The sequence below is a fragment of the Caballeronia sp. SL2Y3 genome, assembly GCF_022879575.1.
In the GTDB taxonomy this organism is placed as follows: Bacteria; Pseudomonadota; Gammaproteobacteria; order Burkholderiales; family Burkholderiaceae; genus Caballeronia.
This window is the reverse complement of sequence record NZ_CP084260.1, coordinates 170,586-224,278: the sequence shown is the minus strand read 5'-3', so window position 1 is coordinate 224,278 and position 53,693 is coordinate 170,586. Positions and strand designations below refer to the sequence as shown.

58 protein-coding genes and 2 pseudogenes (2 of these 60 cut by a window edge) are annotated in these 53,693 nt (G+C 64.4%); 18 read left to right on the top strand and 42 right to left on the bottom strand.

The features are described 5' to 3' along the window. Nucleotides 1–507, top strand: the 3' portion of a protein-coding gene (hisC, locus tag LDZ26_RS01115; protein ID WP_244847795.1) for a histidinol-phosphate transaminase. Its footprint begins 564 nt before the window's first position; the window shows 507 of its 1,071 coding nt (coding positions 565–1,071); its start codon lies beyond the left edge, outside the window; it ends in the stop codon at nucleotides 505–507. 3 nt (nucleotides 508–510) lie between these two features. On the opposite strand, the gene LDZ26_RS01110 is transcribed toward hisC, so the two are convergent. After that, nucleotides 511–768, bottom strand: coding sequence for a YfhL family 4Fe-4S dicluster ferredoxin (locus LDZ26_RS01110; RefSeq protein ID WP_159835144.1), 258 nt, complete (start codon nucleotides 766–768; stop codon nucleotides 511–513). A gap of 273 nt (nucleotides 769–1,041) precedes the next feature. On the opposite strand from LDZ26_RS01110, the gene LDZ26_RS01105 reads away from it, so the two are divergent. Then, nucleotides 1,042–1,194: a hypothetical protein gene (locus LDZ26_RS01105; protein WP_244847794.1), complete on the top strand. Its 153-nt coding sequence runs from the start codon at nucleotides 1,042–1,044 to the stop codon at nucleotides 1,192–1,194. A gap of 13 nt (nucleotides 1,195–1,207) precedes the next feature. Here LDZ26_RS01105 and LDZ26_RS01100 read toward each other — a convergent pair whose 3' ends face one another. Further along, nucleotides 1,208–1,777 (bottom strand): hypothetical protein, encoded by a 570-nt coding sequence (locus LDZ26_RS01100; RefSeq protein WP_244847792.1) that lies wholly within the window; start codon nucleotides 1,775–1,777, stop codon nucleotides 1,208–1,210. A 92-nt stretch (nucleotides 1,778–1,869) separates the two neighbouring features. On the opposite strand from LDZ26_RS01100, the gene LDZ26_RS01095 reads away from it, so the two are divergent. Then, nucleotides 1,870–2,220, top strand: coding sequence for a winged helix-turn-helix domain-containing protein (locus LDZ26_RS01095; RefSeq protein ID WP_244847791.1), 351 nt, complete (start codon nucleotides 1,870–1,872; stop codon nucleotides 2,218–2,220). A gap of 24 nt (nucleotides 2,221–2,244) precedes the next feature. Here LDZ26_RS01095 and coaD read toward each other — a convergent pair whose 3' ends face one another. Together coaD and rsmD are read right to left on the bottom strand one after the other, a co-directional pair. Further along, complete coding sequence (gene coaD, locus LDZ26_RS01090) at nucleotides 2,245–2,751, bottom strand: pantetheine-phosphate adenylyltransferase (RefSeq protein ID WP_244847789.1); 507 nt, start codon at nucleotides 2,749–2,751, stop codon at nucleotides 2,245–2,247. Nucleotides 2,752–2,849: 98 nt separating this feature from the next. Then, nucleotides 2,850–3,494: a 16S rRNA (guanine(966)-N(2))-methyltransferase RsmD gene (gene rsmD / locus LDZ26_RS01085; protein WP_244847788.1), complete on the bottom strand. Its 645-nt coding sequence runs from the start codon at nucleotides 3,492–3,494 to the stop codon at nucleotides 2,850–2,852. A gap of 207 nt (nucleotides 3,495–3,701) precedes the next feature. Here rsmD and ftsY point away from each other — a divergent pair, with 207 nt between their 5' ends. Then, on the top strand, nucleotides 3,702–4,934 hold the full coding sequence (ftsY, locus tag LDZ26_RS01080) for a signal recognition particle-docking protein FtsY (RefSeq protein WP_244847787.1): 1,233 nt from the start codon (nucleotides 3,702–3,704) through the stop codon (nucleotides 4,932–4,934). Between the two features lie 45 nt (nucleotides 4,935–4,979). Here the strand turns inward: ftsY and LDZ26_RS01075 are convergent, their stop codons facing one another. Genes LDZ26_RS01075 through LDZ26_RS01065 form a run of 3 tightly spaced genes read right to left on the bottom strand, consistent with a single transcriptional unit; the run spans nucleotide 4,980 to nucleotide 6,967 of the window. Next, nucleotides 4,980–5,612: a LysE/ArgO family amino acid transporter gene (locus LDZ26_RS01075; RefSeq protein WP_244847786.1), complete on the bottom strand. Its 633-nt coding sequence runs from the start codon at nucleotides 5,610–5,612 to the stop codon at nucleotides 4,980–4,982. Further along, the gene (gene maiA, locus LDZ26_RS01070; RefSeq protein ID WP_244847784.1) at nucleotides 5,609–6,253 is read right to left on the bottom strand and encodes a maleylacetoacetate isomerase; all 645 of its coding nucleotides are present in this window, start codon (nucleotides 6,251–6,253) and stop codon (nucleotides 5,609–5,611) included. The genes LDZ26_RS01075 and maiA overlap by 4 nt, the downstream gene beginning before the upstream one ends. Before the next feature lie 15 nt (nucleotides 6,254–6,268). Then, nucleotides 6,269–6,967 carry a fumarylacetoacetate hydrolase family protein gene (locus LDZ26_RS01065; protein ID WP_175939290.1) on the bottom strand — a complete coding sequence of 233 codons (699 nt, stop codon included), beginning with the start codon at nucleotides 6,965–6,967 and terminating at the stop codon, nucleotides 6,269–6,271. Between the two features lie 297 nt (nucleotides 6,968–7,264). On the opposite strand from LDZ26_RS01065, the gene ybiB reads away from it, so the two are divergent. Continuing rightward, nucleotides 7,265–8,236, top strand: a complete 972-nt coding sequence (gene ybiB, locus LDZ26_RS01060) for a DNA-binding protein YbiB (protein ID WP_175939288.1) — start codon at nucleotides 7,265–7,267, stop codon at nucleotides 8,234–8,236. Between the two features lie 445 nt (nucleotides 8,237–8,681). Continuing rightward, nucleotides 8,682–10,334 (top strand): 2-isopropylmalate synthase, encoded by a 1,653-nt coding sequence (gene leuA, locus LDZ26_RS01055; RefSeq protein WP_244847783.1) that lies wholly within the window; start codon nucleotides 8,682–8,684, stop codon nucleotides 10,332–10,334. Between the two features lie 19 nt (nucleotides 10,335–10,353). Here the strand turns inward: leuA and LDZ26_RS01050 are convergent, their stop codons facing one another. Beyond that, the gene (locus tag LDZ26_RS01050; protein WP_244847782.1) at nucleotides 10,354–10,737 is read right to left on the bottom strand and encodes a nuclear transport factor 2 family protein; all 384 of its coding nucleotides are present in this window, start codon (nucleotides 10,735–10,737) and stop codon (nucleotides 10,354–10,356) included. Nucleotides 10,738–10,782: 45 nt separating this feature from the next. Then, nucleotides 10,783–11,349 (bottom strand): acyloxyacyl hydrolase, encoded by a 567-nt coding sequence (locus LDZ26_RS01045; protein WP_244847781.1) that lies wholly within the window; start codon nucleotides 11,347–11,349, stop codon nucleotides 10,783–10,785. A 354-nt stretch (nucleotides 11,350–11,703) separates the two neighbouring features. Here LDZ26_RS01045 and rpoH point away from each other — a divergent pair, with 354 nt between their 5' ends. Next, the gene (gene rpoH / locus LDZ26_RS01040) at nucleotides 11,704–12,639 is read left to right on the top strand and encodes an RNA polymerase sigma factor RpoH (RefSeq protein WP_244848814.1); all 936 of its coding nucleotides are present in this window, start codon (nucleotides 11,704–11,706) and stop codon (nucleotides 12,637–12,639) included. A 137-nt stretch (nucleotides 12,640–12,776) separates the two neighbouring features. Here the strand turns inward: rpoH and nagE are convergent. The 5 genes and pseudogenes from nagE to LDZ26_RS01010 all read right to left on the bottom strand — a co-directional run bounded on the left by nagE (nucleotide 12,777) and on the right by LDZ26_RS01010 (nucleotide 20,249). Further along, a pseudogene (gene nagE, locus LDZ26_RS25620) lies at nucleotides 12,777–14,554 on the bottom strand (N-acetylglucosamine-specific PTS transporter subunit IIBC). A gap of 72 nt (nucleotides 14,555–14,626) precedes the next feature. Next, entirely contained in the window at nucleotides 14,627–17,215 is a 2,589-nt protein-coding gene (gene ptsP / locus LDZ26_RS01025) for a phosphoenolpyruvate--protein phosphotransferase (protein ID WP_244847780.1), read from the bottom strand. 12 nt (nucleotides 17,216–17,227) lie between these two features. Continuing rightward, nucleotides 17,228–18,235 carry an SIS domain-containing protein gene (locus LDZ26_RS01020; RefSeq protein WP_244848812.1) on the bottom strand — a complete coding sequence of 336 codons (1,008 nt, stop codon included), beginning with the start codon at nucleotides 18,233–18,235 and terminating at the stop codon, nucleotides 17,228–17,230. Then, nucleotides 18,225–19,331: an N-acetylglucosamine-6-phosphate deacetylase gene (nagA, locus tag LDZ26_RS01015; RefSeq protein ID WP_244847779.1), complete on the bottom strand. Its 1,107-nt coding sequence runs from the start codon at nucleotides 19,329–19,331 to the stop codon at nucleotides 18,225–18,227. The genes LDZ26_RS01020 and nagA overlap by 11 nt, the downstream gene beginning before the upstream one ends. A 183-nt stretch (nucleotides 19,332–19,514) precedes the next feature. Then, nucleotides 19,515–20,249 carry a GntR family transcriptional regulator gene (locus tag LDZ26_RS01010; protein ID WP_244847777.1) on the bottom strand — a complete coding sequence of 245 codons (735 nt, stop codon included), beginning with the start codon at nucleotides 20,247–20,249 and terminating at the stop codon, nucleotides 19,515–19,517. A 454-nt stretch (nucleotides 20,250–20,703) separates the two neighbouring features. Here LDZ26_RS01010 and LDZ26_RS01005 point away from each other — a divergent pair, with 454 nt between their 5' ends. Next, on the top strand, nucleotides 20,704–21,510 hold the full coding sequence (locus LDZ26_RS01005; RefSeq protein ID WP_244848807.1) for a bifunctional helix-turn-helix transcriptional regulator/GNAT family N-acetyltransferase: 807 nt from the start codon (nucleotides 20,704–20,706) through the stop codon (nucleotides 21,508–21,510). Nucleotides 21,511–21,571: 61 nt separating this feature from the next. Here the strand turns inward: LDZ26_RS01005 and LDZ26_RS01000 are convergent, their stop codons facing one another. Beyond that, complete coding sequence (locus LDZ26_RS01000) at nucleotides 21,572–22,384, bottom strand: MetQ/NlpA family ABC transporter substrate-binding protein (RefSeq protein WP_244847776.1); 813 nt, start codon at nucleotides 22,382–22,384, stop codon at nucleotides 21,572–21,574. 187 nt (nucleotides 22,385–22,571) lie between these two features. Here LDZ26_RS01000 and LDZ26_RS00995 point away from each other — a divergent pair, with 187 nt between their 5' ends. Next, a complete protein-coding gene (locus LDZ26_RS00995; RefSeq protein WP_244847775.1) occupies nucleotides 22,572–22,868 on the top strand; it encodes a YciI family protein in 297 nt (98 codons plus the stop codon). Nucleotides 22,869–22,914: 46 nt separating this feature from the next. On the opposite strand, the gene LDZ26_RS00990 is transcribed toward LDZ26_RS00995, so the two are convergent. Genes LDZ26_RS00990 through LDZ26_RS00970 form a run of 5 tightly spaced genes read right to left on the bottom strand, consistent with a single transcriptional unit; the run spans nucleotide 22,915 to nucleotide 26,964 of the window. Further along, on the bottom strand, nucleotides 22,915–23,505 hold the full coding sequence (locus tag LDZ26_RS00990; protein ID WP_244847774.1) for an SCO family protein: 591 nt from the start codon (nucleotides 23,503–23,505) through the stop codon (nucleotides 22,915–22,917). Further along, entirely contained in the window at nucleotides 23,502–24,407 is a 906-nt protein-coding gene (gene cyoE / locus LDZ26_RS00985; RefSeq protein WP_244847773.1) for a heme o synthase, read from the bottom strand. Before cyoE ends, LDZ26_RS00990 begins: the two co-directional genes overlap by 4 nt. Before the next feature lie 12 nt (nucleotides 24,408–24,419). Continuing rightward, nucleotides 24,420–25,532 carry a heme A synthase gene (locus LDZ26_RS00980; RefSeq protein WP_244847772.1) on the bottom strand — a complete coding sequence of 371 codons (1,113 nt, stop codon included), beginning with the start codon at nucleotides 25,530–25,532 and terminating at the stop codon, nucleotides 24,420–24,422. 21 nt (nucleotides 25,533–25,553) lie between these two features. Continuing rightward, nucleotides 25,554–26,192 carry a cytochrome C oxidase subunit I gene (locus LDZ26_RS00975; protein WP_244847771.1) on the bottom strand — a complete coding sequence of 213 codons (639 nt, stop codon included), beginning with the start codon at nucleotides 26,190–26,192 and terminating at the stop codon, nucleotides 25,554–25,556. Between the two features lie 22 nt (nucleotides 26,193–26,214). Next, nucleotides 26,215–26,964 carry an SURF1 family protein gene (locus LDZ26_RS00970; RefSeq protein ID WP_244847770.1) on the bottom strand — a complete coding sequence of 250 codons (750 nt, stop codon included), beginning with the start codon at nucleotides 26,962–26,964 and terminating at the stop codon, nucleotides 26,215–26,217. Between the two features lie 130 nt (nucleotides 26,965–27,094). On the opposite strand from LDZ26_RS00970, the gene LDZ26_RS00965 reads away from it, so the two are divergent. Continuing rightward, nucleotides 27,095–27,304 (top strand): twin transmembrane helix small protein, encoded by a 210-nt coding sequence (locus LDZ26_RS00965; RefSeq protein WP_035961831.1) that lies wholly within the window; start codon nucleotides 27,095–27,097, stop codon nucleotides 27,302–27,304. 138 nt (nucleotides 27,305–27,442) lie between these two features. Here the strand turns inward: LDZ26_RS00965 and LDZ26_RS00960 are convergent, their stop codons facing one another. The 8 genes from LDZ26_RS00960 to LDZ26_RS00925 all read right to left on the bottom strand — a co-directional run bounded on the left by LDZ26_RS00960 (nucleotide 27,443) and on the right by LDZ26_RS00925 (nucleotide 34,480). Then, entirely contained in the window at nucleotides 27,443–28,300 is an 858-nt protein-coding gene (locus LDZ26_RS00960) for a cytochrome c oxidase subunit 3 (protein ID WP_244847769.1), read from the bottom strand. A gap of 79 nt (nucleotides 28,301–28,379) precedes the next feature. Next, complete coding sequence (locus tag LDZ26_RS00955; protein WP_244848805.1) at nucleotides 28,380–28,580, bottom strand: DUF2970 domain-containing protein; 201 nt, start codon at nucleotides 28,578–28,580, stop codon at nucleotides 28,380–28,382. A gap of 5 nt (nucleotides 28,581–28,585) precedes the next feature. Continuing rightward, nucleotides 28,586–29,107, bottom strand: coding sequence for a cytochrome c oxidase assembly protein (locus LDZ26_RS00950; RefSeq protein ID WP_370650656.1), 522 nt, complete (start codon nucleotides 29,105–29,107; stop codon nucleotides 28,586–28,588). A gap of 52 nt (nucleotides 29,108–29,159) precedes the next feature. Further along, nucleotides 29,160–29,300, bottom strand: a complete 141-nt coding sequence (locus LDZ26_RS00945) for a cytochrome oxidase small assembly protein (protein WP_244847767.1) — start codon at nucleotides 29,298–29,300, stop codon at nucleotides 29,160–29,162. 62 nt (nucleotides 29,301–29,362) lie between these two features. Then, on the bottom strand, nucleotides 29,363–30,976 hold the full coding sequence (ctaD, locus tag LDZ26_RS00940) for a cytochrome c oxidase subunit I (protein WP_244847766.1): 1,614 nt from the start codon (nucleotides 30,974–30,976) through the stop codon (nucleotides 29,363–29,365). A 95-nt stretch (nucleotides 30,977–31,071) separates the two neighbouring features. Next, nucleotides 31,072–32,688 carry a cytochrome c oxidase subunit II gene (gene coxB / locus LDZ26_RS00935; RefSeq protein ID WP_244847765.1) on the bottom strand — a complete coding sequence of 539 codons (1,617 nt, stop codon included), beginning with the start codon at nucleotides 32,686–32,688 and terminating at the stop codon, nucleotides 31,072–31,074. Nucleotides 32,689–32,738: 50 nt separating this feature from the next. Next, complete coding sequence (locus LDZ26_RS00930; protein ID WP_244847764.1) at nucleotides 32,739–33,215, bottom strand: DUF2244 domain-containing protein; 477 nt, start codon at nucleotides 33,213–33,215, stop codon at nucleotides 32,739–32,741. Between the two features lie 269 nt (nucleotides 33,216–33,484). Then, entirely contained in the window at nucleotides 33,485–34,480 is a 996-nt protein-coding gene (locus LDZ26_RS00925) for a methyltransferase domain-containing protein (RefSeq protein WP_244848803.1), read from the bottom strand. Nucleotides 34,481–34,597: 117 nt separating this feature from the next. Between LDZ26_RS00925 and LDZ26_RS00920 the strand changes: the two genes are divergently transcribed. Further along, the gene (locus LDZ26_RS00920; RefSeq protein WP_244847763.1) at nucleotides 34,598–35,371 is read left to right on the top strand and encodes a ComF family protein; all 774 of its coding nucleotides are present in this window, start codon (nucleotides 34,598–34,600) and stop codon (nucleotides 35,369–35,371) included. Between the two features lie 24 nt (nucleotides 35,372–35,395). Continuing rightward, nucleotides 35,396–35,866 (top strand): tRNA (uridine(34)/cytosine(34)/5-carboxymethylaminomethyluridine(34)-2'-O)-methyltransferase TrmL, encoded by a 471-nt coding sequence (gene trmL / locus LDZ26_RS00915; protein WP_244847762.1) that lies wholly within the window; start codon nucleotides 35,396–35,398, stop codon nucleotides 35,864–35,866. Here the strand turns inward: trmL and LDZ26_RS00910 are convergent. The 5 genes from LDZ26_RS00910 to LDZ26_RS00890 are packed head-to-tail and all read right to left on the bottom strand — an operon-like array spanning nucleotide 35,839 to nucleotide 38,642. After that, nucleotides 35,839–36,369, bottom strand: a complete 531-nt coding sequence (locus LDZ26_RS00910; RefSeq protein ID WP_244847761.1) for an O-acetyl-ADP-ribose deacetylase — start codon at nucleotides 36,367–36,369, stop codon at nucleotides 35,839–35,841. The two genes, trmL and LDZ26_RS00910, sit on opposite strands and share 28 nt — an antisense overlap. 25 nt (nucleotides 36,370–36,394) lie before the next feature. Beyond that, the gene (locus tag LDZ26_RS00905) at nucleotides 36,395–37,393 is read right to left on the bottom strand and encodes an NAD(P)H-dependent glycerol-3-phosphate dehydrogenase (protein ID WP_244847760.1); all 999 of its coding nucleotides are present in this window, start codon (nucleotides 37,391–37,393) and stop codon (nucleotides 36,395–36,397) included. A gap of 38 nt (nucleotides 37,394–37,431) precedes the next feature. Next, on the bottom strand, nucleotides 37,432–37,902 hold the full coding sequence (gene secB / locus LDZ26_RS00900) for a protein-export chaperone SecB (protein ID WP_175939231.1): 471 nt from the start codon (nucleotides 37,900–37,902) through the stop codon (nucleotides 37,432–37,434). Nucleotides 37,903–37,959: 57 nt separating this feature from the next. Beyond that, the gene (grxC, locus tag LDZ26_RS00895; protein ID WP_175939229.1) at nucleotides 37,960–38,220 is read right to left on the bottom strand and encodes a glutaredoxin 3; all 261 of its coding nucleotides are present in this window, start codon (nucleotides 38,218–38,220) and stop codon (nucleotides 37,960–37,962) included. Then, a complete protein-coding gene (locus LDZ26_RS00890) occupies nucleotides 38,217–38,642 on the bottom strand; it encodes a rhodanese-like domain-containing protein (RefSeq protein WP_244847759.1) in 426 nt (141 codons plus the stop codon). The genes grxC and LDZ26_RS00890 overlap by 4 nt, the downstream gene beginning before the upstream one ends. Before the next feature lie 184 nt (nucleotides 38,643–38,826). On the opposite strand from LDZ26_RS00890, the gene gpmA reads away from it, so the two are divergent. The 3 genes from gpmA (at nucleotide 38,827) to LDZ26_RS00875 (ending at nucleotide 42,232) form a co-directional block, all read left to right on the top strand. Beyond that, on the top strand, nucleotides 38,827–39,573 hold the full coding sequence (gene gpmA / locus LDZ26_RS00885; protein ID WP_244847758.1) for a 2,3-diphosphoglycerate-dependent phosphoglycerate mutase: 747 nt from the start codon (nucleotides 38,827–38,829) through the stop codon (nucleotides 39,571–39,573). Between the two features lie 260 nt (nucleotides 39,574–39,833). Beyond that, nucleotides 39,834–41,417 carry a S41 family peptidase gene (locus LDZ26_RS00880; RefSeq protein ID WP_244847757.1) on the top strand — a complete coding sequence of 528 codons (1,584 nt, stop codon included), beginning with the start codon at nucleotides 39,834–39,836 and terminating at the stop codon, nucleotides 41,415–41,417. Between the two features lie 59 nt (nucleotides 41,418–41,476). After that, entirely contained in the window at nucleotides 41,477–42,232 is a 756-nt protein-coding gene (locus LDZ26_RS00875) for a molybdopterin-synthase adenylyltransferase MoeB (RefSeq protein ID WP_244847756.1), read from the top strand. A gap of 3 nt (nucleotides 42,233–42,235) precedes the next feature. On the opposite strand, the gene ptsP (LDZ26_RS00870) is transcribed toward LDZ26_RS00875, so the two are convergent. From ptsP (LDZ26_RS00870) to LDZ26_RS00840, 7 genes are all read right to left on the bottom strand, one after another. Continuing rightward, nucleotides 42,236–43,996: a phosphoenolpyruvate--protein phosphotransferase gene (gene ptsP, locus LDZ26_RS00870; protein WP_244847755.1), complete on the bottom strand. Its 1,761-nt coding sequence runs from the start codon at nucleotides 43,994–43,996 to the stop codon at nucleotides 42,236–42,238. Nucleotides 43,997–44,223: 227 nt separating this feature from the next. Further along, a complete protein-coding gene (locus LDZ26_RS00865; RefSeq protein WP_244847754.1) occupies nucleotides 44,224–44,493 on the bottom strand; it encodes an HPr family phosphocarrier protein in 270 nt (89 codons plus the stop codon). A gap of 36 nt (nucleotides 44,494–44,529) precedes the next feature. Further along, complete coding sequence (locus LDZ26_RS00860; protein ID WP_244847753.1) at nucleotides 44,530–45,018, bottom strand: PTS sugar transporter subunit IIA; 489 nt, start codon at nucleotides 45,016–45,018, stop codon at nucleotides 44,530–44,532. A gap of 237 nt (nucleotides 45,019–45,255) precedes the next feature. Next, nucleotides 45,256–46,212 (bottom strand): glutathione synthase, encoded by a 957-nt coding sequence (gene gshB / locus LDZ26_RS00855; RefSeq protein ID WP_244847752.1) that lies wholly within the window; start codon nucleotides 46,210–46,212, stop codon nucleotides 45,256–45,258. Nucleotides 46,213–46,262: 50 nt separating this feature from the next. Beyond that, on the bottom strand, nucleotides 46,263–47,552 hold the full coding sequence (gshA, locus tag LDZ26_RS00850) for a glutamate--cysteine ligase (RefSeq protein ID WP_175939214.1): 1,290 nt from the start codon (nucleotides 47,550–47,552) through the stop codon (nucleotides 46,263–46,265). Between the two features lie 291 nt (nucleotides 47,553–47,843). Continuing rightward, complete coding sequence (locus LDZ26_RS00845) at nucleotides 47,844–49,313, bottom strand: ammonium transporter (RefSeq protein WP_244847751.1); 1,470 nt, start codon at nucleotides 49,311–49,313, stop codon at nucleotides 47,844–47,846. A 30-nt stretch (nucleotides 49,314–49,343) separates the two neighbouring features. Continuing rightward, nucleotides 49,344–49,682 (bottom strand): P-II family nitrogen regulator, encoded by a 339-nt coding sequence (locus LDZ26_RS00840; protein WP_014190273.1) that lies wholly within the window; start codon nucleotides 49,680–49,682, stop codon nucleotides 49,344–49,346. 396 nt (nucleotides 49,683–50,078) lie between these two features. Between LDZ26_RS00840 and LDZ26_RS00835 the strand changes: the two genes are divergently transcribed. Beyond that, nucleotides 50,079–50,339 carry an accessory factor UbiK family protein gene (locus LDZ26_RS00835; RefSeq protein ID WP_159835097.1) on the top strand — a complete coding sequence of 87 codons (261 nt, stop codon included), beginning with the start codon at nucleotides 50,079–50,081 and terminating at the stop codon, nucleotides 50,337–50,339. A gap of 98 nt (nucleotides 50,340–50,437) precedes the next feature. Further along, nucleotides 50,438–51,973, top strand: a pseudogene (locus LDZ26_RS00830) (YifB family Mg chelatase-like AAA ATPase). Nucleotides 51,974–52,337: 364 nt separating this feature from the next. Here LDZ26_RS00830 and LDZ26_RS00825 read toward each other — a convergent pair. After that, nucleotides 52,338–52,922, bottom strand: coding sequence for a hypothetical protein (locus LDZ26_RS00825; protein WP_244847750.1), 585 nt, complete (start codon nucleotides 52,920–52,922; stop codon nucleotides 52,338–52,340). 157 nt (nucleotides 52,923–53,079) lie between these two features. Between LDZ26_RS00825 and LDZ26_RS00820 the strand changes: the two genes are divergently transcribed. After that, the gene (locus LDZ26_RS00820) at nucleotides 53,080–53,619 is read left to right on the top strand and encodes a TlpA disulfide reductase family protein (RefSeq protein ID WP_244847749.1); all 540 of its coding nucleotides are present in this window, start codon (nucleotides 53,080–53,082) and stop codon (nucleotides 53,617–53,619) included. A gap of 48 nt (nucleotides 53,620–53,667) precedes the next feature. Here LDZ26_RS00820 and LDZ26_RS00815 read toward each other — a convergent pair whose 3' ends face one another. Further along, a protein-coding gene (locus tag LDZ26_RS00815; RefSeq protein ID WP_244847748.1) for a sigma-54 dependent transcriptional regulator crosses the window boundary here: on the bottom strand, nucleotides 53,668–53,693 show its 3' end. 1,315 nt of this gene lie beyond the right edge of the window; only the last 26 of its 1,341 coding nucleotides appear in the window; the start codon falls outside the window, past its right edge — the gene reads right to left on this strand; its stop codon occupies nucleotides 53,668–53,670.

The window sequence follows — 53,693 nt, the reverse complement described above, 5'->3', positions numbered from 1 at the left end:
GATTTCGGCGCGCAATCCGCCGTGAGCTTGATCGACACGTATCCGAACCTGCTCGTCGTGCAGACGACATCGAAGGCGCGCTCGCTCGCGGGCATGCGCGTGGGCTTCGCGTTCGGCGATGCGGCGCTGATCGAAGGGCTGACGCGCGTGAAGGACAGCTTCAATTCGTATCCGCTCGATCGGCTCGCCCAAGCGGCGGCGCTCGCGTCGTACGAAGATCGCGCGTGGTTCGAGGAAAGCTGCAGCAAGGTCGTGGCGAGCCGCGAAAGGCTGAACGCGCGCTTGCAAAGCCTGGGATTCGACGTGGTGCCTTCGGCGGCCAACTTCGTGTTCGCGAAGCATCCCGCTCACGATGCCGCCGCCCTCGCCGCCGCGCTCCGGCAGCGGGAGATTTTCGTGCGGCACTTCAAGCTGCCGCGCATCGACCAGCATTTGCGTATTTCCATCGGCACGGACGCCGAATGCGATGCGCTGACGGCTGCGCTCGAAGAACTGATCGGCGGTTAAGCGTTATCGGCCCTTCGCCGCCATCAACGCGTGGTACTTCGTGAGCAGTTGCTCCGGCGTTTCGACGTGCGCCGGATCGCGCGGAATGCACTCGACGGGGCAGACTTGCTGGCACTGCGGTTCGTCGAAGTGGCCGACGCATTCCGTGCACTTGTTCGGATCGATCACGTAGATGTCCGTACCCATCGAAATGGCGTCGTTGGGGCACTCGGGCTCGCAGACGTCGCAGTTGATGCACTCGTCGGTGATGATCAGAGACATGTCGCAGCCAGCTTTGCGTTAAAAAACAAGCGATTATAGCGCGCTGGCGCGTGGCTCGCCGGTGTGCTCGATTGCGAACAGCGCGCCGACCCTCAGCTTTGGCGGGCTCTCGCCGTAAAGCAGCAGTGAATTAAGAGCGCCCGTCGCGCGGCCGGATCGTTATAGATTTCATATCGATTTCCGGCTTCGTTCTGCCGCTATTCATCACTGTAAGAGCGACTTATGCTTGCGCTTCCCCGTCTCGTCGGATGCGCCACGTGCCGTCGACCCGGAGTGGCATGGTTCACCGTGATCACGTTGTCGAACCGCAAGTGCACGCTCACCGCCCTCGGCAGCACGCTGTATGTCGTGTTCTGGACGTTTTGGGTCGTGGTCATCATGCTGTCCCTGCTCTCTCCGAACGCTTTCTTGCATCACCGCCCATAGCGGCGCGTCGGCGCTAGTCTTCGAGCCGTTCTCCGCGAGGCAGCCCGTGTCTGAACACGATGGCCAGCAAGGCTTTCGCGGCGTACAGCACAATCAACGCGCCGGCCAGATCGCCAGCGACCATCACGAAAAACCGCTCGACGATATTCTGCGTGTCCCCGCGCAGCGCAAACCAGATGTGATGCAAAAGCGGATTCGCAATCGAATAAGCGAGCGCGAGAATCAACAGGCGGTTCGCGGTGAGATTCGCCAATGACGCCTTGAGCCCGTACCGCTCGCGCGCCAGCCGATACACCGCATACGGCGCGACCGTCGCGATGATGCCCCCGGCGAACGCTCGCACCGGGTCGTGCGGAAAGAAGTAGAAGAAATCGACGAGCCAGCTCGCGATCAGCAAGCCGAGCGCGCCGTCGCCGCCCAAAAGAAGCGTACTGAACAGCCTCACGCCCGACGGCAGATAGATCCAGTTGACGCCCCGCACGAACTCGGTGTGCGTGAAGACGCGCTCATTGAGCCACAAAGACAGCACGAACACGGCCGCTGTGCCAACCACGGAGACGACGTGCAAGCGCAGATTGGACATGGGAGTAGAATGGCCGCCACCCGTTGTTATCGGCTCATCTTAGCTCACGCGGTTGACGCGGATCGAGCCATCACACTGGATGAAGCACAGGCGTGACCCGCCCCGCCGATATCTATCTCCGATTTCTTCAGTTCGCCGAAGCGTTGCGCGGCTTGCCCGCGCTCGATCCGCTGGAGGAGCGCATCCTTGAATTCGTCGCGCGCATGAGTCAGCAGAAAGCGCGTCTTTCCGTGCGGGACATGATGGCGCAGAGCCAGTTCGGATCGCCCGCGACGCTGCACGCGCGCATCGCGTCGATGCGCGAGAAGGGCTGGATCGTCCTCACCGATACCGAAGACGCGCGCCGCAAGCAGATCGAGTTGACGCCCGGCGCGCTACGTCACTTCGACAGGCTCGCCGAGGCATTCGCCAAAGCGGCAAACAAGCACGGCTCGCCGGAGTGAGCAACGCGGCGCTCATGCTCATGCTTACGGCGCGGCGGGATCCTTTTGAGGAACAGCCGCGACCTTGTCGGTCAGCCGCTTCTCGACGGAAGGGAACACGAACTTGCTGACGTCGCCGCCGAGTTGCGCGATCTCGCGCACGATGGTGCCCGAGATGAATTGATACTGATCCGACGGCGTCATGAACATCGTCTCGACGTCGGGCAGCAGATAGCGGTTCATGCCGGCCATCTGGAACTCGTATTCGAAGTCCGACACGGCGCGCAGGCCGCGCACGATCACGCGCGCGTTGTTCTTGCGCACGAAGTCCTTCAGTAGCCCGGTGAAGCTGCTCACTTGCACGTTCGGATAATGCCCGAGCACGTCATGCGCGATATCGAGCCGCTCCTGCAGCGTGAAGAACGGCTTCTTCGCGCGGCTGTCGGCCACGCCCACGACCAGCGTATCGAAAATGCTCGATGCGCGCCGCACGATGTCTTCATGCCCGCGCGTCAGCGGGTCGAATGTTCCCGGGTACACGGCGACAACCATGAGCTTCTCCTCTTTTATTGACCTTGGGCCGCGCTCCGGCGACCGTCATTCCCGCGATGCGCGTTCCGGTACGGCTCCGCCCGGACGCGGCAGGCGCATTATTCCTCATTTCGGCGGCGCAGCAAATGATACCGAACCGCGCCCGCCTTGCCCTCGCGGGCCACGGCCCAGCCGGACAAAGCGTCGATGGCGTCGGGGTCCAGCGGCTCGCCGCATTCGACGTAGATCGCGCCATCGGACGCTGCGAGCGGCGCGGCGACTTCGAGCGCGCGCGTGAGCAACGCTTGATCACCGAAAGGGGGATCGAGAAAAATCACGTCGAACGATCCGGGCGTGAGCCCGGCGGCGAGGCGCAGCGCATCGGCTTCGGCCACTTCGATGTTGCGGGCGGCGAGCCGGTCCAGGTTCGCGCGAAGCTGCGCGGCGGCGCGCGAGCTGCGTTCCACCATCAGCACGCGCGATGCGCCGCGCGACGCCGCCTCGAATCCGAGCGCCCCGCTGCCGGCGAAGAGATCGAGACATCGCTGCCCGTCGAGATCCTGACCGAGCCAGTTGAAGAGCGTCTCGCGCACGCGGTCGGGCGTCGGACGCAGGCCTTCGAGATCGAGCACGGGCAGCGGCGTGCGCTTCCAGTTCCCGCCGATGATACGGATGGTGTGCGGCTTGCCGCTGCGCGAAGGCGCGCGGCGAGAGGCGGCGGAAGCGGCGGAGGCGGTCGGGCGTGATGCGGAAGAACGGGACATAGAGGAAAGCGTTGGAATCGGGCGCGAGCGCCGAATGCACGGCGCGCATGGTGAAAGCCAACGTTACCACAGGCGGCTGGCGCACAAGCGCGATAGACGGCGCCTGATAAAATACGCGGCTTACCTCTTCTTGCGCGGGCCATTGCGCGGCGTTGTTCCACGAGCGCGCCGGGCCGTCGATTGACGCGCGCATCATCGTCCGAGATCATGTTCAGCTTTTTCAAACGATTCAAAAAGCCGGCTGACGCGCCGCTCGACCCTTCCGCCGAGAACACGCCCGACGCCATCGAGGACGAAGAAGCGTCCGCTCCCGTGATCGAGGCGGAACTGGAACGCGAGCCCGCCGTCGACGCCGCCATTCCTGCCGAAGCGCCGCCTGCCGAAGTCGAGCCTGAACCGCCCGCTCAGCCCGCTCAAGCTGCCGCGAACGATCAACCCGCACCGTATTGGCAGGGCCGCACGCAGTCCCAATGGCTGCGCGCGCCGGAGACCGACGAGGCGAGCGAAGAAGTGCTTCCGCCGCCCGAGCCCGACGCCGCCGCGAAGAAGTCGTGGCTGTCGCGCCTGAGGAACGGACTCTCGAAGACGAGTTCGAGCCTGACCGGAATCTTCGTCGGCGCAAAGATCGACGAAGACCTGTACGAGGAACTCGAAACCGCGCTCTTGATGTCGGACGCGGGCGTCGATGCGACCGAATTCCTGCTCGAATCGCTGCGCGAGAAAGTGCGCGCCGAGCGGCTGACCGAAGCCTCGCAGGTGAAGGCGGCGTTGCGCGAACTGATCGTCGATTTGCTGCGTCCGCTCGAAAAGTCGCTGATGCTCGGCCGCGCGCAGCCGCTGGTAATGATGATCGCGGGCGTGAACGGCGTCGGCAAGACGACGAGTATCGGCAAGCTGGCGAAGCACTTGCAGAGCTTCAATCAGTCGGTGCTGCTCGCCGCCGGCGACACCTTCCGCGCCGCCGCCCGCGAACAGCTCACCGTCTGGGGCGAACGCAACAACGTGACGGTGATCGCGCAGGAAAGCGGCGACGCGGCCGCCGTCATCTTCGACGCCGTGGGCGCGGCGCGCGCCCGCAAGATCGACGTGATGATGGCCGACACCGCCGGCCGCCTGCCGACGCAACTGCATCTGATGGAAGAGTTGCGCAAGGTGCGCCGCGTGATTGCGAAGGCCATGCCGGATGCGCCTCACGAAGTGCTGCTCGTCATCGACGCGAACACGGGGCAAAACGCGCTGGCGCAAGTGAAGGCGTTCGACGATGCGCTCGGCTTGACCGGCCTCATCGTGACCAAGCTGGACGGCACGGCGAAGGGCGGCATCCTCGCCGCCATCGCGCGGCAGCGGCCGATTCCGGTGTACTTCATCGGCGTCGGCGAGAAGGTCGAGGACTTGCAGCCGTTCAAGGCGGAAGAATTCGCCGACGCGTTGCTCGGTTGATCTGCGAAAAAAGGGCGTCCGCGAGACGCCCTTTTTCTCGTCGCTTCAGCGCGAAAACACCAGCGCCGCCGCAATCCACCACATGACGCAGCCGACGATCACGTCGAGCACGCGCCACGACACGTCCTTTTGGAACCACGGCTCCAAAAGACGCGCCCCATAGCCGAGCGCCGTGAACCAGATGACGGACGAACACATCGCCCCGGCCGCGAACCACGCATTGCCCGGCCACGCATGCCGCGCGCCGATACCGCCGAGCAGCACGACCGTATCGAGATAAACGTGCGGGTTCAAGAGCGAGAGCGCGACCACGGTGGACGCAGCCGCGACCGCCGTCTGCGAATCGCCGTCCGATGCGTTCAGATGCCCCGGACCGCGCCACGCCGCGACGAACGCGCGCAAGCCGTAGAGGAACAGGAACACCGCGCCCGCCCAGCGAATCACGTCGAGCAGAAACGGCGCACGCGCGATCAGCGCGCCCATGCCGCCGACGCCGAGCGCGATCAACATGACGTCGATGAACGCGCAGATCGCCACGACGATGCCCACGTGCCGCCGCTTGAGCCCCTGCCGCAGCACGAACGCATTCTGCGCGCCGATCGCCACGATCAGGCTCGCTCCCAATCCCGCACCCGACAAGTAACTCGACAGGGCTCCCGCAGAGACCGCCGCCGTCATTCGGCGTCCGGCTGCTGCGCGGGGGCGGCGCGCATGAAGCCGTCGATCTGGTTCGCGAAATCGGCAATGCGCTCGATGGTCGGATAAGGCGCGAGGTCGATGCCGAAGCGCCGCGCGTTGAACACCTGCGGCACGATGCACAGATCGGCGATGGTCGGCGTGTCGCCGAACGTCAGCTTGCCGATGCGCGGATCGGCCGCGAGGCGCTTTTCGAGCGATTCGAAACCCGTTTCCACCCAATGCCGGTACCACGCGTCCTTCGCCTCGTCCGGCACCTTCACGTGATGCTTGAGGTACTTCAGCACGCGCAGGTTATCGAGCGGATGAATCTCGCAGGCCACCTGCAACGCCACCGACCGGACGAACGCGCGGTCCGACGCGCCACGCGGCAAAAGCGGCGGCTCGGGATGCGTCTCGTCGAGATATTCGATGATGGCGAGCGACTGCGTGAGCACGTCGCCGTCCACGACGAGCGTCGGCACGATGCCGTCCGGATTCAGCGCGCGATATTCGGGCTTGAGTTGCAGGCCGCCGTCGCGCAGCAGATGAACGCCCTCGTACTCGTAGTCGAGACCCTTCAGATTAAGCGCGATGCGCACGCGATACGCCGCCGAGCTTCGGAAATAGCTGTAGAGCTTCATTGTCCGCGCGCCGCCTCAGACCACGCGCACGGAGAAGTCGCCGATGCCGTCCACGCCGCCCTTCAGCAGGTCTCCCTTCACGACCGCGCCGACGCCTTCGGGCGTGCCGGTGAAGATGAGATCGCCAGGGAACAGCTCGAAGAGCGTCGACAGATAGGCCACCGTCTCGCCGACCGACCAGATCAGCTGCGAGATGTCCGAACGCTGCTTTTCCTCACCGTTGACCGTGAGCCAGATCGCGCTCTTTTCCAGATGCCCGACCTTCGACACCGGATGAATCGGGCCGAGCGGCGCGGAGTGGTCGAAGCCTTTCGCCGTATCCCACGGACGGCCGAGCTTCTTCGCTTCGGCTTGCAGGTCCCGACGCGTCATGTCGAGGCCGAGCGCGTAGCCGTACACGTAGTCGAGGCCCTTGTCGGCGGGAATGTCCTTGCCCTGCTTGCCGATTGCCGCGACGAGTTCCATCTCGAAGTGCAGGTTCTTGGTCTGCGACGGATACGGCAACTCGCCGGTCGAACCCGGCGCGACGTACAGCACGGCGTCGGCGGGCTTGCTGAAGAAGAACGGCGGCTCGCGGTCGGGATCGTGGCCCATTTCCCGCGCGTGCGCTTCGTAGTTGCGCCCGACGCAGTAGATGCGGCGCACGGGAAACTGCTCGTTCGAACCCGCGACCGGAACGGCGGTCGCCGGCGCCGGGGGAAACACATAAGTCATCCCGCTCTCCTGTTTGATGTTAGTCGATCGCCGGCGCATCCACGCTCGCCGCCGGAGTCGCAAAAAGCGAGTGTAACGTGCCGGCGCGAATCGTGGCGAGCCTTGTCCGGCGCGGGCGCGCGAGCTTTCGGACGGCCTGCTGTCATCCTTCGAGTCGCCGCGCAATCACACCCGATGCCTGTCCCGGAACTTGCAAGCAGCGCTTAAATGCGATACTGAGTGTCATACCGCATCTTCCACTCGCGACGGCGCCGCTCAGGACCATGTAAATGAGCGCCCGTTCTGCGCACGCTTCCGATGACCGACACTCCACCTCCTTCTTTCCCCTGCGCGCGCTATATCAAGGAAATCGGGCGCGGCCCGAACGGCGCGCGCGCACTTTCGCGTGACGACACCTATTCGCTCTACGAAGCCATGCTCGATGGCCGCGTCTCCGACGTCGAACTCGGCGCCGTGCTGCTCGCGTATCGCGTGAAGGGCGAGACCGCCGCCGAACTCGCCGCGATGCTGGCGGCGGCGCATCGTTCGTTCGAGCCGCTGCATGTGCAGGAAGGCCGCGAGCACGCGCGGCCCGTGTCGATCCCGAGCTACAACGGCGCGCGCAAGCAGCCGAACCTGACGCCGCTGCTCGCGCTCCTGCTCGCGCGCGAAGGCGTGCCGGTGCTGGTGCATGGCGTGGTGGACGATCCGGGCCGCGTGACGAGCGCCGCGATCTTCGCCGAAGTGGGCATTCCGCACGCCGCGTCGCCCGACGAGATCGAGGACAGCCTCGCCTCGCGCCGCCTCGCGTTCGCGCCGGTGACGGCGCTCGCGCCCAAGCTCGCGCGGCTGCTGGACCTTCGGCGCGTGATGGGCGTGCGCAATTCGACGCACACGCTCGTCAAGATTCTGCAGCCGTTCGCGGAGCCGGGCCTGCGGCTCGTCAACTACACGCACCCCGAATATCGCGACAGCCTCACCGCGCTGTTCACCGAACACCCGGACGCCGCGCAAGGCGGCGCGCTGCTCGCGCGCGGCACCGAAGGCGAGGCGGTCGCGGACACGCGCCGCCAGGTGCAGATCGACTGGTTCCACGACGGCCACGCCGAGACGCTCGTCGCGCCCGAGCGTTCGCAAGCGGACGCGCCCGCCGTCGAACTGCCCGAATCGCTCGATGCCGCCACTACCGCCCGCTGGATCGAAGACGTGATGCGGGGCGACGTGCCGGTGCCGCCCGCCATCGCGCGTCAGGTGGAGCTGATCGCGGATGTCGTGCGCCGGCCGGTATAGGCACCGCAATCGGAAAATCCGCATTTGACACCTTCTTCAACGCTGGTTTAAAGTAGGCCAATGCGTTTCACCCAATTCTTCTCCCTCCGAATTATTTCGGGCCGCCTAGCGCGGCCCCTATCGCTACGTCTAGCGTAAGTCGCCAGACGTAGCGGCGCGCGTCGCCAGGCGCACGTTCCCGCCAGCCGTTCCCGCAGTTCCTTCCTTACCACCTAGTAGTCGTCAGTTTTTCGTTCGCGCATCCCGCGAATCGAAAACGCGAGGGTCACATGCACGCTGCTTCGCGCACGTTCACGTTGGTCGCAGGCGTCACCGTCGCCGGTGCGCAATGGGATCGTGCGCGCGGTTCTGCTTCACGTGCTTCATGTGCATCGCGCCGCACCCGGCCAGCCGCCGGCGTCGGCCGCTCTCGCAGGCGCTACGCTGCTGAAAGAGATCGACGATCATGATGCCGAACCCCGCCGAGAAATACCGCCCGTTCCCGCAAGTCCGTCTGCATGGCCGCCGCTGGCCGAATCGCACGATCGAGAAGGCGCCCATCTGGATGAGCACCGATCTGCGCGACGGCAATCAGTCGCTGATCGAGCCGATGAGCATTGCAGCGAAGCTCGAATTCTTCGAGATGCTGGTGGCAACGGGTTTCAAGGAAATCGAGGTGGGATTCCCGTCGGCGTCGCAGACCGATTTCGACTTCGTGCGCAAGCTGATCGACGAAAAGCGCATTCCCGACGACGTCACCATCGAAGTGCTCGTGCAATCGCGCCGCGAACTGATCGAGCGCACGTTCGAAGCGGTCGAGGGCGCGAGCAAGGTCATCGTGCATCTCTACAACGCGATTGCGCCGTCGTTTCGGCGCATTGTGTTCAATCAGTCGAAGGACGAAGTGAAGGCGCTGGCCGTCGAGGGCACGCGCATCATCAAGGAATGCGCGGCGGCGCGGCCGGGCACGCACTGGATCTACCAGTATTCGCCCGAGACTTTCAGCATGACGGAGCTGTCGTTCGCGCGCGAAGTGTGCGATGCCGTGGCGCAAATCTGGCGTCCGACGCCGGACCACAAGATGATCGTCAATCTGCCGGCGACGGTCGAATCCGCCACGCCCAACGTGTTCGCCGATCAGGTCGAATGGATGGACCGCAACATGGGCTTTCGCGACAGCATCGTGCTCTCGGTGCATCCGCACAATGATCGCGGCACGGCGGTCGCGGCGGCGGAACTTGCGCTGCTCGCGGGCGCGGATCGCGTCGAAGGCTGCCTCTTCGGCAACGGCGAGCGCACCGGCAACGTCGATCTCGTCACGCTCGCGCTCAATCTGTACACGCAGGGCATCGATCCCGGCCTGGACTTCTCGGACATCGACGCGGTGCGGCGCGTGGTCGAACGCTGCAATCAGCTTCCGGTGCATCCGCGCCATCCGTACGCGGGCGACCTCGTGTTCACCGCGTTTTCCGGCTCACATCAGGACGCGATCCGCAAAGGATTCGCGCAGCGCGTGCCCGGCACGCCGTGGGAAGTGCCCTATTTGCCGATCGATCCCGCCGATCTCGGCCGCAGCTACGACGCCGTGATTCGCGTGAACAGCCAGTCGGGCAAAGGCGGCGCGACCTATCTGCTCGAACGCGGCCTCGGCTTCACGCCGCCGCGCCGCGTGCAGATCGAGTTCAGTCATGCGGTGCAGGCGGTGGCGGACGAATCGGGCGAGGAGATCAGCGGCGACGCCATCTGCGCGCTCTTCAGGCGCGAGTATTTCGACGCCGGCGGGCCGGTATTGCGCGTGGATGCGGCGGCGGTTTCCGTCTTCGGGCGAAACATTGCGGTGCCGTCGGCTTCGAGCGCTGCAAGCGAGGAAGATTACGCACAGGCGGTCGCCGCGAGTCTGGACGTCGGCGCGAGCGTGAGCTGGTTCGAATCGACGGTCACGGCGAACGGCGAAACCGCCGTCTTCGTGGGCTGCCGCGTCGCCGACGAATCCATGCGCTTCGGCGTCGCGGTGCACGCGAATCCGGCGCTCGCGGTCGTCGATGCGGTCGTGAGCGCGGTGAATCGCTCGAAGGGAATCGCGCGGAAGGTGCGCGAGGACGAGGCGGTGGAAGCCTGACAGCCTGGCCGGCGGCGCGCTATTCCAGCGCCACGCGCGTCGCCTGAAGCGCGAGCAGTTGCCACTGGCCGCCGGTTTGCACGTGAATCGCCGTATAGGCGATGGGAAAAAGCAGCGCGCCGTTCTTCGCTTCCATTTCGACCAGCGCGCGGCCCGACACCAGGCAAGTCTCGGGACCGGCTAAGACGACGTCCTGCGTCTGGATCTCGATCTGACGATAGCGGCGGCGCCCGGCCGTGATCGCGTCGATGAACTGACGCTTCGTCTCGCGCTTGCCGTTGGTGTGGACATAGCTGACGTTCTCGGCCAGCAGCGCTTCGAGCGCGGCGCCGTCGCCCTCGACCATCGCCCGAAAGCGGTCGCGCTCCAGGCCGCGGATGGCCTCAAAGGTTTTTGCCGGCATCTGTCGGTTCCCCTTGCGCCGGGGAACCGATGCGCCGGCGCCCCTTCAGAAGTTGTATTGCAGATATAGCTGGCTGAAATTTATACCAGGATTCGGCTCTTTGATACTCGCGTTCGAGAGATGCTGGAAGCGAAAGCCGGCCTGATAGTTCTGCTTCTCGCCGAAGATGGCGCCCACGCCGACCATATCGGCGAACTGGAAGCCGCTGGAGAGCGTGTAGTCTTCCGTGATCCGGGCGTGCGAGAGCAGCCGGACGCCGATGCCCGCCTCCACGAACGGCCGGATGTAGCCCGAGCTTTTCACGAAACGCAGAACCGGTGTCACGCCGAACTCCCAGACGTTCGGATTCACCGAGTTGCTTTCCTTCGTGTGCCAGTACGCGACGTGTCCCTCGCCGAGCAGCGTGAAGTGGAAACCGCCGATTTCCCACCACGTCAGGTTCGGGTCCCAGACAATGCCGACATCGGCTTTCTTGAAGTCATGGTTGGCGACGCCGCCCGCTATCTGAAGTCCGAACCGGTCGGCATGCGCTGCCGCCGATGCAAGGGCGAGTGAAACCGCGATGGCGCCGTGAGACAACAAGCTGCGCCAGAGAACCTTGTTTTTCTGCATGAGCGCCCCATGTATGGGTAGTGTTACGTCCCGCCGAGCGGTGGTCGGCGCATTGTATTTCGGCTGACACATATTTGCACAATCCAGCGTATCTCGCCGCTTTGATTGAATAATCCGTTGCGCTAATGCTCCTACACGGTAATAAGTTCGATCTAACGCTTCGCCTTCGGTAAGTTCAGCGCAATCGCTGGAGCCGGAAACCTATCAAACCCACAAAATCAATAGTTTCGTGGGAACTCCCACACGTCGTTTCCCTCTAACACTTAGCACTCAGTTGGACGGAGTGCTAATATCGTGACTGGCCTGCTGCCGCCGTTGCGGCTACAGGCAATTGTTGACAAGGAGCTTATGAGCGTGACCAATGCGATGACCCTTCCGAATGTTGTAGGCTCGGCACCTGCCAAGGCATCTTCGGCAGGCGCGCTGACGTACGCACAGTCGTCGATGCTGACCGGTCAGATCGGCAACATCGATTCCTACATACAAGCAGTGAACCGTATTCCGATGCTGTCGCCGGCAGAGGAACGTCAGTACGCCACCGAATTTCGCGAGCACGGCAACCTGAACGCCGCGCGGCAGCTCGTGCTGTCGCACCTGCGTCTCGTCGTGTCGATTGCCCGCAACTATCTGGGCTACGGCCTGCCGCACGCAGACCTGATTCAGGAAGGCAACATCGGTCTGATGAAGGCGGTGAAGCGCTTCGATCCGGAGCAAAACGTGCGCCTCGTGTCGTACGCCATGCACTGGATCAAGGCGGAGATCCACGAGTACATCCTGCGTAACTGGCGCATGGTGAAAGTCGCGACGACCAAGGCGCAGCGCAAGCTGTTCTTCAACCTGCGCAGCCATAAGACCGGCCACGCAGCGTTCACGCCGGACGAGATCAACGGCCTCGCAAGCGAGTTGAACGTCAAGCGCGAAGAGGTCGCGGAGATGGAAACGCGCCTTTCGGGCGGCGACGTCGCGCTGGAAGGACAAGTGGAAGACGGCGAAGAAGCGTTTGCGCCGATCGCCTATCTCGCGGACTCGCACAACGAGCCGACAAACGTGATCGCCGCGCGCCAGTTCGACAAGCTGCAAAGCGACGGCCTTTCGACGGCGCTGGAATCGCTCGACGAGCGCAGCCGCCGCATCATCAAGGCGCGCTGGCTGGACGTGCAGGACGACGGATCGGGCGGCAAGACGCTGCACGAACTGGCCGACGAGTTCGGCGTGTCGGCGGAGCGCATTCGCCAAATCGAGGCGAGCGCCATGAAGAAGATGCGCACCGCGCTGCACGACTACGCGTAACGCCGCGGCAGAACGGAAGCCAAGCGTGTTCGAACCCCGCTGTCGAAAGACAGCGGGGTTTTTGTTTGCGTGCGCAGCGCGTTGAAAACAAAAACGGCGCCCGAAGGCGCCGCTTCTACGACTAACCGCTTACCGCATCAGGCCGGCATGGGCGCTGCGCCGCCACCGTTGCCCGCGAGACGCGCGGCCATCTGCGCCGCGTACCGCTGCGCTGCCGAGCCGACGACAATGTGGAACGTGTCCGCCGACACCCACGCGACATCCAGTTGCGACAGACGCTGACGATCCACCGACGACGGATCGCGCACGACCACGCGCAGGCGCGTTTGCGCCACCGCATCGAGCGAAACGACGTTGGTCGCGCCGCCGAACACCGCGAGCCAGCGCAGCGGGTCCGGATCAAGCGGGCCAGCGGTCTGATCGGTTACGCCTGCCGTCGCAACTGCATGCGCCGGAGCCGACGAAGCCGGCGTCGCGCCGCGCGTCGACGAGTGTTCGAGTTCGCCGCGAATTTCATCGGCGATCAGGTCCGCTTCCGGTCCGATGATGACCTGCACGTTCGTCTTGCCGCGCTTCAGCACGCCACGCGCGCCGATGGTCTTCAATTGCGGTTCCGACACAGCGTCCGTGTCCACCACCGACAGACGCAGGCGCGTCGTGCAGGCATCGACGAGCGTCAGGTTCGACGCGCCGCCCAGCGCCGCGATGTACTTCGTGGCGCGCGTGCTCGCCGCTGCCGGCGCGACGTCGCCCGGCACATAGCCGCCGACCGGCGTGGCATCGGTTTGCGCGTCGGTGGTGGCCGGCTCGCGGCCCGGCGTCGCCATGTTGAACTTGCGGATGAAGAAGCGGAACAGGCCGTAATACACGATGCCGTACACGAGGCCGATCGGAATCGCCAGCCAGCCGCGCTGCGACAGGCCGTAGTTCAGCACGTAGTCGATCGCGCCCGCCGAGAACGTGAAGCCGAGGTGAATGCCGAGCGCCGAGCAAATGGCGAGCGACAGGCCCGTCAGCACCGCGTGGATGCCGTAGAGCACCGGCGCGAGGAACATGAAGCTGTATTCGATCGGCTCGGTCACGCCCGTGAGGAACGCGGTCAGCGCCATCGAGAACAGCAGGCCGCCGACCACCGCGCGGCGCTCCTTCGGTGCTTCGTGGAACATCGCGAGACACGCCGCCGGCAAGCCGAACATCATGATCGGGAAAAGCCGGTCATGAAGCCGCCCGCCGTTTGGTCTCCCGCGAAGAAGCGATGCAGGTCGCCGTGCACCACCGCGCCGCCGCCGGGCGGCGTGAACGACCCGAACACGAACCACGCGAGCGAGTTGATGATGTGATGCAGACCCGTCGCGAGCAGGATACGGTTCAGCACGCCGAACACGAACGTGCCGAGCGCGCCGGCCGTCGTCAGCCAGTTGCCGGCCGTGTCGATGCCGGACTGCACCGGCTGCCAGACGAAGCCCAGCACGATGCCGATGAACAGACACGTGACGCCTGTCACGATCGGCACGAACCGCTTGCCGCCGAAGAACGCCAGATATTCGGGCAGCTTGATGTCCTTGAAGCGGTTGTACATGTACCCCGCGAGCATACCGGCGATGATCCCCGACAGCACGCCCATGTTGAGCTTGTCGTTGATGTCCTTCATCACGGCCGTTTCGATCAGATAGCCGATCGCGCCGGCGAGACCCGCCGTGCCGTTGTTGTCCTTCGCGAAGCCCACCGCCACGCCGATTGCGAACAGAAGCGGCAGGTTCGAGAAGATGGCGTCGCCCGCGTCGGCGATCATCTTGATGTTGAAGACATCGGGCTGGCCTAGACGCAACAGCAGGCCGGCCACCGGTAAAACGGCAATCGGCAGCATCAGGGCGCGGCCTAGGCGCTGCATCTTTGCAAACGGGTTAGCGTCCATCGGGGGTTCTCCAAAAGATATAGGTCTTGTCGTTGCTGCTCGGGTTGTGGCTAGGAAAGAAGCATCAAGCGTTTAGTCCTGCGGCCAGATTTCGCGGCTGGCCGCTCTTACTGCCTGCGCCGATTCGAGCGCGAGCACGTCTTCCGCGCGCTGACGGCAAAGCTGGTAATCGAGATTGCGCACGCGCGCCTTGATGCCCGGCACCGCGGACGGATCGACCGACAATTCCGTCACGCCAAGGCCCACGAGCAGCGGCACCGCGAGCGGATCGCCGCCGAGCGCGCCGCATACGCCGACCCATTTGCCGTGCTTTTCCGCGCCCTGCACTGTCGTCTTGATGAGCCGCAGCACGGCCGGATGCAGGCCGTCGGACTGCGCGGCGAGATCGGGCTGGCAGCGGTCCATCGCGAGCGTGTATTGCGTGAGATCGTTCGTGCCGATCGAGAAGAAATCCGCGTATTTCGCGAGTTGATCGGCCAGCATCGCCGCCGACGGCACCTCGATCATCACGCCCACTGCCACCGGCTCCGTGCGCCCGGCTTCGCGCGCCAGTTCGTTGATGCGCGCACGCAGGCGCTGCAGTTCGCCGGCATCGGTGACCATCGGCAGGAGAATGCGCACCGCGCCCGCCGGCTTGACGGCGAGCAGGCCGCGCAACTGGTCGTCGAGCAGATCGGGGCGCACTTGCGCGAGCCGGATGCCGCGCAAGCCGAGCGCCGGATTCTCTTCGGGCGGCAGCGTCAGATAGTCCACTTCCTTGTCGGCGCCGACATCCAACGTGCGGATGATCGCGGTGCGGCCGGCCAATGCATCGACGATTTCCTGATAGCTCGACGCGTGTTCCGCGACCGTCGGCGCAGCCTGGCGATGGATAAAAAGCAGTTCGGTGCGCAAGAGGCCCACGGCGTCCGCGCCGTTTTCGACCGCGGCCTTGGCGTCGTCGAGCGTGGCGATGTTCGCCGCGATTTCGACATGACGGCCGTCGCGCGTCGCTGCCGCCTGCTGCGACATCTTGCGGTTCGCCTCGCGCACGCCCGCAAGACGCTCGCGCTCGTGCCGCGCCCGTTCGACATCCAGCGCGCTCGGCGCATATTCGAGGCGGCCCGCCGACGCGTCCACGACCACTTGCGCGTCTTCGGCAATCCCGTGCAGCGCATCGCCGATGGCGACGAGCGCCGGAATGCCGATCTGCCGCGCGATGATCGCCGCATGCGAGGTCGCGCCGCCACGCGACATCACGAGCGCCGTGACGCGCGTGCGGTCAATCGACGCCAGATCCGACGGCGTGAATTCGACGGCCGCGAGCACGGCTTCGTCCGGCAGCGCGCGCGCCGCCGTGTTCGTGAGGCCGAGCGCGCGCAGCACGCGCTTTTCGATGTCGCGCAGGTCGGCGGCGCGTTCGGCGAGCAGCGCGTCGTTCACGTTGTTGAGCAGCGCGATCTGCGCGCGGATCGCCTCGCGCCACGCGAAGCCCGCGCTCTTGCCGAGGCTGATGAGATCGCGGGCGGCATCGACCAGCGTCGGGTCTTCCAGCAACACGCGATGCACCGCGAAAATGCCCGCTTCGCCGACCGCGCCGCGCTGGGACGCGGTGCGCACGGTGACTTCGAGGTCGGCATCGACCTGCGCGATGGCCTTATCCAGCGCGCGGCTCTCCGCCGCCGACGGACCGCTCGCCTGTTCCGGCGGCACGATCTCCTGATCGTCCCAGCGCACCAGCTTGCCGACCGCGATGCCCGGCGCCGCGCACACGCCCGCGAGCGTGTTCGGCGGCAGCGGCCCGGCGGACGCGCGAACCGCCGCGACCGGCGCGGGCGACTTCTCACGCGCGGGCGTCTCTTCGACTTCGCCTTGCGCCGCGCGCAGCAATTCGGTGGCGACGGCATCCACTGCTTCTTGCGCCTGCGCGCCCATGCCGACGAGTTCGATGGTCGCGCCCTCGCCCGCGCCCAGCCCGAGCAGGCCGACCACGCTTTCGACCGGCGCCTTGCGGCCTTCGAAGCGCACTTCCACCTTGGCGTCCAGACCGCGCGCCGCCTCGCGCGCCCGCGCCGCCGGCCGTGCGTGCAGGCCGCCCGCGTGGGCCAGCGTGACGGTGCGCCGCGCTTCGGTCATCACGTTGGACGACGAACGCGCCACGTGCGCCGCCGCGCCGTCCTTCGCGCGCAGCACGAGCATGCGCGCGCCCGCCTTCAGCACGCCACGGCCGGCGCGCTCTGCGACCTCGAACGCGTCGCCGTTGGCGATTGCGATCACCGAGACGAGACTCGGCGCGTGCTGCGCGACGAAATCCGCGTTGAACTCGATGAGCGGCTGGCCCGCGCGCACCGTCGCGCCTTGTTCGACCATCGGCGCGAAGCCCTCGCCGCCCAGCTCGACCGTGTCGATGCCGATATGCACGAGAATCTCCGCGCCCGCTGCCGTGCGCAGCGTGACCGCGTGATGCGTGCGCGCGAGATGCGTCACGGTGCCGTCGCACGGCGCGAGAAGCACGTTATCGAGCGGATCGATGCCGATGCCGTCGCCGAACATCCCCTCGGCGAACACGGGGTCGGGCACGTCGGCGAGCGGCACGACGGGACCGGTAAACGGAGCGAGCAGAACGATATCGCTCGGGTTATCGGTGGAATGGTTCAACACGGACTCCTCGGCACGGCGCATCGTCTATCTCACTCAATGGGTTTCGGTGACCTTGTTCAGGTGGCGCGGCGCGTCGGGGTTGCGCCCGCGCGCGGCGGCAAGACCCGCGGCCATCACGTAGAACGAAAGGATCGCGGCGATCGGATCGAGCGCCGGGTGGTCGGTGGCGACGAGCGGCAATTCGGCGCCGGGCACGTCGTCGGGTGCTGCGAGCAGCACGCGTGCGCCCCGCGCGCGCATGTCAGCGGCCAACTGGATGAGACCCGCCTGCTCCGGCCCGCGCGGCGCGAACACGAGCAGCGGATAGTCGCGGTCGATGATTTCCATCGGACCATGTCGCACTTCCGCGCTCGAAAACGCTTCGGCCTGAATGCCGGAGGTTTCCTTCAGCTTGAGCGCCGCTTCCTGCGCAATGGCGAGCCCGAGGCCGCGCCCGACGACGATCATGCGGTCGACGCCCTTCAGTTCATCCACGGCGCGCGTCCAGTCGAGCTTGCCCGCCGCGCGCAGCGCATCCGGCAGCGACTTCAGCGCGTTCAGCAGTTCGGCGTCGCGCTGAACGTGCGCGATCACGATGGCCGAGAGCGACAGCATCGCGATATAGCTTTTCGTCGCTGCAACCGAAAGCTCCGGTCCGGCTAAGAGCGGCAGATAGTATTCGCAGGCGTGCTCCAGCGGCGATCCGGCGACGTTGACGGCCGCGACGGTGAATGCGCCGGCTTCGCGCAGCGCCTGCATGGTGCCGACGAGATCCGGGCTCTTGCCCGACTGCGAAAACGCGACGGCAAGCTGGCCGGACACGCGCAGCGGCGCTTGCTGCAACGTGGCGACGGACATCGGCAGCGACGCGACCGGCACGCCGATGCGGCTCATCGTCAGGCTGGCGAAATAGCTCGCGGCGTGGTCCGAGCTGCCGCGAGCGACGGTCAACGCAACGTGACGCGGCTGCTCCGCGAGCTTCACGGCGAGCGCCTCGATGCGCGAGGTATCGGCGAGTTGGGCCGCGACGACATCCGCGGACTCCAGCGCCTCAGTGAGCATGTTCGACAATCGATTCTCCTTCGACATAAGTGGCGGTCAGCGCGAAGTCCCGGTCGAGCACGACCATGTCGGCCCATGCGCCGCGCGCGATGCGGCCGCGGTCTTCGAGTCCGAGATAGTCGGCGGGATAGCGCGACAAGCGATTCGAAACGTCCGCGAGCGGAATGCCCAGCGAGACGAGATTGCGCAGCGCCTGATCCATGGTCAGCGTGCTGCCTGCGAGCGTGCCGTCCGCGAGACGCACGCCGCCCATGCACTTGGTGACGTGCTGGCTGCCGAGGCGGTATTCGCCGTCCGGCATGCCCGCCGCCGACGTGCTGTCGGTCACGACGTAGAGTCGCGGAATGGCGCGCATGGCGGCGCGGATTGCGCCGGGGTGAACGTGCAGCAGGTCGGGAATCAGTTCGGCGTACTCCGCATGCGCGAGCGCCGCGCCGACCATGCCGGGATCGCGATGATGCAGCGGCGACATGGCGTTGAAGAGATGCGTGAAGCCGCGCGCGCCGTGCTTCAGCGCGTTGACGGCGTCGTCGTAGGTGCCGAGCGAATGACCGAGTTGCACGCGCACGCCGCGCGCGGCCATGTCGGCGATGATTTCGAGATGACCCGAGATCTCCGGCGCGATGGTCACGACGCGAATGGGCGCGAGGTCGAGGTACTTGAGCACTTCGTCGCGCACGGCGACCGCGGCGGCGTCCGGCTGCGCGCCGAGCTTGCCCGGATTGATGTACGGCCCTTCGAGATGCACGCCGAGCACGCGCGCACCGCTCGGCGCGCGGCGCTTCGCTTGTTCGCCGAGGCCGGCGACGACCTGCATCAGTTCGTCGCGCGGCGCGGTCATCGTCGTGGCGAGCAGGCTCGTCGTGCCGTGTTGTGCGTGCTGGCGCGCGACGGTATCGGCCGCGTCGCCGCCTTCCATGATGTCGCGGCCGCCGCCGCCGTGCACGTGCAGGTCGATGAAGCCCGGCAGGATGTACGGCGCGTCATTCGACGTCGGATCGGCTATGTGGCCTTCGAGCGCCGTCACGCGGCCGTTCTCGAAACGCACGGTGCCGTGAATCCAGCCGTCGTTCGTCAGTATGTTCCCTTTCAGCATGAAGTTCTCTGGAAGTACGCAATGCGTAGGAGGTTCAGGTGCGGTTCGCGCCGTGCTGCGAGCACGCTGGTCCGCGCGGATGCTTCGGTGCGCGGCCGGCGAACGGCTTCTTTTGGTCCTCTCGTTCTCTTTCTTGCTCTCTTCTTTCAATGCCTGATGACGCCGGCCGAGCTGCACCCGCGCTCATCGATGCAGTTCCGCGACGAAGTCGTAGTAGTCGTCGCGGCAATAGGTGTCCGTCAGTTCGATCGCCCGCCGTTGCGCCGAATAGCCGATGCGCGTGATCACGAGCAGCGCGGCGCCGGGCGCCACGGCCATCAGCCGGGCGACTTCGGCGCTCGCGTTCACCGCCCGAAAATGCTGCAACGCGCGCACCACTGCCTGACCGCGCTCCTCCAGGTACCGGTACAGCGACGCGCCGATCAGCAACGGGTCCGGCACCAGCCACGCCGGCAGTGTGGAATGCTCGACCGCCATCACGATGCCATCCGCCCGCCGCAATCTCCTGAGACTCGCAACGAGCGCGCCGGGCGACAGACCCAGATGAACGGTCTCGTCGCGATTCGCGGGCCTCAGTCCGCGGCCGAGCCACACCGAATCGGGCAGGAAACCGCGCTGTTCCATCTTGCGCGTGAAGCCGGTTAATCTGGACAACGGATCTTCCACGCGCGGCGTGATGAAATTGCCCGCGCCGCGCACCCGCTTGATCAGCCCTTGCTCGACGAGCAACGCGATGGCCTTGCGCGCCGTGATACGCGATACGCCAACGCCCTCCGCCAACGTGCGCTCCGAAGGCAGCGCCTCTCCCGCCGACCACGTGCCCGCGTGAATGGCTGAAGCCAGGCGCGAGGCAAGCTGGAGATAAAGCGGCGTATCGCTGCTTTCATCCGGAGTGAGATTCTTCCAACTTCCTCTCATGAAAGAGCCTCACGCGGCTTTAGGTGGAGCCCATTATATAACCAACATAATACCAGTCAACGCGTGTCGAAAGGCTTGTGACGGAAGTCAAATGCCGTCTCTAATCAATAAGTTACAACTTGTTTAGACGGTGGTTTCGCAACAGGGCCGCTATCGGGACTTACCCGGATACCGAGGTCAATGGAACCAGTCGCCGTCCACTGCCAAACAGGTCCATAAATTCGGGCATTTTCGTATTCGCACGAGCGTGCTTTCTTTGGCACAATGCGTCCATTAGTTCGGAATCGCAACTAATTCAAATAGAAACACATATTTTTGAGAGAGCAAACGCACAATGGGATGTTTTGATCGGAGTCGGGCTGTCGAGGCCGTGCGGCGCTTCAACCGGTTTTACGCGCGTCACGCAGGCGCTTTTCACGAGCGGCTACATAAGAGTCATTTTTCGTTGACGGAAGTGCGCATTCTTCACGAGCTTGCGCACGAACGCGCGCACACGGCAGCGGATCTGGCGCGCAACCTCGGGCTGGATACCGGATATCTCAGCCGTCTCATCACCAATTTCCAGAAGCTGGGTCTCGTCGTGCGCCGGAAGAACGAAGCCGACGCCCGCGCGCATCTTCTGACCATGACGCCCGAAGCGAAAGCCAAGGTGGATGAACTCGATCTGCACGTCTCTTCCGAAACGGCGTCGCTATTGAATTCGCTCGCGCCGGGCGAGATCGAGCAGTTGTCGCTGGCCATGGCGGACATCGAGCGGCTCTTGTCGCCGGCTTCGCACGCAGCGCCCACGCGCTTGCGCAGCCCCCGCTGCGGCGACTTCGGTTGGATGATCGAACGTCACGCGCACCTCGACGTTTCCGACCGCGCGAGTCTCGCCTACGAGGCTCACGCGGCAAAGGTCGTGTCGCGCTTTCTCGGCGCCATGCAGGCGGACACGCCGCGTATCGCGTGCTGGGTCGCGGAACAGGAAGGCGACGCGCGCGTCGGCGCTGCGTTGCTGACCGCCGCGTCGGACGGCCAGGCGTGCATCGAGTTGTTGTTCGTGGAGCCGGGCGCGCGCCGTCGGGGGCTGGGCGGACAGCTCGTCGCCGCGTGTACGAACTTCGCTCAGGGCGCGGGCTACGAAAGCGTCGTGTGCCGGCTCGATCAAGCGCGCGAAGATTTGTGCGGGCTTTTCATGCGCACCGGATTCAAGGCGCAACAGGGCGTGGACGCAAGCCTCGTCTGGGAGCGCGAGTTGCGGCGCATTTACGCCGACTAAACGTCGCAAATGAAAACGGCGTCTTGGGAGACGCCGTTTTCGTACTTCAGATTGCCGTCGCTCAGAACGAAGGCACGACCGAGCCTTTGAACTCGCTCTTCAGGAACTGGCGCACGTCGTCGGACTGGTACGCGGCGACCAGCTTCTTCACCCACGGCTGATCCTTGTCCTTCGTGCGCACCGCGATCAGGTTCGCGTACGGGCTATGCACGTCTTCCAGCGCGATCGCATCTTTGGTCGGCTGCAGGCCCGCAGCCAGCGCGAAGTTCGTGTTGATGGCGGCGGCGTCGACATCGGCGAGCGTGCGCGGCAATTGCGCGGCGTCGAGTTCGACGAGCTTGATCTTCTTCGGATTCTCCGCGACGTCGAGGGCCGTCGCGTTGTTGCCGTTCGCGCCCGCGCCCGCCTTCAGCTTGATGACGCCTTGCGTTTGCAGAAGCAACAGCGCGCGATTCTCGTTCGACGGATCGTTCGGCACCGCGACCTTCGCGCCTTGCGGCAAGTCCTTCAGCGACTTCAGCTTCTTGGAGTAGACGCCGAGCGGCGAGATGTAGGTGAGTCCCGCGCTCACAATTTTGTAGCCGCGCTGCTTGATCTGGCTGTCCAGATACGGCTGATGCTGGAAGCTGTTCGCATCGAGATCGCCGGCGTCGAGCGCGGCGTTCGGCTGAACGTAGTCGTTGAACTCGACCACCTTCACGTTGAGGCCCTCGCGCTTGGCGACCTTCTGTACGACTTGCCAAATTTGAGCGTCAGGGCCGCTGATGGTGCCGACCTTGATGATCTTGTCGTCGGCGTGTGCCGAGAAACTCGCGACGAACGCGGCCGACACCACGACGGCCGCCAGGGCTTTGAGCATATTTCTGCGCTGCATGGTCTTCCTGTTTCAAATGCAAATGACTGCGGGATAACTTATGCCGGCTCCGGCGCGAGCGGCGGGCCGGCGTGCCGAATGTTCGCACAGCGTTGATGCGAGCGGAAATACAGTTTCCTCATGTGAATATCCGGCGCACTGTCCGCTTAGAATCGGGCCTGGGACCCACTTTCGGACGGCGATAAACATGTATGTGATCAACCTGCGATACACCGGCGCGCTCGCCGAAATCGACGATGCGCTTGAAGAACACCGCCTCTTCCTCGAACGCTACTTCGCGGCGGGCGTATTCGTGATGGCGGGGCCGAAGGTTCCCCGCGACGGCGGCGTGATCATCGCGTCGGGCATCGACCGGGCGTGGCTCGACGAGATCATCGCGGAAGATCCGTTCGCCCGGCAGCAACTCGCGCATTACGAGATCATGGAATTCAAGGCGACGCGTCTGGCGCCGGGATGGAAACTGCCGCAGCCGTCGAAGGCGTAACGCAGAACGCAAAAGCGGCCCGCAGGCCGCTTTCTGAACCCGCCGATCAGTCGATCAGCAACTTCAGATCGTGGACCCAGGGTTCGACGCCTTGTCCGTCGCGGGCGAAAAGCCGCAGCTTGCCGTCTTTGTCGAACACGTAGCTCGCGGCGGTGTGATCCATCGTGTAGTCGCCGGGCGTCTTGCCCGCCGCCCTCGCGTAGTAGACGCGGAAGTCCTTCGCGACTTTCTGCAACTCAGCGTCATTGGCCGGGCGCAAGCCAATGTACGCCGGGTTGAACGCGGTCACGTACTGGCCGAGCAGGCTGGGCGTATCGCGCGCGGGATCGACGGTGACCATCAGCACTTGCACGTCCTTCGCCTTGTCGCCGAGCTGTTGCATGGCTTGCGACAGCTCCGCGAGCGTCGTCGGGCAGACGTCCGGGCAATGCGTGTAGCCGAAGAACAGCACGACCGCCTTGCCTTTGAAGTCAGCGAGCGTGCGCGTCTTTCCGGTCGTATCGGGCAACGAAAAGTCGCTGCCGAATTGCTTGTTGCCGGTAATGTCGAGGTTCTTGAAGTCGGGCGCCTTATCGCATGCGCACAGCGCCACCGCGCAGACCAACAGCGCGAACAGCCGACAAACGATCTGCCTCATGCGCCGATCACCGTGCGAACGTAGTGGTCGACGAGCAGCGCGCCGAAGAGCAGCGACAAATACACGATGGAATAGCGAAAAGTCTTGCGCGCAAGGGCGTCCGAGTAATCGCGGTATAGCTTCCACGTGTAGCCCAGAAAGACCGCGCCGAGTCCGACCGCGCTCGCCAGATACACCACGCCGCTCATGCCGGAAATGAACGGCATCAACGTGACCGCGAATAGCACGATGGTGTACAGAAAAATGTTCAGCAGCGTGTACTTTTCGCCATGCGTGACGGGCAGCATCGGCAGGCCGGCGTTCTCGTAGTCTTTGCGGCGATAAAGCGCGAGCGCCCAGAAATGCGGCGGCGTCCAGACAAAGATGATGAGCACGAGAATCCACGCGTCGCCAGGCACTGCGCCCGTGACCGCCGCCCACCCCAGCGCGGGCGGCATGGCGCCTGACGCGCCGCCGATCACGATGTTCTGCGGCGTGTACGGCTTGAGCAGCAGCGTATAAATGACCGCGTAGCCAACGAAAGTCGCGAGCGTGAGCCACATCGTCAGCGGATTGGTGAAGCGGTACAGCGTCCACATGCCGATGCCGCCGAGCACGGCCGAGAACGTCAGAATCTGCGCGCTCGTAATTTGCCCACGCGCCGACGGACGCCATGCGGTGCGGCGCATCTTCGCATCCACTTTCTGCTCGACGAGGCAGTTGATGGCGAACGCCGCGCCCGCCAGCAGCCAGATGCCGATGCCGCCGCCGAGCAGCTTGGTCCACGGAACCATGCCGGGCGTCGACAGAAACATGCCGATGACGGCGCAGAAGACGGCGAGCTGCGTGACGCGCGGCTTCGTCAGCGCAATGTATTGCGAGACGCGGCTGCCGAGAGGGGAATTGAGTGTCGTGCTATCCATGGGAAGGCGCCATCACGCTGAAACGACGTCGCGTGCGGGGAGCGCGGCGCGGCCGGGACGGCTGGAAGAGATTCGAAAGTTTAGCATGACGAGCAGGAGCAGCACGATCGCGGCCCCGCCGTTATGGGCGACGGCAATAGGCAGCGGCCATTGCAGCACGATGTTCGACATGCCGGTCAGAAACTGAATGACGATGACCGCCAGCACGCCGTTCGCCGGCTTGCGCAGCGATTCGAAGCGGCGCAGTTTCGCGGCCAGCCACAGCAGATACAGTACGACGACCACCGCGAACGTGCGATGCGTCCAGTGGATCGCAACGAGCGCGTCCTGCGAGATCACGTCGCCGTCGCCCGTCATGCCGAGCGCGCGCCACAGGTGAAAGCCGTGTTCGAAGTTCATCGGCGGAATCCATTGGCCGTTGCAAAGCGGGAAGTCGGTGCAGGCCAGTACAGCATAGTTCGTGCTCACCCAGCCGCCGAGCGCGATCTGCACGACGAGCAACGTGAGCCCGAACAGCGCGGCGGGCATCCAGCGCGCGGCCGCGGGATCGAGCGACGGAATCGGCGTCTGGCGCGCCGCGAGCCAGCCGAGCGCGCCAAGCAGCGCGAGCCCGAGCAGCAAATGCGTCGTGACGATGACGGGTTGCAGCTTCAACGTGACGGTCCACGCGCCGAACGCGCCTTGCAGGCAGATCAGCAGCAGGATGCCGGTGGGCCACCACGGCGACACGTGCAGCGGACGACGCTTGATGCGCGCCGTCCACGCGATGATGACCTGCGCGATGATCAGCACGCCGATTGCCATCGCAAAGTAGCGGTGCAGCATCTCGATCCACGCCTTGACCATGCTGACCGGACCGGTGGGCATCGCCTGATACGCGGCGGCGATTTGCGCGTGCGCGATGAACGGCGACGACGTGCCGTAGCAGCCCGGCCAGTCGGGGCAGCCGAGGCCGGAATCGGTCAGGCGCGTGAAGCCGCCGAACATGATCAGATCGAGCGTCAGAAACGTGGTCAGCCAGACGAGCTTGCGGAACTTGTTGTCATCGGCTTTCACCCAGACGAAGGACAGCGGCAGCAGCGCAATGCACAAGCCGATCATCCCCAATTGCAATACATAACTCATGTTTCACCTTCAACCCGCGTGTTAGCCGATCCGCGACCACTTCAGCAGCTTCGCCAGATCCGCGTTGATCTTCTTGGGATCGGGATTCTTCGGGAAGCGCATCATCAGATTGCCGTTCGGGTCCACCAGATAGATGTGGTCCGTGATGCTGCCGCCGTCAGCGACCGGCAGCCAGTCGGCGACCGCGCGCGGATCGGCGATCAGCATGCGCGTGTCCGGCTGCGGATACGCCGTCTTGATGACATCGGCCACAGGCTTGTCATCCGTGCGCAGCCAGACGTTGACCACGCGGTCGCGTTCCGCCGATTGCAGCACGCGAACCTGCCGCATGTAGTAAAGGCGCGTGACGCATTGCTCGTCGCAAGCGCTGCCGTTGACGGTGATCATCAGCCACTTGCCTTCGAGTGACTTGAGCGGCATGGTCTGCCCTTTCTCGTTCGTCACGACGAGTTGCGCCGGAATGGGCCGTTGCGGGTCGATCAGCGCGCCGTAGCTCGACGTGCCGCCCGCCGGCTTGAACACGTAGTACATCAGATACGAAGCGATGACGGGCGCCGCGCAGACGAGCGCGAGCAGCACGAGCATCCAGCGCCCGCTGCTCCACGATCCTCTCGGGGGCGTGCGGGGCTTGTCGGCAGTCGTGGGACGTTGAGATGGCATCAAGAATTCGGTGAGAGTTGGGTCACGCGTGGTCGGCGGCTTCGTCGTCGCGGTCGTCTACGAGACGCGTGTCGTCTTTCTTCGCGGCGCGGCGGGCGGCGTACAGCCCGAAGCCCACGGCGGCGGCGGCCATGCCCCACCACTGGAGCATGTAGCCGTAATTGCGCTCCACGCCCATCGTCGGCGCGGGCCAGTCGCGCACGAGCCGGTCGTGCGTGTCGTTCGTCTGCTGGATCACGAACGGCTGAAACGCGAGCCCGGTTTCGGCGGCATAGGCGGGAATGCTGAGATTCTGGCGAATCTGCTGATGCCCGGCCGATCCGCCCGTTCCCAGTTCGAACGCCTGCGACGGATTGGCGCGGGCAATGCCTTCGACCTCGACGGTGCCCTTCGGCGTCTCGTACGGCTCGATGCCCGTGCGATCAGCCAGATTGCGCGGCAGCCATCCGCGATTGACGAGCACGTAGCCGCCGCCCTCGAGTTTAAGCGGCATCACGACATAAAAGCCCGGCTGGTCGTTATACGGACGATTATCGAGATAGACGACGCGCTCCGGCATGAACTCGCCGCGCGCCTGCACCCGGTGGAATTCGACGGATTGCAGCGGCATCGGTTCGACGCCCACGCGCGTTGCCGGCGCATTCGCGAAGGCCGTGATGCGCGCGTTGAGCGCCTCTTTCTGATGCGCGCGGTCGCGCTGCCAGAAGCCGAGGCGCACCGTTACGGCAACGACGATCAAGATGACAAGCGTGGGCCAAAAGCGGATCTTCATGACCGCAGCCGCCGCGCGACGGTGTGCGCCGCCGCGCGGCGCGATCCGTCGAGTGAGATAATGAGATGACTCGTTTCCATACTGCTCGATGCGTTATCCGGGCAAGTTGAGCAACTTTGCCGGCTGGTTTATGCACATTATCGTCGCCATCGCTTTCATCCTCATTCTCGGCAGCCTCGGCTCGGCGCTGTACTTCATGATGACCGACCGCGGCAAGACCAAGCGGATGGTGTGGTCGCTCGCCATGCGCGTCGGGCTTTCCATCTCGCTGTTCCTGTTCATCCTGTTCGCGCACTGGATGGGCTGGATTCAGTCGACGGGCATTCCCCTCGGACGATAACCCGCCGCGAAGGTTCGCAAGAACGAGGCGTATTGTCGCGCCAACGTCGCGGCAACGTCGCGAAACAAAACAAAACGCCGCCCTCGAACGTCAGGGCGGCGTGCTTGCGCTGCGGGCCTGAAGCCCGCGAAGACGCAGTTACAGCCAGTAGACAACGACGTACAACCCGAGCCACACGACGTCCACGAAGTGCCAGTACCACGCGGCGCCTTCGAACGCGAAGTGATGCTCCGCCGTGAAGTGTCCGCGAATCAGCCGGACCATCACCACAGCCAGCATCGTGCCGCCCAGGAACACGTGAAAGCCGTGGAAGCCCGTGAGCAGGAAGAACGTCGAGCCGTACACGCCGGATGCGAGCGTCAGGTTCAATTCGTTGTACGCGTGGAAGTATTCGTAGCCCTGGCAGAACAGGAAGATGACGCCGAGCAGCACAGTCGCGGCGAGCCAGCCGATCGCCTTCTTGCGATGATCTTCACGCAGCGCGTGGTGCGCGACCGTCAGCGTCGCGCCCGACGAAAGCAGCAGCGCCGTGTTGATGGTCGGCAGAGGCCACGGCACCATTGCGCGGAAATGCGGGACCAGCGCGGCGGGACCGTTGTTCGGCCACACGGCGGAGAAGTCCGGCCAGATCAGCTTGTAGTCGAGACTGCCGAGCTCGTGCAGCGCGATGGCGCGCGCATAGAAGAGCGCGCCGAAGAACGCGCCGAAGAACATGACTTCGGAGAAGATGAACCAGCTCATGCTCCAGCGGTACGACACATCCACGCGCTTGCCGTACATGCCGCCTTCGGATTCGGAGATCGCGTCGCCGAACCAGTGCCACAGCACGAACAGCAGAAACAGCAGGCCGAGGAGCGTGCCGAACGGCGCCAAGGAATGCCCGTTCACCCACGCCGCCAGCGACGACAGCATTACCAGCAAGCCGCACGCAGCCATGATCGGATGCCGTGACGGATTCGGCACGAAATAGTACGGGCTCTCGTTTTGACCGCTCATCGTTGATTCTCCACTTCGATCCAGTTGCTTGAATTATTTTGCCGCAGCGCCGTTCGGCGCGAGCGCATTTCGGGTGGCCTTACCGAACTACCGCGCGCACGATCACCAGCAGCACGACGATGAAAAGCGCAGCACCAATCACGCCAGCCGCGATCAGATGCAGCGGATTCAGCTGCGCGGCGTCGTTTTCGAGGTCGGCCCGCCGCCGCACGCCGAAGAACGACCAGAACACGGCCTTCACCAGCTTCACGAACCCGCCGCCCTGCGTCTGTCCGTTCATGATGTTCACGTTCCCTTCGCTGCCGTTTTCGGCGCGTCGAGCTCGAAAAACGTGTACGACAGCGTGATCGTCTTCACGTCCTTCGGCAGCTTCGGATCGACGACGAACACCACCGGCATGCGCTTCGTTTCGTTCGGCGCGAGCGTCTGCTGGGTGAAACAGAAGCATTCGATCTTCTTGAAAAACTCGGTGGCCTGCTTCGGCGCGTAGCTCGGAATGGCCTGCGCCTTCACCGTGCGCCCCTGCTCGTTCGTCACCTGATACATCACCGTCATCACTTCGCCGGGGTGAATGTCGAGATTCGACTGCTCCGGCTTGAACTGCAGCGGCCCGCGCGCATTCGCATCGAATTCGATGGACACGGTGCGGCTCGCATCGACCTGTGTGTTCTTCGCCTCGCGCGCGCCGACATCGCGCTGCACGAGATTGTTGATGCCCGTGATCTGGCAGATCGCGCGGTACATCGGCACCAGCGCGAAGCCGAAGCCGAACATCATCGCCGCGACGACGAACAACTTGAGCAGCATCGACCGGTTGAAGGAACGGTCGATATGTGACTCTTCATGCTGAGTGGACACGTTAGCCTCGCGACAACAGGTATTGCCTGACGACGATACCCAGAAAAAAGACGGCGGCGATCAGCACCATGATGAGACCGAGCCGCTTGTTGCCCGCGCGGATGTCTTCGCGGGAGCGTCTTTTTTGTGGATTCGGGGCCATGCGTTTCTTGCTCGGGAGTCTGTGAGGCTTCGCGCGGAAGCCTCACAGAACGGAGAGACGACTTATTCGACGGTCGGCGGGTTCTCGAACGTATGGAACGGCGCCGGGCTCGGCACGGTCCATTCGAGTCCTTCCGCGCCATCCCACGGCTTGTCGCTGGCCTTTTCATGCTCGCCGCCGCCGCGATACGTCGGCAGCGCGACCGCGAACAGGAAGTACACCTGCGCGAGACCGAAACCGAACGCGCCGATGGTCGCGATCTGGTTGAAGTCCGTGAACTGCGCCGGGTAGTCCGCATAGCGGCGCGGCATGCCCGCGAGACCCAGGAAGTGCATCGGGAAGAACGTGATGTTGAAGAAGATCATCGACGTCCAGAAGTGGATCTTCCCGCGCGTTTCGTTGTACATCCAGCCGGTCCACTTCGGCGACCAGTAGTACCAGCCGGCGAACAGCGCGAAGAGCGAACCGGCCACCAGCACGTAGTGGAAGTGCGCGACCACGTAATACGTGCCGTGCATCTGGATGTCGAGCGGGGCCATCGAAAGGATCAGGCCCGTGAAGCCGCCCATCGTGAACACGAACAGGAAGCCGATCGCGAAGAGCATCGGCGTTTCGAAGGTCAGCGCGCCGCGCCACATCGTCGCGACCCAGTTGAACACCTTCACGCCCGTCGGCACGGCGATCAGCATCGTCGCGTACATGAAGAAGAGCTGGCCCGTCACCGGCATGCCGGTGGCGAACATGTGGTGCGCCCACACCATGAACGAGAGAATCGCGATCGACGCGGTGGCGTACACCATCGAGCTATAGCCGAAGAGCGGCTTGCGCGAGAACGCCGGGATCACCTGCGACACGATCCCGAACGCCGGCAAGATCATGATGTACACCTCGGGGTGGCCGAAGAACCAGAAGATGTGCTGGTACATGACCGGATCGCCGCCGCCCGCCGCGTTGAAGAACGACGTGCCGAAGTGACGGTCGAACAGCACCATCGTGATGGCGCCTGCCAGAACCGGCATCACGGCGATCAGCAGATACGCGGTGATGAGCCACGTCCACGCGAACATCGGCATCTTCATGAGCGTCATGCCCGGCGCGCGCATGTTCAGGATCGTCACGACGATGTTGATGCCGCCCATGATCGACGACGCGCCCATGATGTGGACCGCGAAAATCGCGAAGTCCATGCCGGGGCCCATCTGCGTCGAGAGCGGCGCGTACAGCGTCCAGCCCGCGGCGGTTGCGCCGCCCGGCACGAAGAACGAGCCGACGAGCAGGACGGCCGCGACCGGCAGCAGCCAGAAGCTGAAGTTGTTCATGCGCGCGAACGCCATGTCCGATGCGCCGATCTGCAGCGGCACCATCCAGTTCGCGAAGCCGACGAACGCCGGCATGATCGCGCCGAACACCATGATGAGGCCGTGCATGGTGGTCAGCTGATTGAAGAACTCGGGGCGCATGATCTGCAGGCCCGGTTCGAACAGTTCGGCGCGAATGCCGAGCGCCATCACGCCCCCGGACAGGAACATGATGAACGAGAACAGCAGATACAAGGTACCGATGTCCTTGTGGTTGGTGGCGAAAAGCCACCGGCGCCAGCCATGCGGTGTTTCGTGCGCATGGTCGTCGTGCGCGTGGTCGTGACCCGCGACTACATCGTGTCCGATGCTAGACATGACAATCATCTCCTAAAGCGAATACTCGAGGCACTTGGCGTTGCCCGCGTGCTTCTCCGTTGCCTTGAGCGAAGGAGAAGCGCACGCGAAGCATGTCAAGCAGCCGGACTGATTTCTACGCGGCGTGCTTCTTTCGCATCCGTGCCGCCCGTGACCGACTCGGGCTTCTTCAACACGATGCGTTCGTCCGAGACACCGGCCGCCTTCAGCGCGTCGCGAACGGCTTGCGCGCGCTTCTTGGCGAGGTCCGCGTTGAGGTCGGCGCCGCCGGTTGCATCCGTGAAGCCGGAAAGCGCGATCTTCGCGTCCGGATGCGCCTTCACGTAAGCGGCGGCAGCCTGCACTGCGTTGTTTGCGTCGGCGGGCAGGTCGCTCTTGCCCGTTTCGAAGTAGATGCTGGCCGGCAGCACGCCCTGCGCAGTCTGCTCGCCGGACGCCGCAGCCGGCGCGCTGGCTTCCGCCGCGCCGCTTGCCGCCGCACCGCTCGCGGCTTCGCCGCCCGCCGCTGCCGTGTGATCGCCGCCTTCGGGCATCTTGCCGTTGCGCGCGTCCGCAACCTGCTTCGGCTGCAGAACGTCGCCGGTGTGGTTGCCCCACGTGTTGCGCTCGTACGTCACGACCGATGCGATCTCGACGTCGTTGAGCGTCGTCTGCCACGGCGGCATGGCGCCCTTGCCGTGCAGCACGATATTCACGTGACCGGCGATCGGACCGTTCGCCACCTTGCTGCCGTCGAGCGCCGGGAACTGGCCCGCGCCCTTGCCGGTCGGCTGGTGGCAGACCGCGCAGTTCGACGCGTAGATCTGCGCGCCGCGCGTCTTCAGCTCGTCCATCGTGTAGGTCTTGTTGGGATCGTCGGCCGAAGAAGCCATTTTCTTCTTCTGCGTGTCGACCCACTTCGCGTAGTCGTCGGTGGACAGCACTTCCACGACGACCGGCATGTACGCGTGCTCCTTGCCGCACAGTTCCGTGCAGAAGCCGCGATACGTGCCCACCTTCTCCGCCTTGAACCACGTGTCGCGCACGAAGCCCGGAATCGCGTCCTGCTTCACGCCGAACGCCGGCACGTACCAGGAGTGAACGACGTCGTTCGCGGTGGTGATGATGCGGATCTTCTTGTCGACCGGCACGACGAGCGGGTTGTCGACTTCCTGCAGATACGTATCGGAAATCGGCGTCTGGCCGTTCACCTGGCTGCGCGGCGTGGAGAGCGTCGAGAGGAAGCTGATGCCTTCGCCCGGGCCCTTCACGTAGTCGTAGCCCCACTTCCACTGGTAGCCCGTGACCTTGACGGTCAGATCGGCGTTGGTGGTGTCCTTCATCGCGACGACGGCCTTGGTGGCCGGCAGCGCCATCAGAATGACGATGATGAACGGCACGATCGTCCAGATGATTTCGACCGTGGTGCTTTCATGGAAGTGCGCGGGCTTGAAACCCTTGGACTTGCGATGCTTGACGACCGAATAGAACATCACCCCGAACACGCCGATGAAGATGACGGTACAGATGATGAGCATGAAGATATGGAGGCCGTAGAGCTCCTCGGCGATCTTCGTCACTGGCTGCTGGAAATTGATCTCATTCACAGCGGGACCGCCAGGACTGTCGTTGACCGCCAGGGCTACGCCGGCATTGAGCAGTGCGCCCGCCGCCAGCACGCCCGAGAGGGCTCGCTTGATTGTTTTCATAGCATCCTTACCCAAAATTTCCATTCAAACCCTCGACCCCGTTGCGCATCGCGCCTGCCACACCCGGTTCCTCCTCAAGCGAGGCGCCTCAGTGACGCCTGCAGTTCGGCAGCAAATTGTTTGCGACGATGCTGTGCAAGGTGTTGTCCGACTCTCACCGACTGGCCGCGCGATACGATCGTGAGCGGTTCCCTCGGCGTCGCGCCCGTTTCGACCCGCACCCAGCGCGGATTGAACTCGAAGCGCGTTAATTCTTCGGCGTTCATCTGTTCGATCAACAACCGGTTCTCAAACAGCCGGATTCGTTCGTAGTCGACGGCGTGTCGCGCATGAATCAGAAACGCGACCGTCACGACCGTCAACTCGACTCCGGTGAACGGCAGCACCAGCCAGGCGCCGTTCAGAAAAAGCGGCGTCGCGACGGCAAGGGAAAAGAGCGCCAGCGACACATAGAAGCCCACGAACTGACGCGGCGACACCGAGCAGTTGCGTTTCATCAGCCAGTCCTTGATGACCGGCTCGGACTCCGTCAGCGTCTGGCTGACCTGCATCGCTGCCTCCATCCATCCGCACACGCAATCACATACTTTTGCTCGGATTTTGCCCAAATTTGTGTCAGTTCAGGCGACAAACTGACGCATTATAGGCGGGTTGGGTGGCATCCACAAGCAAGGGCGCAGACGTCGCAAAGCCAGATGGCACAAGCCTCTGCGCCGAATTGACGCACCTTTTGGCGTGTCCTTCGCGCGCAAATTCATGACATAACACGCACCCTCTTTACCGCCTCGCCGATCCGCCTCCCGAACTCCTTTCCGACGCGTTAGCGGTTCCTTTTCGGACCGCGTCCGATGTCTTCCAGCCGCACGATTCCATGTCCTTCCGCCGTCGTTCGCGGCACCGCTTTCCACGCGTGACCATAGATCACTTCGAACGTGAGCGGGATCGTGCCGTCGTCGCGACGCAGCGCTTCGAGCGCCTCGTGCACCGCGCGGCGCAAGGCTTCGGCGTCTGCGCGGCCGCTCGCGGCTTCACGCTCGAACGCTTCACGGCTGAACGGATAAGCGCCCCAGCGCATGACATCCGCGAGCAGCGATTCGGGCGAACGGTAGGTGATCGTCAGCACTTCCTGATCCATCACCGGAATTTCGAAGCCGCTCTCGACCAGCATGTCGCCCAGATCGTGCATGTCGACGAAGTCGATGGTGTGCGGCATCGGCGCGAGGCCAAGCGTGCGTTCGGCTTCGCGATAAGCCGCGGCAAGTTCGCGAAGCGTGTCCGGCCCGAAGGTGCTGAACATCAGCAAGCCGTTGACTTTGAGCACGCGCTGCCATTCCGGAAACACGAAGTCCGGCCGCGAATGCCAGTGCAGCGCGAGGTTCGACCACAGCAATTCGAATGCAGCCGATGCAAACGGCAACGCCGAGAAGTCCGCCTGCGCCAGTTGCGGGCCGCGTGCGCCGAACGCCTTGGCGAGCGTTGCCGGCAACAAGCGCCGCCAGCCCGCGCCGCTGTCGGCTTCCGCAGTCTCAGCCGTGCGTGCACGCGCGAGCATGGCGGAGGAAATATCGACGCCTAGCACGGACGCCTCCGGGAACCGCTCCCGCAAGCGCGGCAGGTCCGCGCCCGCGCCGCAGGCCGCATCGAGGACGCGCGCCGGCGCCACCTTGATGTATTCGAGACGCTCGCGCATGCGGTCCGCGATCTCACGCGGCAGGAACGCGACGTCGTCGAAAGCGGCGGCGCGACGGTCGAAGATCTCGCGCAAACGGCGCGGATCATAGGCCGGTCGGCCAGTTCTGGGAGACGTTGGGGACATGACGATCTGTTCGCGAAGAGTGCGAAGTATACTCGGTCGTCTTGAAATAGGCCCGGCGCAGCCTTCGCGCGTGCCGTTGCAATCGATCACCCGAGCCCGCCTCACGCGCTTTCAGCCATGTACGTCCTCCGCAATTTGCTGCCGTCTTCGGCGCGCGCCTTCGCCTTTGCGGCCGTGGCGAAGCGCGCGTTCGAACTCGCGCTGCCTAACCAGTGCGCGTTATGCGGCAATGTGTCGCAGCAATTGCTGTGCGCCGGCTGCGATGAGCAGTACTGGAACGAGCCGCGTTTCCGGTGCGCGACCTGCGCGATGCCGCTCGCGCCTTCCTATCTGCGACGCGAACGCGATGACACGCGCGCGCACTGCGCCGCGTGCCTCGAGAATCCGCCCGCGTTCAACGACACGCTCGCCATCGCGGACTATCGCGCGCCACTCGATACACTGGCGGTCGAATTGAAGTTCCGCGTGCGTCTTGCAGCGGGCGCGGAGTTCGCGCGGCACTTGCACGCGATCTTCGAAGACAGCGGCCTGCCGACGCCCGACGTGATCGTGCCGGTGCCGCTTTCGCGCCAGCGGCTCGTCGAGCGCGGCTACAACCAGGCGTGGGAAATCGCGCGTCCGCTCGCCCGGCGCCTATGCGTGCCGGCCGATCCGATGCTCGTCGCGCGCACCATCCATACCGCACAGCAGTCGCGGCTGGATGCCGATACGCGCAGGCGAAATGTCGCGTCCGCGTTCGTCGTCGAGGGCGACGTTCGTGGCAAACATATCGGCGTGGTGGACGACGTGATGACATCGGGCGCCACGCTCGATGCCCTCGCCCGCACGCTCAAGCTCGCAGGCGCGCGGCGCGTGACGAACTTCGTCGCGCTGCGCACCCCGAAAGACTAACCCCGTAGCCAAGCACTGCCATCCATGTTCAACGTCGTACTGGTCGAACCCGAAATCCCGCCGAATACCGGCAACGTCATCCGCCTGTGCGCGAACACGGGCGCGCGGCTGCATCTGATCGAGCCGCTCGGCTTTCCTCTCGACGACGCGAAGATGCGCCGCGCCGGTCTCGACTATCACGAGTACGCCGAAATGAATGTTCACGCGAACTGGGATGCGTTCATCGCGAAAGAGTCGCCCGACGCCACGCGCATGTTCGCGTTCACCACACGCGGCTCGACGCCGTTCTTCGATCATGCGTTCAAGCCCGGCGACTGGTTCGTGTTCGGCGCGGAAACGCGCGGCCTCGCGGCGGAATTGCTGGAACGCTTTCCGACCGAGCAGCGCGTGCGGCTGCCCATGCGTCCCGGCAATCGCAGCCTGAATCTGTCGAACACGGTGGCGATCGTGACGTTCGAAGCGTGGCGTCAGTCGGGCTTCGAGGGCGGCGCGTGAGCGTCGAGTTCGGCGCGATAGAGCGCGAGCATGTCGTCGCTGAAGCACGCGAAGACGACGTGCTCGACTGAACGCGCGAGCGGCAAGGTCTCGATGACCGTCGATACGGCGATCTTCACCGCGTCCTCGACAGGAAAGCGATAGATGCCGCAGCTAATGGCCGGAAACGCGATGGACGCGCACTGCGCATCGGCGGCGAGTTCAAGCGAACGCCGGTAGCAGTTTGCGAGAAACTGTGCCTCGTTGCGTTTGCCGCCGCTCCATCGCGGACCGACCGCATGGATCACGTACTTGGCGGGAAGATCGTAGGCGCCGGTAATTTTAGCGTCGCCGGTTTCGCAGCCGCCGAGCGTTTCGCACTCCCGCAAGAGACCTTTGCCCGCCTTGCGATGAATCGCGCCATCTACGCCGCCGCCGCCCAGCAGCGATTTGTTCGCCGCGTTGACGATGGCGTCGACATGAAGCGTGGTGATGTCGGCGAGAACGGCTTCGAGCTTCGCCATGCGCGTCTCCGAGAGAAACGTCGCGCTATTCCGCCTTCGAATCGCGGCTGAGCAGCGCCTGCACCGCGTCGCGCGGCGCGACGTTTTCGAAGAGCACGCGACATACCGCGTGCGTGATCGGCATGTCGATTCCATGCGACTGCGCGAGCGACAGCACTGCGCGGGCACAGCGCACGCCTTCGGCCACATGACCGAGCGCGGCGAGAATCTCGTCGAGCGTGCGGCCGGACGCGAGTTGCACGCCCACCGTGCGGTTGCGCGACAGATCGCCAGTGGCGGTCAGAATCAGATCGCCCAAACCGGTGAGGCCGGTGAACGTCTCCGCGCGACCGCCCAGCGCGACGCCGAGCCGCGACATTTCCGCGAGTCCGCGCGTGATGAGCGCGGCGCGGGCGTTCAGACCGAGGCCGAGGCCATCGGAGATGCCGGTGGCGATCGCGAGCACGTTCTTCACGGCGCCGCCCACTTCGACGCCGATGACGTCGTCGCCCGTATAGATGCGCATCGCGCCGTGGTGAAACGCGGCGACCGTCTGCGCGCACAGTTGCGCCGATGCGCTCGCCACCGTCAGCGCGACCGGCAGACCGCGCCCGACTTCGCGGGCAAAACTCGGCCCCGACAGCGTGCCGTTGCTGCGATGCGCGGGCAGTTCCGCCGCGACGACCTCGTTGGGCAGACATTGCGTGTCCGCCTCGAAGCCTTTGCAGAGCCAGACGATATGCGCCGGAACGACGCCCGCCTGCCGCATCGCGCGGCACAGCGTGCGCAGACCGGCGACGGGCGTGGCGACCACGCAAAGCGCATCGGGCGCGGCGGCATGCGCGAGCGCGGCGTCGAAATTCGCTTCGAACGAAAGCGCGCGCGGCAACGCAACGCCTGCCAGATAGCGCGTGTTTTCGTGCGAGGAAGAGAGAGATTCGATGAGCGCGGCGTCGCGCGCCCAAAGCAGGGTGTCGTGCCGCGTCGCGAGGTGGCCCGCCAATGCGGTGCCCCACGCGCCGGCGCCGAGAACGGCTACTTTCATGCTCGGCTCCGGTTCGGCAGAGTCAGTGCGGGTGACGCTCAGTGCGTCGCGCCGTTCGCCGCGCCTTCCTGCGCGCTCGCGAGCTGGGCGATGCGCTGTTCGTACAGCGCCTGGAAGTTGATTTCCGCCAGGTGGATCGGCGGGAAGCCTGCGCGCGTGATCGCGTCGGCGATGTTCGAGCGCAGATACGGGAACAGAATGGTCGGGCACGCAATGCCGACGAGCGGGTCGATCTGCTCGGCCGGGATGTTGCGAATGTCGAAGATGCCGGCTTGCTTGGCTTCGATCAGGAACGCGACCTTGTCGGCGACCTTCGCCGTGACCGTGCCCGTGACCAGCACTTCGAACACGCTTTCCGCGAGACGGTCGGCCTTCACGTCGACTTCGACTTCAACCGACGGCATTTCCTGTTCGAGGAAGATGGCGGGCGAGTTCGGCTGCTCGAGCGACATATCCTTCAGGTAAATGCGCTGGATGTTGAAAAACGGCTGGTTATTCTCGTCGGACATAGTGATTTCCTAGGTAAATCAATTGCCCGGCGCGTGGCCGGGCAGCGTGTGGTGATGTCAGGCCGACTCGAGCAGCGGCACGAGACCACCCTTGCGGTCGAGCGCCGAAAGATCGTCGTAACCGCCGACGTGCGTGTCGCCGATATAAACCTGCGGCACGGTGCGGCGCCCGGTGCGCTGCATCATCTCCTCGCGGCGCCCCGGCTCACGGTCGATCAGCACCTTCTCGATGGTTTCGACCCCGCGGGACTTTAAAAGACGTTCGGCCATCTGGCAATACGGGCACACTTGCGTGCTGTACATGACGACTTTTTTCACTTGACGGCTCCTTGTTTCACGACCGGCATTCCTGCCTTCTGCCAAGCATCAACCCCGCCTTGCAAGACGTGGACCTCAGCGTAGCCGGCTTCCGACACGGCGCGGCTGGCACGCTGCGACTGTTGACCGGTCTGGCAGACAAGCACGACCGGATTGCTCTTATTCTTCGCGATCTGGCCGATTTTTGCTTGAAGCTCCGACGCCTCGATGTTTCGGGCGGTCGGCAAGTGTCCCTTCGCGAACTCCGCAGCCGGCCGCAAGTCCACGACTACGGCGTTGCGACGGTTGATGAGCGTGGTGGCTTCCGCAGCGGAGACGCCGCCGCGACCGCGTCGCGTGATGGCCGGCCAGAGCAGCAGCGCGCCGGAAATGAGCGCAATGACGATGAGTGCAATATTCGAGTAATCGGTGAAGAACTTCACGTCTAGGGCCGCCGAAAGATAGTGGAGAAGGGAGAAAGAGAAATGAGGGCAATCCGAGCATTATAAAATATCCCTTTCCCGCGATGGCCTAGGCCATCCGGCCGATGGCGGCACTCCACGCGTGAGGGCAGGATGGCGGAGTGCGATCGGGCACCCGATTTCTCAACTGACCGACCTATCAAACATGTACAAGCTAGTGCTCATCCGCCACGGCGAATCGACGTGGAACAAGGAAAACCGGTTCACCGGCTGGGTCGACGTGGATCTCACCGAACAGGGCAACCGCGAGGCGCGCCAGGCAGGCGTGCTGCTGCGCGAGGCCGGCTACACGTTCGATATCGCGTACACGTCGGTACTCAAGCGCGCCATTCGCACGCTCTGGCACGTGCAGGACGAAATGGACCTCATGTATATCCCGGTCGTCCATGCGTGGCGTCTGAACGAGCGCCACTACGGCGCGCTCGCCGGTCTCAACAAGGCCGAGACCGCGAAAAAGTACGGCGACGAACAGGTTCTCATCTGGCGCCGCAGCTACGACACGCCGCCGCCCGCGCTCGATCCGAACGACGAGCGCGCGTCCTTCAACGATCCGCGCTACGCCAAGGTTCCCCGCGAGCAACTGCCGCTCACCGAATGCCTGAAAGACACGGTCGCGCGCGTGCTGCCGGTGTGGAACGAGTCCATCGCGCCGGCCATCAAGGCAGGCAAGCAGGTGCTGATCGCCGCTCACGGCAACTCCATGCGCGCGCTCGTGAAATATCTGGACGATATTTCCGACGCGGACATCGTCGGGCTCAACATTCCGAACGGCGTGCCGCTCGTCTATGAACTCGACGAAAACCTGAAGCCGATCAAGCACTACTATCTCGGCGACGCAGACGCCATTGCCGCGGCGCAAGCTGCCGTCGCGAAGCAGGGCAAGGCGGGCTAAAGCGCGCATTAGCGCCGGAGTTGGCGTTTGGCGGGCGTCGCTTGGCGGCGCCCGTTTCGCATCCGAACGCCCCGGATGGCGCGTGCCTGACCGCGCGCCGTCGCCGCCGACAGGCGCGCGCTTCGCCCGCAGCGAGCCAGCGCTGTCGCGGCACAAAGCGCCCGGGCATTTAAGTTGCGTTTAAGTCGCCTTTGAAAGCGAGCGGGTATACTGGCCCGTCACCCACGATGCAGCCCATTCGATTCCGCACGCACTCCTCTATGCGAAAGAACCTGAAAAACTTCAGCCTGATCGCCGCAGGCGTTGCTGTCGGCGCTCTCGCAACCCTGCAGATTTCCGCGTCCGCTCAGCAAGCCGCATCGTCACCGCTTCCGCTCGATCAACTGCGGCTCTTCGCCGAAGTGTTCGGGCAGATCAAGCACGAATACGTCGAGCCCGTCGACGACAAGAAGCTGCTCACCGCCGCGATCAAGGGCATGGTGTCGAGCCTCGATCCGCACTCGTCGTATCTCGACAAGACGGACTACGAAGAGCTTCAGGAACAGACCAAGGGCCGCTTCGCGGGCCTGGGCATCGAGATTTCGTCGGAAGACGGGCTCATCAAGGTCATCTCGCCGATCGAAGACACGCCCGCGTTCCGCGCCGGCATCCGTCCGGGCGACCTCATCACGCGCATCAACGACAAGCCGGTGCGCGGCATGACGCTCGACAAGGCCGTGAAGCAGATGCGCGGCGAACCGGGCACCAAGGTCACGCTCACCATCTTCCGCAAGAGCGACGACCGCACGTTCCCGCTCACCGTCACGCGTGCGCTGATCCGCGTGCAGTCGGTCAAGATGAAGGTGCCTGAGCCGGGCTATGGCTATGTCCGAATCACGAGCTTCCAGGAGCGCACGGTGCCGGATCTCGCGGCGAAGCTGCAAGACCTCGCGCGCCAGCAGCCGAACCTGAAGGGCCTCGTGCTCGACCTGCGCAATAACGGCGGCGGTCTGCTGCAGAGCGCGGTCGGTGTGGCGGGCGCGTTCCTGCCGGATAACGCGGTCGTCGTTTCGACGAATGGACAAATCGCGGACGCCAAGCAGACGTTCCGCGATACCTACGACAACTATCGCCTGCCTTCCTTCGATTCCGATCCGTTGAAGAACGTGCCGGACATCTTCAAGAAGGTGCCGATGGTCGTGCTGACCAACGCGTACTCGGCTTCCGCTTCGGAGATCGTCGCGGGCGCGCTGCAGGATCATCATCGCGCGCTGATCGTCGGCAAGACGACGTTCGGCAAGGGTTCGGTGCAGACGGTTCGTCCGATGACCGCCGACACCGCGCTGCGTCTGACGACGGCGTATTACTACACGCCGAGCGGCAAGTCGATCCAGAATCAGGGCGTGCGCCCGGACGTGCCGGTCGATCAATACGCGGACGGCGATCCGGACGACGCGCTCGTGACCCGCGAAGTGGATTATTCGAACCACCTCGCGAACACGCAGGATCCGAACGAGAAGAAGGAACAGGAGCAGCGCGAGCAGGATCGTCTGGACCAACTGCGTCTGCTGGAAGAGCAGAACGACAAGAAGACGCCCGAGCAGCGCCGCAAGGACCGCGACCGCAAGCCGGTGGAGTTCGGCAGCAACGACGACTTCATGCTCCAGCAGGCGCTGAACAAGCTGGAAGGCAAGACGGTCGTCGAGTCGAAGTCCTTCAGCGAGCGCAAGCTCGCGCAGAACAAGCCGGCGCGTTCCGCATCGGCGCCGGTGGTGGCTCAGCCGGCATTGCCCGCGACGCCGGGTTCGTCGCCGGCATCGGGCGCGGCGCCGGCTTCCTCGCCGACGGCGCAGCAGTCGAAGTAATCTTGGTCCAGGGCTTCGCGGCGTGAGTGCCGCGAAGCTCGTGCAGCACGTCCAGGCCGATGAACGACGACCAACTCCTCCGCTATTCCCGTCACATCCTCGTCGATGAAATCGGCATCGAAGCGCAGCAGCGTTTCCTCGATGCGCACGCGATCATCGTTGGCGCGGGCGGACTAGGCGCGCCGGCGGCGATGTATCTGGCCGCGGCGGGCGTCGGCAAGCTCACGCTCGTCGATGCCGATACCGTCGACCTCACCAACCTCCAGCGGCAGATCGTCCATGCGACGCAATCGGTCGGTCAACCGAAAGTGGAATCCGCGCGACAGACGCTGCTCGCGCTGAACCCGGACATCGAAATCCAGGCAATCAACGCCCGCGCCGACGCCGCCTGGCTCGATGCGAACGTGCCGCACGCGAGCGTCGTGCTGGATTGCAGCGACAACTTCGCCACGCGCCACGCGATCAACGCCGCGTGCGTCGCGCATGCGGTGCCGCTCGTGTCGGGCGCGGCCTTGCGCTTCGACGGACAAATCAGCACATTCGACTTTCGCTCGCCCGCGTCGCCCTGCTACGCATGCGTGTTTCCGCCGGATCAGGCGTTCGAGGAAGTCGCGTGCTCGACGATGGGCGTCTTTTCGCCGACAGTCGGCATCATCGGCGCGATGCAGGCGGCCGAAGCCCTGCGCGTGATCGGCGGCTTCGGCGAAACACTCGCTGGCCGGCTGATGATGCTCGACTCGCTGCGCATGGAATGGAACACGATGAAGATTGCGCGGCAGCCGGATTGCCCGGTCTGCGGCGCGCGTCATCTTTAAGGCTCAGGCTTTTTGCAGACGCGCGAGCGCAGCCTGAAGCTCGGCGGGCTCGTAAGCCGCGAGCACGTCCGCAACCGGCTTCTCCAGCGCCTTCAGATTCGAGCGCAAGATCTCCTGCTTCACGACGAGCAACTGGCTCGGATGCATCGAGAATTCGGTCAGGCCCAATCCTAGCAACAGGCGCGTGACGGACGGATCGCCCGCCATTTCGCCGCACACCGAGACCGGCACGCCCGCGCGCTTCGCCTCGCGCAGCGTCAGCGCGATCAGATGCAACACCGCCGGATGCAGCGGATCGTACAGATGCGCGACGGAGTTGTCCGCGCGGTCGATGGCGAGCGTGTACTGGATCAAATCGTTCGTGCCGATCGACAGGAAATCGAGCCGGCTCAGGAACAACCGCACCGCGATGGCCGCTGCGGGAATCTCGATCATCGCGCCGATCTGCACCTTGCGGTCATAGGCGATGCCCGCGTCGTCGAGCTGGCGCTTCGCTTCGCGGATCAAGTCGAGCGTCTGATCGATCTCCTGCGCGTGCGCCAGCATCGGAATCAGAATCTTCGTCGGGCCGAACGCCGACGCGCGCAGAATCGCGCGAAGTTGCGTCACGAACATTTGCGGCTCGGACAGGCTCCAGCGAATCGCGCGCAGGCCGAGCGCCGGGTTCGGCGCGGTTTCGTAGCCGTCGCCGCCGGTCATGGCATCGAGCGGCTTGTCCGCGCCCACGTCGATGGTGCGGATCGTCACCGGCTTGCCGTTCATCAGCTCGATCGCGCGCTTGTACGCCTCGAACTGCTCTTCCTCCTCCGGCAGCCGGTCCTTGTGATTCATGAACAGGAACTCGGTGCGAAAGAGGCCGACGCCCATCGCGCCCGCGTCGACTGCCACTTGCGCGTCGTCCGGCAATTCGATGTTCGCGCACAGCTCGATCTTCGTCCCGCACAGCGTCTGCGTCGGCGAGAACTTGAGGCGCTGGAGCTTGCGCTGCTCCAGCAGCTTTTCGCTTTGCCGATACGAATACTCTTCGAGAACGATGGGCGCCGGATCGACGATCACGATGCCATGATCGCCGTCCACGATGATGAGATCGTTCTGTCGAATCAGCGCGCTCGCCTGCTGCACGCCGACCGACGCCGGAATGCCGAGGCTGCGCGCGACGATCGCCGTGTGCGACGTGCGCCCGCCGAGATCGGTCACGAAGCCCTTGAACGCTTGCGTCTTGAACTGGAGCATGTCGGCGGGCGCGATATCGTGCGCGACCACGATCATCTCGTTGTGTCCGTTGCTCGCGGCCGTGTGTACGACGAGCGACGCGGCTGTCGGCGCGCCCGCCAGCGCCTTCAGCAGGCGCTCGACGACTTGCTGAATGTCCGCCTTGCGCTCGCGCAGGTATTCGTCTTCGATGTCGTCGAAGTAGCTGCCCAGAATTTCGAGTTGCTCGGTGAGCGCCCATTCGACGTTGTACCGGCGCGCGCGAATCAGGTCGATGGTCTCCTGCACGAGCATGGCGTCGTTCAGGATCATCGTGTGGACGTCGATGAACGCGCCCATTTCGGTGGGCGCGTCGGCGGCGAGGTCTTCCCGCAGTGCCTGGAGTTCCTGCGCTACGGCGGCCTGCGCCGCATGGAAACGCGCGATTTCCGCGTCGATCTGATCCGGCTCGATCAGATAATGGGCGACGTCGAGCGCGGCCGGCGCAATGAGATACGCTCGCCCGATGGCGATGCCTCGTGATACGGGAATTCCATGCAGCGTGAAGGACACGCGCACCTCCTCTAGTTGTGATGTATCCGCAGTCTCCCAGACCTGCGGCGGGCGCTTGGCCGCACAGGCAATTATAAGTTCGAACTATTCGAAAGTCCCTGCGCGGCCTGTCGCGGCGGCAGCGAGCCGATTGCGCCGTGTTACCGCGCGACTGAATGAAGCGGACGCAAAAAAGCCGCGTCGATGCGCGGCTTTTCGTTGCATGAATGCGCTTCCCGATGACGCGCTTACTGCCCTTCTCCGAACTTGTCGGCGATCAGGCCGAGTATCGCCTGCATGGCTTCGGCTTCGTCCGGGCCTTCGGTTTCGATCGTCACCGTGCTGCCAATGCCCGCTGCCAGCATCATCACGCCCATGATGCTCTTCGCGTTGATGCGGCGGCCGTTGCGGCTCATCCAGATTTCGGACTGATAGCTGCCCGCGAGTTGCGTGAGCTTCGCGGATGCGCGCGCGTGCAGCCCGAGCTTGTTCACGATGGTTGTTTCTTGTTGCTGCATGATGCTCCGAAACGCGAGTGGATGAGGGAAGCGGCGTCAGTGGCTCGCGGCTTTCGCAGCGGCGAGATCGGCGCTCGCGGAACAGGCGGGGTCCGGCGAGCCGGCCACTTTCGTTGCGAGCGCGCAGGGATTGAGCGGCGTGGACGAATCGAGTTCCTGAATGCCCTTCGACCCGCCTTGTAGGATCTTTTCCGTTAGCGTGTCGAGCGGCGTGGCGCGATAGCACACGGCACGCACGAGCATCGGCAGATTGACGCCCGCGAGCACGCGCACGTCAGCTTCAGCGAGGCTCGCCGCGATGTTCGCGGGCGTCGCGCCGAAGACATCGGTGAGCACGATGGCGCCGTTTTCTTCCTTCAGGCGGTCGATTTCCGAGCGGGCGAATGCGCGGACCTCGACGGGATCGCAGTCGGCGGTCACGTCGATGACGCCGATGCGCGCGGGCAAGCCGCCGTAGATATGAGCGACGCACTCACGAAGCGCCGTGGCGAATGGTGCGTGCGCGATGATCAGAATGCCAGCCATGTCGGGATTGCTACCTCTGTAGCGACGAATACGTCAGAGATCGCTCGAAAACGCGCGAGCGTCGCGTGTTACAGGCCATATATGCATCCGGCCGGCCGGGAAATCAACCGGCGGCGCGGGCGGCCTTCCCGTCTTGCCGGCTCGCTGAAGCTGTTCCAGCCCCAGTTTGCAAGCCGTCGGGAAGTCAATTGTAACAGTGCTGGCAGCGCGCGTTTTGCAGTGCGCCAAACGCATGGATCAGCCGACTGCGCGCTCCAGCGCGTCGATGAACATGCCCGCCACGTCGAAGCCCGTCTGATCCATGATCTCGCGAAAGCACGTGGGGCTCGTCACGTTGACTTCGGTGAGATAGTCGCCAATGGCGTCGAGCCCGGCGAGCAGCAGTCCGCGCGCCTTCAGCACCGGACCGAGCGTTTCGGCGATCTCGCGATCGCGGGCCGTCAGCGGCTGCGCGCGGCCGAGCCCGCCCGCCGCGAGATTGCCGCGCACCTCGCTGCCTTGAGGAATACGCGCGAGCGAATACGGCACGGGCTCGCCGCCGATCACCAGAATGCGCTTGTCGCCCGCCGAGATTTCGGGGATGAACTTCTGAGCCATCACCATGCGCGCGCCGTTCTCGCTCAGCATCTCGATGATCGAACCGAGATTCATGCCGTCCGCCTTCACGCGGAACACGCCCATGCCGCCCATGCCGTCGAGCGGTTTGAGAATGACATCGCCGTGCTCGGCGTGAAATGCGCGCAAGCGCGCCGGGTCACGGGTGACGAGCGTCGGCGCGACGAATTGCGGCCATTCGGCAATGGCGAGCTTCTCCGAATGATCGCGAATGGCCTGCGGTTTGTTGAACACGCGCGCGCCCGAGCGCTCGGCGATTTCGAGCAGCCACGTCGCGTTCACGTATTCGAGGTCGAACGGCGGGTCCTTGCGCATGAGCACCGCGCCGAACTTCGCGAGCGGCAGATTCTCGGGTTCCGCCGCCGAAAACCACGGCGAGCGGGCGCTGTCCGCTGCGTCGCCGACGATCTCGATGCGGCGCACGCTCGCCTCGACCGCGCTGCCCGTCCACGCGAGATGCTGCGGCTCGCACGCGTAGAGCACGTGACCGCGGCGCGCGGCTTCGGCCATCATCGCGTAGGTCGTGTCCTTGTAGATCTTGAAGTGATCGAGCGGGTCGGCGATAAAAAGAATGTCCATGGTCTTCGCTTGGGTTCACGCGGCCTGCGAGCTTACCGCAAGCCGCGCGCTTACACCTGAATGGCTTCCGGATCGGTCTTTTCGAGTTCCACGGACGCCGCGAGCAGCCCGAGCCGCGCCACGACGCCGTACATGTAGAAGCGGTTCGGCGGCGCGGCGCCCGGCTTCGCGTGCGCGTCCGGCAGCGCCGTGTGCTCGAAGCCGAGCGGCACGAAATGCATGCCCGGCGCGTTCAGATTCTGATCGCGCTCGCGAGAATCGTGCACGCGATAAAAGCCGCCGACGACATACCGGTCGATCATGTACACGACCGGCTCCGCCACCGCGTTCTCCACGCGCTCGAACGTATGCACGCCTTCCTGCACGATCACGTCGTGGACTTGCAGGCCGTCCTTCGCGTCGTTCATCTTCGCGCGCTCGCGCTTGGTGAGCGCGGCCACTTCGCTTGCGTCGTGCACGGTCATCACGCCCTTGCCGTAGGTGCCGGCGTCGGCCTTGATCACCACATACGGCTTCTCGCTGATGCCGTATTCGCGGTACTTCTTCGCAATCTTCTTGATGACGCCGTCGATGGCGTCGGCGAGCGCCTCTTCGCCCGTGCGCGCCTCGTAGTCCACGCCTTCCACATGCGCGAAGTACGGGTTCACCATCCACGGATCGATCTCGACCATCTTCGCAAACTTCTTCGCTACGTCGTCGTAGCAGGCGAAGTGCGTCGATTTGCGGCGCACGGCCCAGCCTGCATGCAGCGGCGGCAGCAGATACTGCTCGTGCAGATTTTCGAGGACAGGCGGAATGCCCGCCGAAAGGTCGTTGTTGAGCAGAATCGAGCAGGGATCGAAGTTCTTGAGCCCGAGCCTGCGCGGCGTGCGTTCGAGCGGCTCCAGCACGATCTTCTGGCCATCGGCGAGCGGAATCGTCACCGGGCCGTGGATGTTTTCATCGAGCGTGCCGAAGCGGACGTTTAAGCCCGCCTGCCGCATGATGGTCGCGAGCCGCGCGACGTTTTCCAGATAGAACGCGTTGCGCGTGTGGCGCTCCGGAATCACGAGCAGATTCTTCGCGTCGGGACAGATCTTCTCGATGGACGCCATGGCCGCCTGCACGGCGAGCGGCAGCACTTCCTGCGGCAGATTGTTGAATCCGCCGGGAAAGAGGTTGGTGTCGACGGGCGCGAGCTTGAACCCTGCGTTACGCAGATCGACGGAACAGTAAAACGGCGGCGTGTGCTCTTGCCATTCGAGACGGAACCACCGCTCGATGGCGGGCGTGGCCTCGAGGATTTTCCGCTCGAGATCGAGCAGAGGGCCACTCAACGCCGTAACTAAGTGCGGGACCATTGATTTCTCGCGGACAGCTTTGCACGGGACCGGAACAATATGTCCGGCCGATAGAAGACCAAAAATTGTAGAGCAATTGTTTTGCCTAATTGGGGATGAGCCGCCAATTACCAAGGTCTCCTGCGCCCCGTCCGGCAATGCGCGACGACCTCCTATGGACGAAACCCCGACGCGCAGTGTTTATTCCTTTTCCAAACGAAAAAAACCCGCCATGAAGGCGGGCCAAGTCGCTGCGCTCGTTCTTGTAGCCGCTGCGCGCGCGGTTGGTACGCGCACGCTGCGGCACATTCGTCATTCGACGTGTTCGCCGTGCAGGGTCACGTCGAGACCTTCGCGTTCCTGTTCTTCCGTCACGCGCAGGCCCATGGTCATGTCGATGATCTTCAGCAGGACAAAGCTCACGACGCCCGAGTAGATCAGCGTGATGAGCACGCCCTTCGCCTGCACGAGCACCGAACCGTCGAAGCCGCCGATGTCCTTCACCGCGAACACGCCGGTCAACAGCGCGCCGATAATGCCGCCGACGCCGTGCACGCCGAACGCATCGAGCGAGTCGTCGTAGTTGAACTTGTGCTTGAGCCACGTCGCCGACCAGAAGCAGACCACGCCCGCGACGATGCCGATCACGATCGCGCCCGTCACGCCGACGAAGCCCGATGCAGGCGTCACCGCGACGAGACCCGCCACCGCGCCCGAAATGATGCCGAGCACCGACGGCTTGCCCTTCGTGAGCCACTCCGCGAACATCCAGCCGAACGCGGCGAACGCGGTGGCGATTTGCGTGGTGAGCATCGCGAAGCCGGCACGGCCGTCAGCCGCGACCGCCGAGCCTGCGTTGAAGCCGAACCAGCCGACCCACAACATCGACGCGCCGATCAGCGAGAGCACGAGGTTATGCGGCGCCATGACTTCGCGGCCATAGCCGACACGCTTGCCGAGCACGAGACAGCACATCAGACCCGCGATACCCGCGTTGATGTGCACCACCGTGCCGCCCGCGAAGTCGAGCACGCCTGCCGTTGCCAGCCAGCCGGTCGGTTCCCAGACCATGTGCGCGATCGGCGAGTAGACGATCAGCGACCACAGCGCCATGAACACGAGCATCGCGGAGAACTTCATGCGGTCGGCGAACGCGCCGGTGATGAGCGCGGGCGTGATGATCGCGAACGTCAACTGGAACGCGAAGTAGACCGACTCCGGAATGGTCGAGGCGAGATGGCTGACGGTGAGCGTCGTCGCCTTGTCGCCCTTGATGTAGGCCATGCCGTGCAGGAACACGCGCGAGAAGCCGCCGATGAACGACCCGCCCGGCGTGAACGCGATGCTGTAGCCCACGACCGTCCAGAGGATCGTCACGAGACAGCAGATCGCAAAGCTCTGCATCGCGGTCGCGAGCACGTTCTTCTTGCGCACCATGCCGGCGTAGAAGAGCGCGAGACCGGGGATCGTCATGAACAGCACGAGCGCGACCGAGGTCAGCATCCACGCGGTATCGCCCGAGCTGATCTTGGACGAATCGACCGAGAACGGCTCGGTCGGCGCGGCGGGCGCAGCTTCGGAGGCGCCCGATGCAGCAGCGGCGGCTTCTGCCGACGAAGCCATCGCCGTGTTGGCGCTGGCGGGTGCGCTTGCCGTTGAAGCGGCGTCGGACGCGGGTGCCGAGGCGGCGACCGGAGCGGACGCGTCCTCTGCGAGTGCGGTGCCGACATTCGCGCCGATCAGCGCGCCCGCCACCATCAATGACATCAAAAAGTTGCGCATTCTTCTAGTTCCTCTTATCGCCGATTTTTCTTAGAGCGCGTCCGCGCCGGTCTCGCCGGTGCGAATGCGAATCACCTGTTCGATTGCGGTGACGAAGATCTTGCCGTCGCCGATCTTGCCCGTGCGTGCCGCGCGTTCGACGGCTTCGATCGCCTGATCCACGATGTCGTCCGAAACGGCTGCCTCGATCTTCACCTTCGGCAGGAAGTCGACGACGTACTCCGCGCCGCGATACAGCTCGGTATGCCCTTTCTGCCGGCCGAAGCCCTTCACTTCCGTGACGGTAATGCCCGAAACGCCGATCGCCGAAAGCGCCTCGCGCGCTTCGTCGAGCTTGAACGGCTTGATGATTGCGGTGATGAGTTTCATGTGTCCCTCGCTGTGGTTGCCTTCCTTCCGCCTGCCGTTCCGCTTAAGAACGCGTTCAGAAAAGGTCGCGCCACTTATGCAACTCGTATGCCAATCGAGTACTGGTGAGGCTTTCAGCGATATTGCACGGAAAAGGGCCGCGCCCCTCTGCCGAACGGCTAACGCGCGCCGCGCGTGCTGGCGCGGGGGCAGGTTCATTGCTAGAGTGGTCGCGAGGTCCGCAAAAAGGGCATGGACGGCCGACGCAGCCGCAAGCCGGCGCTAAAATCGCGTCGCCTGTGAGATGTCCCCGGCGTGCGTTCGTGGAACACGCGCGCGCACCAACATCGAACATTCGATGTTTCGGGGCACTGACCTAACAATGAATGCACTTTTTTTGTGCAGAAGGGAGAAACGATGAAGCAGCCCAACGACGTGTTCAACGACCTGCAGCAGAAGATGAGCGAGCTATTCAAGAACTCGCCCGCGAAGGACGTCGAAAGAAACATGAAGGCGATGCTTTCTCAAGGCTTCTCGAAGCTCGACCTCGTCACGCGCGAAGAATTCGATACGCAGACGCAAGTGCTCGTGCGCACGCGCGCGCGGCTCGAAGAACTGGAAAAGCGCGTCGCGCAGCTGGAGCAGCGGTTGACGAGCACCGGCGCGGCGCAAGACTAAGCCCGCGCTTTCTCTGGTACCCGGCCGGCGAGCCGTGAAGTCCTAGTCTTATTGCCGGCGCGGCCGTTTTCCCGGCGCGCGCCGTTTCAGGTGAAATCATGTCGCTTGCCGTGGTACGCAGCCGCGCGCCCGCCCCTGGGCGCGCGCCGGAAGTTGTCGTCGAAGTCCATCTTGCCAACGGGCTGCCGTCGTTCTCCATCGTCGGCCTGCCCGATCTCGAAGTCCGCGAAAGCCGCGAGCGCGTGCGCGCCGCGTTGCAGAACTGCGGCTTCGATTTTCCCGTCAGCCGGATTACCGTCAATCTCGCGCCCGCCGATCTGCCGAAGGAATCCGGCCGCTTCGACCTGCCGATTGCGCTCGGCATTCTCGCCGCGAGCGGGCAAATCCCCGCCGAATCACTCGCGAATCGTGAGTTCGCGGGCGAGCTTTCGCTGACCGGCGCGCTGCGCCCGATGCGCGGCGCGTTCGCGATGGTCTGCGGCGCGGCGCGGCAGTACGCGGGCAGCGCCAGTGTTCCGGAGATATACGTGCCGCTCGCGAGCGCCGCCGAAGCCGCGCTGGTGCCGGGCATCGACGTGTATGGCGCAGCCGACTTGCCCGAGCTGTGCGCCCATCTCAACGGAGTCCCCGACGCGCGACTGCGACCCGCGCAAGCCGCAACGCTTTCGGACGCGTCGTCCGCGCCGTCGCCCGATCTCGCCGATGTCATCGGTCATCCGGGCGCGCGGCGGGCGCTCGAAGTCGCGGCGGCGGGCGGGCATCATCTGCTGATGGTCGGGCCGCCGGGCGCGGGCAAGTCGATGCTCGCCGCGCGCCTGCCCGGCCTACTGCCGCCGATGTCCGACGACGAAGCCCTCACGTCCGCCGCCATTCTCTCGGCGAGCTCGCTCGGCTTTCACCCGGCGCAGTGGCGGCAGCGGCCGTTTCGAGCGCCGCATCATTCGTCGAGTTCGGTCGCGCTCGTCGGCGGGCGCAATCCGCCGCAACCGGGCGAAATCACGCTCGCGCATCTGGGCGTGCTCTTTCTCGACGAGCTTCCAGAATTCGATCGCAAGGTGCTCGAAACGCTGCGCGAGCCACTCGAAGCCGGGCGCATCACCATTTCGCGCGCCGCTCAGCAGGCCGACTTCCCTGCCGCCTGCCAACTCGTCGCCGCGATGAACCCGTGCCCGTGCGGATGGCGCGGCGACCCATCCGGCCGTTGCCGTTGCTCGCCCGAAATCGCTGCGCGCTACTTGCGCAAGCTGTCCGGGCCGCTGATGGACCGCATCGACATTCAGATCGAACTGCCCGCGCTCTCGCCAGCGGAATTGTCAGCGCGCAGCGCGAAGCGTGGCGAATCGAGCGCGCAGGTCGCGGCACGCGTGGCCGCCGCGCGCGAGACGCAGTTACGCCGGCAGGGCAAGACCAATCGCGAACTGGATGGCCGCGAAGCCGACGACGTTTGCCGCCCCGATTCCGCCGGCGAGGCGCTGCTGCGATCGGCGGGCGAGCGGTTCGGCTGGTCGGCGCGGGCGTACTAGCGCGTGCTGAAAGTGGTGCGGACCATCGCGGACCTCGCTGGCGTCGAAACGCCGGACGGCGCGCACGTCGCGGAGGCGGTCCAGTATCGGCGGGCGTTAGGCATCGCGTGAGGCTTGCGACGGTCCGCGTCAGCGCAAAAACGCTTGTCAAGTCTTGACTTATGCACACCGACGCGATCCGCGCCCATCTTTCATCGGATTTGACGCCGCCTAGACGCCGATTCCGCAGGCCATTGATTTTATTGAATTAATTAAATTGCCGTGATCGGAGGCAAAGTAACGACAGCCGCGTGTTTCGGGCTTTCGGTGGCCACCGCACACTCTTCTCCACAAAGTTATCCACAGAACTTGTGGATAGACGAAAAAGTCCTGACAAATCCGCGCATTACGGCTCAATATTGCGAAGCGACTTGCACTCGATTCGGTGTGCGCGGCGCGCTTTTAAGCGAGTGCTTGCATGATTCGAGCGTCCCCTCTAAAAAAGTTTGAAGGACGTAAAGAATTGATCCGCTTGCTCGGCGGGCGGCGCTTTGTCAGAGACGATCGCCAGCTGATACACATGCGTGCCGCGTGCGACAAAACGCGCGTGAATCGTCCGCGACTCGCGCTGTTCGCCGCTCTGGCCTTCGACGTGCATCTCGCTGCCGAGCACGCGGCCACCCGCAGCGAGGTCGATCTGCGTCGCGCGCGCTGCCGGATGCGCATTCACGTTGCGCGCGAGGCCCTGCTCCAGGTAGTCGAGCGCCGCGCGTTGCAGCGCCGGGTCCGCGCTCGGCAGCACGACCGTGCCGACTGCGAAGACCGCGTCGTTCGCTTCGGCGGTCTGCATGCGCATGGTCATCGGCTGGCCGGCGATCTCGATCTTGCGCTCGTCTGCGCGAGACTTCGCGGGGAGCGTCACTTCGTAGCCGTCGTCGTTGTTCATGACGGTGCGCCAGTCGTAGGCGGGCGTGCAGGCCAGCAGCGCGCCACAGACAACAGCCGCCATCGACGCGCGCCACGCGCCGAGCGCGGCAAAATGGCGCACTGCGGCCGCCACGGGGAGAAAAGCCTGCTTCATGTCGGAATCTTTGCGTGAAAAAGCATCATTATCGCGCCGCGATGCTGGGCCTTCTGTTCCGACATGATGCCGCCGGGCGTTTGGCGCTAAAATAACCGGCACTTTCCTATTGCGGTTGCGCCGCTCACGGCGCCGGACTCTGCAATCCGAGGTTCCCATGTCCCAAACCACGCAAGATACTTCCGGCCGCGCCAAAAGCCCGCTGCGTTACATCGTCATGGCGCTCGTCGCGGGCGTGATCGCCTGTACCGGCTATTTCGCGTTCGGCGGCCAGCAGCGCGTGCCGGACGCCACGTTCACGCTGCTGTCGGGACAGAAGATTTCGACATCGGCGGATCTGAAGGGCAAGGTCTATCTCGTCAACTTCTGGGCGACGAGCTGCGAGACCTGCATGAAGGAAATGCCCGAGATGATCAACACGTACAACAAGTTCAAGGGGCGCGGGCTGGAGTTCGTCGCGGTCGCCATGAACTACGACGCGCCGATGTACGTCAGCAATTACGCGCAGACGCGCAACCTGCCGTTCAAGGTCGCGATGGACGACGGCAGCGCCGCCAAGCAGTTCGGCAACGTGCAACTGACGCCGACCACCTTCGTCGTCGACAAGAACGGCAAGATCCTGAAGCGCTACGTCGGCGAGCCGACGTTCGCGGAACTGGATGCGCTGCTGGACAAGGCGCTCGGCTCCGCGGCCTGAGTTCGACTCGTCTCAGGATGACGCCCGCTTATGCGGGCGTTGTCGTTTCTAGCGGTCCGAATCGCCTTTCGCGG

What these genes read in the sequence shown, in the direction of transcription:
- LDZ26_RS01110 (WP_159835144.1), bottom strand. Translation starts at nt 768, where the DNA reads ATGTCTCTGATCATCACCGACGAGTGCATCAACTGCGACGTCTGCGAG.
- LDZ26_RS01100 (WP_244847792.1), bottom strand. Translation starts at nt 1,777, where the DNA reads ATGTCCAATCTGCGCTTGCACGTCGTCTCCGTGGTTGGCACAGCGGCC.
- coaD (WP_244847789.1), bottom strand. Translation starts at nt 2,751, where the DNA reads ATGGTTGTCGCCGTGTACCCGGGAACATTCGACCCGCTGACGCGCGGG.
- rsmD (WP_244847788.1), bottom strand. Translation starts at nt 3,494, where the DNA reads ATGTCCCGTTCTTCCGCATCACGCCCGACCGCCTCCGCCGCTTCCGCC.
- ftsY (WP_244847787.1), top strand. Translation starts at nt 3,702, where the DNA reads ATGTTCAGCTTTTTCAAACGATTCAAAAAGCCGGCTGACGCGCCGCTC.
- LDZ26_RS01075 (WP_244847786.1), bottom strand. Translation starts at nt 5,612, where the DNA reads ATGACGGCGGCGGTCTCTGCGGGAGCCCTGTCGAGTTACTTGTCGGGT.
- maiA (WP_244847784.1), bottom strand. Translation starts at nt 6,253, where the DNA reads ATGAAGCTCTACAGCTATTTCCGAAGCTCGGCGGCGTATCGCGTGCGC.
- LDZ26_RS01065 (WP_175939290.1), bottom strand. Translation starts at nt 6,967, where the DNA reads ATGACTTATGTGTTTCCCCCGGCGCCGGCGACCGCCGTTCCGGTCGCG.
- ybiB (WP_175939288.1), top strand. Translation starts at nt 7,265, where the DNA reads ATGACCGACACTCCACCTCCTTCTTTCCCCTGCGCGCGCTATATCAAG.
- leuA (WP_244847783.1), top strand. Translation starts at nt 8,682, where the DNA reads ATGATGCCGAACCCCGCCGAGAAATACCGCCCGTTCCCGCAAGTCCGT.
- LDZ26_RS01050 (WP_244847782.1), bottom strand. Translation starts at nt 10,737, where the DNA reads ATGCCGGCAAAAACCTTTGAGGCCATCCGCGGCCTGGAGCGCGACCGC.
- LDZ26_RS01045 (WP_244847781.1), bottom strand. Translation starts at nt 11,349, where the DNA reads ATGCAGAAAAACAAGGTTCTCTGGCGCAGCTTGTTGTCTCACGGCGCC.
- ptsP (WP_244847780.1), bottom strand. Translation starts at nt 17,215, where the DNA reads ATGCGCCGTGCCGAGGAGTCCGTGTTGAACCATTCCACCGATAACCCG.
- LDZ26_RS01020 (WP_244848812.1), bottom strand. Translation starts at nt 18,235, where the DNA reads ATGCTCACTGAGGCGCTGGAGTCCGCGGATGTCGTCGCGGCCCAACTC.
- nagA (WP_244847779.1), bottom strand. Translation starts at nt 19,331, where the DNA reads ATGCTGAAAGGGAACATACTGACGAACGACGGCTGGATTCACGGCACC.
- LDZ26_RS01010 (WP_244847777.1), bottom strand. Translation starts at nt 20,249, where the DNA reads ATGAGAGGAAGTTGGAAGAATCTCACTCCGGATGAAAGCAGCGATACG.
- LDZ26_RS01000 (WP_244847776.1), bottom strand. Translation starts at nt 22,384, where the DNA reads ATGCAGCGCAGAAATATGCTCAAAGCCCTGGCGGCCGTCGTGGTGTCG.
- LDZ26_RS00995 (WP_244847775.1), top strand. Translation starts at nt 22,572, where the DNA reads ATGTATGTGATCAACCTGCGATACACCGGCGCGCTCGCCGAAATCGAC.
- LDZ26_RS00990 (WP_244847774.1), bottom strand. Translation starts at nt 23,505, where the DNA reads ATGAGGCAGATCGTTTGTCGGCTGTTCGCGCTGTTGGTCTGCGCGGTG.
- cyoE (WP_244847773.1), bottom strand. Translation starts at nt 24,407, where the DNA reads ATGGATAGCACGACACTCAATTCCCCTCTCGGCAGCCGCGTCTCGCAA.
- LDZ26_RS00980 (WP_244847772.1), bottom strand. Translation starts at nt 25,532, where the DNA reads ATGAGTTATGTATTGCAATTGGGGATGATCGGCTTGTGCATTGCGCTG.
- LDZ26_RS00975 (WP_244847771.1), bottom strand. Translation starts at nt 26,192, where the DNA reads ATGCCATCTCAACGTCCCACGACTGCCGACAAGCCCCGCACGCCCCCG.
- LDZ26_RS00970 (WP_244847770.1), bottom strand. Translation starts at nt 26,964, where the DNA reads ATGAAGATCCGCTTTTGGCCCACGCTTGTCATCTTGATCGTCGTTGCC.
- LDZ26_RS00965 (WP_035961831.1), top strand. Translation starts at nt 27,095, where the DNA reads ATGCACATTATCGTCGCCATCGCTTTCATCCTCATTCTCGGCAGCCTC.
- LDZ26_RS00960 (WP_244847769.1), bottom strand. Translation starts at nt 28,300, where the DNA reads ATGAGCGGTCAAAACGAGAGCCCGTACTATTTCGTGCCGAATCCGTCA.
- LDZ26_RS00955 (WP_244848805.1), bottom strand. Translation starts at nt 28,580, where the DNA reads ATGAACGGACAGACGCAGGGCGGCGGGTTCGTGAAGCTGGTGAAGGCC.
- LDZ26_RS00950 (WP_370650656.1), bottom strand. Translation starts at nt 29,107, where the DNA reads ATGCTGCTCAAGTTGTTCGTCGTCGCGGCGATGATGTTCGGCTTCGGC.
- LDZ26_RS00945 (WP_244847767.1), bottom strand. Translation starts at nt 29,300, where the DNA reads ATGGCCCCGAATCCACAAAAAAGACGCTCCCGCGAAGACATCCGCGCG.
- ctaD (WP_244847766.1), bottom strand. Translation starts at nt 30,976, where the DNA reads ATGTCTAGCATCGGACACGATGTAGTCGCGGGTCACGACCACGCGCAC.
- coxB (WP_244847765.1), bottom strand. Translation starts at nt 32,688, where the DNA reads ATGGAAATTTTGGGTAAGGATGCTATGAAAACAATCAAGCGAGCCCTC.
- LDZ26_RS00930 (WP_244847764.1), bottom strand. Translation starts at nt 33,215, where the DNA reads ATGCAGGTCAGCCAGACGCTGACGGAGTCCGAGCCGGTCATCAAGGAC.
- LDZ26_RS00925 (WP_244848803.1), bottom strand. Translation starts at nt 34,480, where the DNA reads ATGTCCCCAACGTCTCCCAGAACTGGCCGACCGGCCTATGATCCGCGC.
- LDZ26_RS00920 (WP_244847763.1), top strand. Translation starts at nt 34,598, where the DNA reads ATGTACGTCCTCCGCAATTTGCTGCCGTCTTCGGCGCGCGCCTTCGCC.
- trmL (WP_244847762.1), top strand. Translation starts at nt 35,396, where the DNA reads ATGTTCAACGTCGTACTGGTCGAACCCGAAATCCCGCCGAATACCGGC.
- LDZ26_RS00910 (WP_244847761.1), bottom strand. Translation starts at nt 36,369, where the DNA reads ATGGCGAAGCTCGAAGCCGTTCTCGCCGACATCACCACGCTTCATGTC.
- LDZ26_RS00905 (WP_244847760.1), bottom strand. Translation starts at nt 37,393, where the DNA reads ATGAAAGTAGCCGTTCTCGGCGCCGGCGCGTGGGGCACCGCATTGGCG.
- secB (WP_175939231.1), bottom strand. Translation starts at nt 37,902, where the DNA reads ATGTCCGACGAGAATAACCAGCCGTTTTTCAACATCCAGCGCATTTAC.
- gpmA (WP_244847758.1), top strand. Translation starts at nt 38,827, where the DNA reads ATGTACAAGCTAGTGCTCATCCGCCACGGCGAATCGACGTGGAACAAG.
- LDZ26_RS00880 (WP_244847757.1), top strand. Translation starts at nt 39,834, where the DNA reads ATGCGAAAGAACCTGAAAAACTTCAGCCTGATCGCCGCAGGCGTTGCT.
- LDZ26_RS00875 (WP_244847756.1), top strand. Translation starts at nt 41,477, where the DNA reads ATGAACGACGACCAACTCCTCCGCTATTCCCGTCACATCCTCGTCGAT.
- LDZ26_RS00865 (WP_244847754.1), bottom strand. Translation starts at nt 44,493, where the DNA reads ATGCAGCAACAAGAAACAACCATCGTGAACAAGCTCGGGCTGCACGCG.
- LDZ26_RS00860 (WP_244847753.1), bottom strand. Translation starts at nt 45,018, where the DNA reads ATGGCTGGCATTCTGATCATCGCGCACGCACCATTCGCCACGGCGCTT.
- gshB (WP_244847752.1), bottom strand. Translation starts at nt 46,212, where the DNA reads ATGGACATTCTTTTTATCGCCGACCCGCTCGATCACTTCAAGATCTAC.
- gshA (WP_175939214.1), bottom strand. Translation starts at nt 47,552, where the DNA reads ATGGTCCCGCACTTAGTTACGGCGTTGAGTGGCCCTCTGCTCGATCTC.
- LDZ26_RS00845 (WP_244847751.1), bottom strand. Translation starts at nt 49,313, where the DNA reads ATGCGCAACTTTTTGATGTCATTGATGGTGGCGGGCGCGCTGATCGGC.
- LDZ26_RS00840 (WP_014190273.1), bottom strand. Translation starts at nt 49,682, where the DNA reads ATGAAACTCATCACCGCAATCATCAAGCCGTTCAAGCTCGACGAAGCG.
- LDZ26_RS00835 (WP_159835097.1), top strand. Translation starts at nt 50,079, where the DNA reads ATGAAGCAGCCCAACGACGTGTTCAACGACCTGCAGCAGAAGATGAGC.
- LDZ26_RS00825 (WP_244847750.1), bottom strand. Translation starts at nt 52,922, where the DNA reads ATGAAGCAGGCTTTTCTCCCCGTGGCGGCCGCAGTGCGCCATTTTGCC.
- LDZ26_RS00820 (WP_244847749.1), top strand. Translation starts at nt 53,080, where the DNA reads ATGTCCCAAACCACGCAAGATACTTCCGGCCGCGCCAAAAGCCCGCTG.